The organism is Nosocomiicoccus ampullae, assembly GCF_001696685.1.
Taxonomy (GTDB): domain Bacteria; phylum Bacillota; class Bacilli; order Staphylococcales; family Salinicoccaceae; genus Nosocomiicoccus; species Nosocomiicoccus ampullae_A.
Window position 1 is genome coordinate 1 of sequence record NZ_MBFG01000012.1, and the last position, 43,596, is coordinate 43,596.

Annotated in this window: 43 protein-coding genes, 1 pseudogene and 1 riboswitch; of the genes and pseudogenes, 30 read left to right on the forward strand and 14 right to left on the reverse strand. The window is 37.2% G+C overall.

What is annotated here, in order from left to right:
- Positions 1–267: pseudogene (locus tag BBS29_RS05975) on the reverse strand (restriction endonuclease subunit S); the annotation flags it as partial.
- 216 nt (positions 268–483) lie between these two features.
- On the opposite strand from BBS29_RS05975, the gene BBS29_RS05980 reads away from it, so the two are divergent.
- From BBS29_RS05980 to BBS29_RS06005, 6 genes are all read left to right on the forward strand, one after another.
- Positions 484–3,537, forward strand: a complete 3,054-nt coding sequence (locus BBS29_RS05980) for a type I restriction endonuclease subunit R (protein ID WP_068130124.1) — start codon at positions 484–486, stop codon at positions 3,535–3,537.
- Between the two features lie 106 nt (positions 3,538–3,643).
- Positions 3,644–4,462: a metallophosphoesterase gene (locus BBS29_RS05985; RefSeq protein ID WP_068130127.1), complete on the forward strand. Its 819-nt coding sequence runs from the start codon at positions 3,644–3,646 to the stop codon at positions 4,460–4,462.
- 108 nt (positions 4,463–4,570) lie between these two features.
- A complete protein-coding gene (locus BBS29_RS05990) occupies positions 4,571–4,837 on the forward strand; it encodes a hypothetical protein (RefSeq protein ID WP_068130130.1) in 267 nt (88 codons plus the stop codon).
- A gap of 180 nt (positions 4,838–5,017) precedes the next feature.
- The gene (locus BBS29_RS05995; RefSeq protein WP_068130131.1) at positions 5,018–5,701 is read left to right on the forward strand and encodes a hypothetical protein; all 684 of its coding nucleotides are present in this window, start codon (positions 5,018–5,020) and stop codon (positions 5,699–5,701) included.
- A 100-nt stretch (positions 5,702–5,801) separates the two neighbouring features.
- Positions 5,802–6,269: a DUF1307 domain-containing protein gene (locus tag BBS29_RS06000; protein WP_068130134.1), complete on the forward strand. Its 468-nt coding sequence runs from the start codon at positions 5,802–5,804 to the stop codon at positions 6,267–6,269.
- 99 nt (positions 6,270–6,368) lie between these two features.
- Positions 6,369–6,836 carry a DUF1307 domain-containing protein gene (locus BBS29_RS06005; protein ID WP_068130137.1) on the forward strand — a complete coding sequence of 156 codons (468 nt, stop codon included), beginning with the start codon at positions 6,369–6,371 and terminating at the stop codon, positions 6,834–6,836.
- Positions 6,837–6,885: 49 nt separating this feature from the next.
- Here the strand turns inward: BBS29_RS06005 and BBS29_RS06010 are convergent, their stop codons facing one another.
- Complete coding sequence (locus tag BBS29_RS06010) at positions 6,886–7,314, reverse strand: acyl-CoA thioesterase (protein ID WP_040928576.1); 429 nt, start codon at positions 7,312–7,314, stop codon at positions 6,886–6,888.
- 720 nt (positions 7,315–8,034) lie between these two features.
- Here BBS29_RS06010 and BBS29_RS06015 point away from each other — a divergent pair.
- From BBS29_RS06015 to BBS29_RS06045, 7 genes are all read left to right on the forward strand, one after another.
- Positions 8,035–9,648: a BCCT family transporter gene (locus tag BBS29_RS06015; RefSeq protein WP_371327363.1), complete on the forward strand. Its 1,614-nt coding sequence runs from the start codon at positions 8,035–8,037 to the stop codon at positions 9,646–9,648.
- A gap of 105 nt (positions 9,649–9,753) precedes the next feature.
- Positions 9,754–11,028 carry an anthrax toxin lethal factor-related metalloendopeptidase gene (locus BBS29_RS06020; protein WP_068130140.1) on the forward strand — a complete coding sequence of 425 codons (1,275 nt, stop codon included), beginning with the start codon at positions 9,754–9,756 and terminating at the stop codon, positions 11,026–11,028.
- A 111-nt stretch (positions 11,029–11,139) separates the two neighbouring features.
- Positions 11,140–11,433 (forward strand): metal-sensitive transcriptional regulator, encoded by a 294-nt coding sequence (locus tag BBS29_RS06025; RefSeq protein WP_068130143.1) that lies wholly within the window; start codon positions 11,140–11,142, stop codon positions 11,431–11,433.
- 4 nt (positions 11,434–11,437) lie between these two features.
- Positions 11,438–13,807 carry a heavy metal translocating P-type ATPase gene (locus BBS29_RS06030; protein WP_068130144.1) on the forward strand — a complete coding sequence of 790 codons (2,370 nt, stop codon included), beginning with the start codon at positions 11,438–11,440 and terminating at the stop codon, positions 13,805–13,807.
- A gap of 13 nt (positions 13,808–13,820) precedes the next feature.
- Positions 13,821–14,021: a copper chaperone CopZ gene (copZ, locus tag BBS29_RS06035; protein ID WP_083302093.1), complete on the forward strand. Its 201-nt coding sequence runs from the start codon at positions 13,821–13,823 to the stop codon at positions 14,019–14,021.
- 720 nt (positions 14,022–14,741) lie between these two features.
- Positions 14,742–15,992 (forward strand): hemolysin family protein, encoded by a 1,251-nt coding sequence (locus BBS29_RS06040; protein WP_068130148.1) that lies wholly within the window; start codon positions 14,742–14,744, stop codon positions 15,990–15,992.
- Complete coding sequence (locus tag BBS29_RS06045) at positions 15,973–16,830, forward strand: metallophosphoesterase (protein WP_246827421.1); 858 nt, start codon at positions 15,973–15,975, stop codon at positions 16,828–16,830. The genes BBS29_RS06040 and BBS29_RS06045 overlap by 20 nt, the downstream gene beginning before the upstream one ends.
- Positions 16,831–16,867: 37 nt before the next feature.
- Here the strand turns inward: BBS29_RS06045 and menC are convergent, their stop codons facing one another.
- Entirely contained in the window at positions 16,868–18,007 is a 1,140-nt protein-coding gene (gene menC, locus BBS29_RS06050; protein ID WP_068130154.1) for an o-succinylbenzoate synthase, read from the reverse strand.
- 105 nt (positions 18,008–18,112) lie between these two features.
- Between menC and BBS29_RS06055 the strand changes: the two genes are divergently transcribed.
- Together BBS29_RS06055 and BBS29_RS06060 are read left to right on the forward strand one after the other, a co-directional pair.
- Positions 18,113–19,228 (forward strand): amidohydrolase, encoded by a 1,116-nt coding sequence (locus tag BBS29_RS06055; protein WP_068130157.1) that lies wholly within the window; start codon positions 18,113–18,115, stop codon positions 19,226–19,228.
- A gap of 11 nt (positions 19,229–19,239) precedes the next feature.
- Entirely contained in the window at positions 19,240–19,929 is a 690-nt protein-coding gene (locus BBS29_RS06060) for an SDR family oxidoreductase (protein WP_068130161.1), read from the forward strand.
- Positions 19,930–19,968: 39 nt separating this feature from the next.
- On the opposite strand, the gene pdxS is transcribed toward BBS29_RS06060, so the two are convergent.
- A complete protein-coding gene (pdxS, locus tag BBS29_RS06065; protein WP_371327383.1) occupies positions 19,969–20,850 on the reverse strand; it encodes a pyridoxal 5'-phosphate synthase lyase subunit PdxS in 882 nt (293 codons plus the stop codon).
- Between the two features lie 94 nt (positions 20,851–20,944).
- Here pdxS and pdxR point away from each other — a divergent pair, with 94 nt between their 5' ends.
- Both pdxR and BBS29_RS06075 read left to right on the forward strand, forming a co-directional pair.
- Positions 20,945–22,288, forward strand: a complete 1,344-nt coding sequence (pdxR, locus tag BBS29_RS06070; protein ID WP_068130166.1) for a MocR-like pyridoxine biosynthesis transcription factor PdxR — start codon at positions 20,945–20,947, stop codon at positions 22,286–22,288.
- 74 nt (positions 22,289–22,362) lie between these two features.
- Positions 22,363–23,115 carry a DUF6612 family protein gene (locus BBS29_RS06075; RefSeq protein ID WP_068130169.1) on the forward strand — a complete coding sequence of 251 codons (753 nt, stop codon included), beginning with the start codon at positions 22,363–22,365 and terminating at the stop codon, positions 23,113–23,115.
- 23 nt (positions 23,116–23,138) lie between these two features.
- Here BBS29_RS06075 and BBS29_RS06080 read toward each other — a convergent pair whose 3' ends face one another.
- A complete protein-coding gene (locus BBS29_RS06080) occupies positions 23,139–24,065 on the reverse strand; it encodes a VOC family protein (protein WP_084778889.1) in 927 nt (308 codons plus the stop codon).
- A 97-nt stretch (positions 24,066–24,162) separates the two neighbouring features.
- Between BBS29_RS06080 and BBS29_RS06085 the strand changes: the two genes are divergently transcribed.
- Positions 24,163–24,777: an alpha/beta hydrolase gene (locus BBS29_RS06085; RefSeq protein ID WP_068130174.1), complete on the forward strand. Its 615-nt coding sequence runs from the start codon at positions 24,163–24,165 to the stop codon at positions 24,775–24,777.
- Here the strand turns inward: BBS29_RS06085 and BBS29_RS06090 are convergent.
- A complete protein-coding gene (locus BBS29_RS06090) occupies positions 24,772–25,614 on the reverse strand; it encodes a Cof-type HAD-IIB family hydrolase (RefSeq protein WP_068130177.1) in 843 nt (280 codons plus the stop codon). The two genes, BBS29_RS06085 and BBS29_RS06090, sit on opposite strands and share 6 nt — an antisense overlap.
- 15 nt (positions 25,615–25,629) lie before the next feature.
- Positions 25,630–26,529: an acetamidase/formamidase family protein gene (locus tag BBS29_RS06095; RefSeq protein WP_068130180.1), complete on the reverse strand. Its 900-nt coding sequence runs from the start codon at positions 26,527–26,529 to the stop codon at positions 25,630–25,632.
- Between the two features lie 144 nt (positions 26,530–26,673).
- Between BBS29_RS06095 and BBS29_RS06100 the strand changes: the two genes are divergently transcribed.
- The 8 genes from BBS29_RS06100 to BBS29_RS06135 all read left to right on the forward strand — a co-directional run bounded on the left by BBS29_RS06100 (position 26,674) and on the right by BBS29_RS06135 (position 32,036).
- The gene (locus BBS29_RS06100; RefSeq protein WP_068130183.1) at positions 26,674–27,183 is read left to right on the forward strand and encodes a GNAT family N-acetyltransferase; all 510 of its coding nucleotides are present in this window, start codon (positions 26,674–26,676) and stop codon (positions 27,181–27,183) included.
- Between the two features lie 58 nt (positions 27,184–27,241).
- On the forward strand, positions 27,242–27,505 hold the full coding sequence (locus tag BBS29_RS06105) for an AbrB/MazE/SpoVT family DNA-binding domain-containing protein (protein WP_068130186.1): 264 nt from the start codon (positions 27,242–27,244) through the stop codon (positions 27,503–27,505).
- Between the two features lie 23 nt (positions 27,506–27,528).
- Positions 27,529–27,846: a type II toxin-antitoxin system PemK/MazF family toxin gene (locus tag BBS29_RS06110; RefSeq protein ID WP_246828751.1), complete on the forward strand. Its 318-nt coding sequence runs from the start codon at positions 27,529–27,531 to the stop codon at positions 27,844–27,846.
- Positions 27,847–27,930: 84 nt separating this feature from the next.
- Positions 27,931–28,033: riboswitch (SAM riboswitch) on the forward strand.
- A gap of 55 nt (positions 28,034–28,088) precedes the next feature.
- The gene (locus BBS29_RS06115) at positions 28,089–29,105 is read left to right on the forward strand and encodes a methionine ABC transporter ATP-binding protein (RefSeq protein WP_068130192.1); all 1,017 of its coding nucleotides are present in this window, start codon (positions 28,089–28,091) and stop codon (positions 29,103–29,105) included.
- Entirely contained in the window at positions 29,098–29,751 is a 654-nt protein-coding gene (locus tag BBS29_RS06120) for a methionine ABC transporter permease (RefSeq protein WP_040928560.1), read from the forward strand. Before BBS29_RS06115 ends, BBS29_RS06120 begins: the two co-directional genes overlap by 8 nt.
- Before the next feature lie 4 nt (positions 29,752–29,755).
- On the forward strand, positions 29,756–30,559 hold the full coding sequence (locus tag BBS29_RS06125) for a MetQ/NlpA family ABC transporter substrate-binding protein (RefSeq protein ID WP_068130197.1): 804 nt from the start codon (positions 29,756–29,758) through the stop codon (positions 30,557–30,559).
- A gap of 3 nt (positions 30,560–30,562) precedes the next feature.
- Entirely contained in the window at positions 30,563–31,726 is a 1,164-nt protein-coding gene (locus tag BBS29_RS06130) for an aminotransferase class I/II-fold pyridoxal phosphate-dependent enzyme (protein ID WP_068130200.1), read from the forward strand.
- A gap of 88 nt (positions 31,727–31,814) precedes the next feature.
- Positions 31,815–32,036, forward strand: coding sequence for a hypothetical protein (locus BBS29_RS06135; RefSeq protein WP_068130203.1), 222 nt, complete (start codon positions 31,815–31,817; stop codon positions 32,034–32,036).
- Between the two features lie 414 nt (positions 32,037–32,450).
- Here the strand turns inward: BBS29_RS06135 and BBS29_RS06140 are convergent, their stop codons facing one another.
- The 5 genes from BBS29_RS06140 to BBS29_RS06160 form a co-directional block, all read right to left on the reverse strand.
- Positions 32,451–33,473: a lipoate--protein ligase gene (locus tag BBS29_RS06140; RefSeq protein WP_068130204.1), complete on the reverse strand. Its 1,023-nt coding sequence runs from the start codon at positions 33,471–33,473 to the stop codon at positions 32,451–32,453.
- Positions 33,460–34,347 carry an SIR2 family NAD-dependent protein deacylase gene (locus BBS29_RS06145; RefSeq protein WP_068130207.1) on the reverse strand — a complete coding sequence of 296 codons (888 nt, stop codon included), beginning with the start codon at positions 34,345–34,347 and terminating at the stop codon, positions 33,460–33,462. The genes BBS29_RS06140 and BBS29_RS06145 overlap by 14 nt, the downstream gene beginning before the upstream one ends.
- Positions 34,348–34,359: 12 nt before the next feature.
- Complete coding sequence (locus BBS29_RS06150; RefSeq protein WP_068130211.1) at positions 34,360–35,121, reverse strand: protein-ADP-ribose hydrolase; 762 nt, start codon at positions 35,119–35,121, stop codon at positions 34,360–34,362.
- 61 nt (positions 35,122–35,182) lie between these two features.
- Complete coding sequence (locus BBS29_RS06155; protein ID WP_068130215.1) at positions 35,183–35,518, reverse strand: glycine cleavage system protein H; 336 nt, start codon at positions 35,516–35,518, stop codon at positions 35,183–35,185.
- 28 nt (positions 35,519–35,546) lie between these two features.
- Positions 35,547–36,542: an MsnO8 family LLM class oxidoreductase gene (locus tag BBS29_RS06160; RefSeq protein WP_218836842.1), complete on the reverse strand. Its 996-nt coding sequence runs from the start codon at positions 36,540–36,542 to the stop codon at positions 35,547–35,549.
- Between the two features lie 119 nt (positions 36,543–36,661).
- Here BBS29_RS06160 and BBS29_RS06165 point away from each other — a divergent pair, with 119 nt between their 5' ends.
- A complete protein-coding gene (locus BBS29_RS06165; RefSeq protein ID WP_068130217.1) occupies positions 36,662–37,852 on the forward strand; it encodes an NADH-dependent flavin oxidoreductase in 1,191 nt (396 codons plus the stop codon).
- Positions 37,853–37,897: 45 nt separating this feature from the next.
- Positions 37,898–38,578 carry an ATP-binding cassette domain-containing protein gene (locus BBS29_RS06170; RefSeq protein WP_068130219.1) on the forward strand — a complete coding sequence of 227 codons (681 nt, stop codon included), beginning with the start codon at positions 37,898–37,900 and terminating at the stop codon, positions 38,576–38,578.
- Here BBS29_RS06170 and coaW read toward each other — a convergent pair.
- Both coaW and BBS29_RS06180 read right to left on the reverse strand, forming a co-directional pair.
- The gene (gene coaW, locus BBS29_RS06175) at positions 38,565–39,380 is read right to left on the reverse strand and encodes a type II pantothenate kinase (protein ID WP_068130222.1); all 816 of its coding nucleotides are present in this window, start codon (positions 39,378–39,380) and stop codon (positions 38,565–38,567) included. The genes BBS29_RS06170 and coaW overlap by 14 nt on opposite strands.
- 69 nt (positions 39,381–39,449) lie before the next feature.
- Entirely contained in the window at positions 39,450–41,033 is a 1,584-nt protein-coding gene (locus BBS29_RS06180; protein WP_083286840.1) for a BCCT family transporter, read from the reverse strand.
- Between the two features lie 188 nt (positions 41,034–41,221).
- Here BBS29_RS06180 and rpoE point away from each other — a divergent pair, with 188 nt between their 5' ends.
- Together rpoE and BBS29_RS06190 are read left to right on the forward strand one after the other, a co-directional pair.
- Positions 41,222–41,713 (forward strand): DNA-directed RNA polymerase subunit delta, encoded by a 492-nt coding sequence (rpoE, locus tag BBS29_RS06185; RefSeq protein ID WP_068130226.1) that lies wholly within the window; start codon positions 41,222–41,224, stop codon positions 41,711–41,713.
- A 128-nt stretch (positions 41,714–41,841) separates the two neighbouring features.
- Entirely contained in the window at positions 41,842–43,458 is a 1,617-nt protein-coding gene (locus BBS29_RS06190; protein ID WP_068130229.1) for a CTP synthase, read from the forward strand.
- The last annotated feature ends 138 nt before the right edge of the window (positions 43,459–43,596 follow it).

Sequence of the window (43,596 nt, forward strand, 5' to 3'; positions counted from 1 at the left end):
CAATATATTAATATCTCCACCAATTATTACGTCCTTTTTTAATAAAGTAGAAGCTCTCGCAATTTCACTGGGTGTCTCACCAGAAGAAGGAACAAGAATCTCGCCTCCTTTACTTTTAACAGATTTAGGCTTCTCTTCTACAGTTTCCTTAATATCGGTTATTTCTATCTCAAAGTCTGTATAAAGGTTTCCATATCTCATAAAAGGAGTTCCTGATTCTACAATGTCTTTTTTAGAATAGCCTTTCCCTTTCGAAAAATTCACCATTTCATGTAACTCTCGCTGCTCCCAATTTTCACTAAATATAGCGTTTAGATGTTGATACTACTAATCTTACCTCATACATGAACTATGGTTGAATACTGCTTTTCGAATGACAACACTATTACTCTCAAATTATTCATTATTACTCTTCATACGCGTAAATTAAAGTTATTTCTAATGTATAATATACTCACTAGGTATTTTATTTGGAGTGAGTGTATGAGGTTTACGGCTGAAGAGACGATGGAGCGTCGTTTGATTGAAGAGTTAACTAAGAATGTGTCTCAGTGGACGTATCGTGATGATTTACGGACTGAGGATGATTTGTGGGAGAATTTACGTCATAAGTTGAATATGAACAATAAAGCGGTTTTAGATGATGTGCCGCTTTCTGATAAGGAGTTTGAGCAGATTAAGAACGAACTGAGTTTCCCGAACTTTTACCGTGCGGCTGAGTTTTTAGCAGGTGAAAATGGGATTGCGAATGTACGTGTCGTTCGTGATGATCCGCGTGTCGGTGAGATTCGTTTAATGGTCATGAATAATCGTGATATTGCAGGTGGTTCGTCTTCTTATGAGATTATTAATCAGTATCAAGCGAGTAAGACGAGTAGTACGGATCGTAATCGTATTTTTGATGTTACACTTTTAATTAATGGGTTACCGATGATTCATATCGAACTTAAAAATCGTTCGACGTCTTATATGGATGCATTTAGACAAATTGATAAGTATTCTGGTGAAGGTAAGTTTAAGGGAATATTTTCTTCGATTCAAATGTTTGTTGTGACAAACGGTGTTGATACGCGCTATATTGCGGCAGCCCAAAAAGGGAAATTGAACTCTAAGTTTTTAACACGCTGGGTGGATGAGAATAATAAACCAGTGAATAACTACTTAGACTTTGCGAAAGATGTACTATCTATTCCACAGGCACATAAAATGGTCGGACAATATTCTGTATTAGATAGTGAGAGACGTTCGATTATTTTACTAAGACCCTATCAGATCCATGCGATTGAAGCGGTTCAAGATGCTTCTAAGCTACATAAATCAGGCTATGTATGGCATACGACAGGTTCTGGTAAAACATTAACGTCATATAAAGTCGCGAGAAACTTATTACTTATGAATAGCATTGAAAAAACGATATTCATCGTTGACCGTGTGGACTTAGATCAGCAAACGGGAGACTCGTTTAAATCTTATTCAGCAACTGATGTTGTGTCGATTGATGATACGGATAACGTAAATGATTTAATTAAAAAATTATATTCGAAAGATAAGACCGTCATCGTTACGACGATTCAAAAATTAAATCACGTTATGCGTCGTTATGAAGGTAATGAAGATAGTCCAAAGTGGAAATCGATTCGAGGTAAGAAACTCGCATTTGTTGTGGATGAGTGCCATCGTGCAATATCACCGAAAAGACAAATGGAAATCGAGAAGTTTTTTAGAGAATCATTATGGTATGGATTCACTGGAACGCCAATATTTGAAGAGAATGCTAAAGAGGTATTTGCAGATCTTCCACGTACAACAGAAGAGCAGTATGGAGATTGTCTGCACAAATATACTGTAAAAGAAGCGATTCATGATAAGGCAGTACTCGGTTTTCAAATTGAATATAAGAGTACATTTACAGAAGACGAATTAAGAGATCATGTGGATCGACAATATAACGGTACTATTACGGACTTTGATGATTTAGAACCAGTAGAACAAGAAGAACTAATTAAAAAAGAAGCATTTGAAACAATCGGTCATAAATTAACAGTTATCGACCAAATTGTTAATAAATCGCGTCATAAATTTGGCATGCATAATGAGATTGGAAAACAATATAGTGCGATATTAACGACTTCATCGATTGCGAGTGCTCAAGATTATTATCGTTTATTTAGAAAAGTGATCAACGATGAATCCGAAGTTAAAATTTCAGAACAAGTGAAGAAACGACTTCCAGATTTCCCGAAAGTTGCGATTACGTATTCTATTTCAGAAAACGAAGAGCATTCGTTTAAAAATCAAGAATACATGAAAGAATCGATGGAAGACTATAACGAAATGTTTGGAACGAACTTCACATTAGACCAAATTGGTGCGTATAACAGAGACGTGAACCATCGTCTTGCAAGAAAACAAGACAAGTATAAGTTCAGAGAAGAGCAGTTAGACTTAGTCATTGTTGTAGACAGATTATTGACAGGATTTGATGCACCGAGTTTAGCTATTCTATTTATGGATCGTTATCCGATGCCACCGCATCATTTAATACAAGCTTTTTCTAGAACGAATCGATTATATGATGAAGGTAAAAAGTACGGTCAAATTATGACGTTTAGAACGCCATATACTTTTGAAGAAAAGGTAAAAGAAGCGCTTTTCTTATATTCAAACGGTGGAGAATCATTTGTACAAGCACCGAAATGGGAAGAGGCGTTTGATAGTTTTAAAGAAGCGTTCGATGAATTAATGCATATTGCACCGAAGCTAGAAAGTATCGATTTATTAACAGAGATTACGAGTAAGAAGATGTTTGCAAAAGCATTCCAAGCGTTTGATAAGAAGTTCCAAGAGCTTCAAGTATACTCTGATTACACCGAGGAAATTGCTGAACAATTTGGAATTACGAATGAGAAGCTGGAAGACTACACTGCGAAATATAACAACATAATCGAGGAAATTAAAGCAGAATCAGGTGGAGACGATGAAGACGACGATATCATCATCGACATTGCATACGAAATAAACTCAGTTTCAAAAGATACAGTCAACCATGAATATATATTAGGGCTTATTCAAAGTGTAATGGAAAGTCGTATTACTCAAGATGAATCAAAAGAACGAGTCGAAGCAAAACAGTCAGAAATTGAATCATACATTTCAGATTTAAAACAGTCGAATGAAAAACTCGGGTATCTCGTTGAAGAACTTTGGAAAAATATTAAACAAAATCCAGAGAAATATGATAAAGAAGACGTTCTGATTCTTTTTGAACAACTGAAAGAAGAAGAAAAAGAGAGTGTTGTAAAAAACTTTGCGTATAAGTACGCTGTAGACGAGAACGATTTAATGTTTGTCGTTGATAACTTTAAAGTCTCTTCAGATAATCAATTAGGAGAAAATGACTTGATTAAATCAAGAGATTATCAAGCATATAAATCAAGAAACGAAGATGCTGTAAAACCTATGAAATATCGTCGTAAGCTGAAAGAAAATTTAAAAGACGTATACATTAAAGAAATCGCGCCGCTATATGAAAGATAAAAAACTGTCCAAGAAGCTAACAACTGTTAGCTTCTTTTTCATTTCTGTAATTTTATAGCACTTCTTTGCTACACTATCCCTATATACAATTTTGGAGACGATGTTTATGAAAATTGGTGTAATTTCTGATTTGCATGTTGATAGATATCATAATGATGAAATTAACGAATCGACGTTTCTACGTGAGGTTTCGAATGAGGTGCGCCGTCTTGTGCTCGATTTACTCGTTATCGCCGGAGATATTTCAAATGATCATAAAGAATCGCAACGATTCACTCAAGCAGTTGAAGGTATGACGGGTGTGAAGGTGATTTTTATCCCCGGGAACCATGATTTTTGGAATGCGAGCGGAGATGATAAGTCGTCGTGGGAGATTTACGATTATTTTAAGCACCAGCCGAATTCTCTCTTGGAGAAACCGTATATTATTAATGATGAGTGGGCAATTGTCGGGAGTCCTGCGTGGTATGATTATTCGTTTGCGAGCGAAAGATTTTCTTATGAGGAGTTAGAGCGCCGAACGTTTAAAGGTGGTCATTGGCAGGATAAGTTTAATATTGACTTTAAAATCTCAGATGTAGACGTTGCGAACTATTTTGCAGAACTTACTAAGAAAGATCTTGAAAAAGTTAAAGATAAAAAAATTATCCTCGTTACACATGTTGCAACGAATAAGAAATTTCGTGTTCCAATGCCTCATAAAATATTCGATTATTATAATGCATTTATGGGTACAACAAAATATGACGATTTCTACAATGAATATGATATTCAATATAGCGTTTCAGGCCATATTCATTTTCGTCATAACTTTATAGAGAATGGCGTCACATATATATGTGCGTGTCTCGGTTATAGAAGAGAATGGAGATCGAAAGAAATCACAAAAGAGATACGTGATGCGATGTATGTCATTCAAATCTAGGACAGAGGAGGACTATTTTCTTTTAAAGAGTGTGTAAACTCGCTTATTCGATTTGTAAAAAATAAAAACGCTTAAAATTTTGAGTATTTTAGAAAGAGGTAAGTAATCATGAAAGCGAAGCTATTATTTTTATCTGCTGCAATGGTGATGTTAACCGCATGTCAGTCACCAACTGATGACAAAGCCGAAGATACAACAGCTGAAAAAGATGAAAAAACTGAAGAAACGACTCAAGAAAATACGTCAAAAGAAAATGAAACAAAAAAAGATAATGCAAAAGAAAATACAAGTAATCAAACAGATACGCTACAAAAAGACGCTACTAAAGGTGAAGTGACGACAGAACACTACTCAAATGTCGTTGATGGTATTTAAGTAGATATTGAGATTACTGCAGACAAAGAAAATGATATTCTTTTAACTCTACATCAAGTTGAAAAAATCCCGTATGAATACTATGACTTAAAAAATGAAGAAGAAGCCAATCAACTTGTTGATCAAGAAAATGCCTATCATGATCAATTACTATCAGACCTTCCGGATGACGTCGCAAAAGTGACTGCAGAAAACCTTCCAGACGAAAAAGCTTTAAAGTATGATAAGTTCTATAACTACTCTGACCCAGAGAACGTCCAAACATTTATAGCGTATGATATCGTTGAGGGTAATGGAACAGAAGAAACTGTCAGCTATGAGTCATTCATCGAGTCATTAAAAGAGCTTGGAGTGATTGAAGATGATTCTGCTTCAAATTCTAACATAGATAAAAAAGCGCTAGACGAAAAAGTACTACTCGTTGCTGATAAAAAAGATGTTGAGAAATACGACAAGTATTATTATGAAGCAAGTAATGATGTAGAAGATTTTTATAAAATGTATGTCGTAGATACTGAGAAAGATCAAATACTCTATGAAGTACAGATGTCTGAAGTTGCATACAAAGATATAAATGTTGAAAATAAAAAAGATGCAGAACAATTGATAGAAGAAAAGAGTAAAGAGTTTGAAAAAGCATTAAACGGAGTTCCTAAGGATATAGCAAGTGTTGAAATTGTTAACGATGAAGAAAGTGAAATGATAAAAGTTTTCCACATCGTAAACTACGATTCTCCTGAAAATGTTAAAGCATTAGCAGATGCGAATGTAGTAACGGCAGGTTACAATGGTACAGATTTTGTAAGCCATTCACAAACAGTAGAAACTCTTAGTAAATCGGGTGGCATGAAAGAAGTAAAATAAGATGCGGTAATACTGAAAAAGGATAAGTTCTTCTGGACTTATTCTAATACATAATATTTTATCGTATAATAGATAGAAATGAAAAAGGGAGATTTTAATAATGAAACTAAGAACGATACTATTATCTTTAATGGTTATAGTACTTGTTGCATGTAATAAAGGTCCATCAGAACACGTGTTTACAGGGACGATTGACGACATGGACGTTCAGTCAACAGTAGTCGTTGAAGGTGACGATATACAGTCAGAGCATCTCGTATATGAGTTGTCTTATGAAGCAGGCGGTATCGAAAATGACGATGAAGCAAAAGAAGCAGCAGAGGTTCAAAGAGAAACATATGAAAGACTTGCAAGTAACGCACCCGACGGAGCTGTTAAAGTGAATGTCGAAGTCGATGAAGAAAAACAAGCAATCATCATGACATTTGACTTAGATTATACAACACCTGAAAATGTTCAAGGATTAATCGAAGTTGGTTTCCTTGATGGTGATAAATCAGCGTCAACAGTAAGTTTTAAAGAAACGAAAGAACAATACGAAGCAGACGGTCTAAAAGAACAGGAATAATCGATTGTGTGTGTTTTATCAACAGCGTAATAGCTGTTCGTATATAAGCAATTTATGTTACGATATAACACGTACAATGTTAAAAGGTATGTGCTTATATTGAAAATTATTAAAATAATCACTTTACTCGCTCTAGTACTCGTGCTCACTGCATGTGTGTCTACAAAAAAGTCCGTATTTACTGGAACGTTTGAAGAGTATAATCGTACAGTGACGGTATATCATAAAGACAATGTGGTAACAAAAGAGATTTACGAAACGACCGCACCTTTAAAATACTGGGGCTATGAGACGACAAAAGACGCGAGAGAGTCCTTACAAGATGAAAAACAAAAACTAAAAGAAAAATATGAAAAATTACCAAGAGGTACTGTGAAGTTTGACTTTGCAGTAAATAGTGATGATACAATCACTCAAAAGATGGTCATCCTTTATGATGATAAAAAACTCCGCGCACTTATTAAAGAGGGTATCGTAAATGAACGCGCTGAAATGAGTGACGGGAAAATCAGTTTTAATAAGCATAAATTCATTTTCGAGCGAAATGGTTTAACGCTAGAAGAATAAAACACGTGTGTCCCACCATAGAGACGCACGTGTTTTTTAATGTTTTTTATTATTTTACTTTTATTTCTTCGTACTTGTTAAACCATTCTGGGTACGCCTTTTTAAAGTTTACTGGACGAAAACCAGTTTCTGTCTTTTTACCGACGATACATGTCACTTCACCGTCCGCACACGTTTCACGTGCTTCATTGACGATTTCGAATCCGTACGTCACGCGAATTCCGGTGTTCTTTTCTACCCACGTGCGTACAAATGCACGGTCGCCATATATAATCGGATTTTTGTACGTAATATTGACGTTGTGAATCGGTGCGACGAATCCTTCTTTTTCCATTTCAACATAACTAAACCCGAGATCTTCAATTAATTGAATTCTCCCAAGCTCTAGCCATTTTATATAATTTCCGTGATACATCACACCCATCATGTCCGTATCTGCATATAATAATTGGATTTCAGTTTCAGCAACGTATGCCATATGTGTTGACCTCTTTTCGGTTATAAAAATAAATTTGGATATTTATAATATTATCATATCGAAATGTAAGGTGTGATGCTTTAAAAAAGAATGAAGTATGAGTTCTCTGGACTCTTTCGATGTTAAGTATCTTATAATGGCATGTTATAAAATTACAAATATTTTTTAATAATAAAATAGTATGCTATTATATAAGTATATAAATCAGAATTTTTAAAAAACATATTATTAAGGAGATGATTTCGATTTTTAATTTTTATTATCTAATCAGCAGTATTATTTATCTCATCATTTTAACTTTCGCTCATTATTCATCGCCTGAAGGTATAAAACCTTCGTTTTACATACCTGTTACAATAATTTTTATGTTAATTATTTTATTACTACATAACAAAAATAAGCATCAAGGAAGAGAATAAAAATATATGAAAGCCAAATGTTATCTACAGATCCATATATTTTCGAGCAAAATGGTTTAACGCTAGAAGAATAAAACACGTGTGTCTCACCATAGAGACGCACGTGTTTTTTTGTGTTCTTTTCGACTCACGTGCATACAAATGCACGGTCGCCGTATATATTTGGATATTTATAATATTATCATATCGAAATGTAAGGTGTGATGCTTTAAAAAAGAATAAAATAAGAGTTCTTCTTGACTCACTAGATGTTAAATGTCTTATAATAGTATGTTATAAAATTACAAAAGGAGAGAAAATTTTGACGGATAATGAAGGCAAACGGTTAACAAATGTATTTAAAGTCTCTGTAGTAGTCGTCCTTCTGCTTGTATTGATAGGTGTATTTTTCCCAAAGGAGTTTGGAAATATTGCTGGAAAAATAGCGAATGCAATTTCAGTCAATCTCGGCTGGTACTATATGATTATTATGACAGGATTTATCTTTTTCTGTATCTTTTTATCGCTCAGTCCTATCGGAAAATTAAAGCTCGGTAAGCCCGATGAAAAGCCAGAATTCAGGACGATTTCTTGGTTAGCGATGTTATTTAGTGCAGGAATGGGAATTGGTTTAGTGTTCTATGGTGCGTCTGAACCAATTAGTCACATGGTGAATCCTTCAACTGGTGAAGGTGGAAAAGATCAAGCACTCGAAGCAATGCGTGCGACGATCATGCACTGGGGGATTCACGCTTGGGCAGCGTACGGAGTAGTTGCGCTTGCATTAGCTTATGCAGCATTTCGTAAAGAGGAGAATGGTCTAATCTCTAAAACATTACGTCCAATCTTTGGAGATAAGGTGGATGGATGGCTCGGAACAATCATTGATGTTCTCGCAGTCTTCGCCACAGTCGTTGGTGTTGCGGTCTCTCTTGGTGTCGGTACACTTCAAATTAATGGGGGACTCACGTACTTATTTGGAATTCCAAACGGATTCTCCATTCAACTTATCATTATTATTGTTGTTACAATTCTCTTTTTACTCAGTGCATATACAGGATTATCTAAAGGGATTCAATTGTTAAGTAATACTAATATGGTGCTTGCAGGAATTTTATTTTTAATCGTATTAATTGTAGGTCCTACACTTGCGATTTTCACAATGATGACTACGTCAACGGGGGTCTATTTACAAGAATTTATGTATCAAACTTTAGACTCAGGTTTTAATAACCCTCAGAAATCTCAATGGTTGCAAGACTGGACGATTTACTACTGGGGTTGGTGGTTAAGCTGGACGCCATTCGTAGGTGTATTTATTGCACGTGTGTCTCGAGGGCGTACAATTCGAGAATTCGTCCTAGCAGTTATGCTCGTACCAACATTAATTGCGATTGTTTGGTTTAGTGTATTTGGCACGACAGGGATGAGTATCGCATTACAATTCCCAGGGATAGCAGAACTTGCACCAGAAGAGCAACTATTTGCGATATTCGATAAACTACCACTTGGAACGTTACTATCGGTGATTGCGATTTTCCTAGTTGCAGTATTCTTTATAACGAGTGCAGACTCAGCCACATTCGTTCTTGGTATGCAGACATCTAATGGTTCATTACAACCATCTACAATCATGAAAGTCATATGGGGTATTTCTTTATCTGCAATTGCAGTTGTATTACTACTTGCAGGGGGAGAAGAAGCACTAAGTGCGATTCAGTCTGCTGCGATTATTGCCGCATTACCGTTTAGTGTCGTCATAATTTTAATGGTAATTGCGTTCTTTAAAGATGCAAATAACGAACGTAAATATCTCGGTCTTACAATTCGACCAGACGAGAAGCAGATGAAAGAGTATCTATCAAGAACGCCACAAGAGCATAGTCAAGATATATTAGACTATATCGATGAAACAAGCGACCAAAAAGGTATATAAAAGGAATCACCATACGGTGGTTCTTTTTTCTTTGTCAAAATTTACACACCACCAGTGATGACTTGAAGTAGTTATGGTACTATTGACGTAACTAGGAGTGAGGCAATGCGTACGATTAAAAAGATTTTGCTATCTTTTTTACTCATACCGGCTGTGCTACTGTCACCGATGACAGCAGTCGCAAATGAAACGTCGGTCAGCCCGTACTTAATGGATATGATCGATGTACGATTAAGTGAAAATAGTGAAGAAAATGAAACACATGTAAATAACATCATCAGTCGATTAAATCGAATTGACCAGCGTATTTTAGAAAACGTATCTCAGAGTGGTGTCACGATAATACTATCGGATTTACCGATGACGGAGTTCCCGGAGTTTAGTAATTTAAAAGGTGTCGTACCACGCGGACATACTGATACGTGGGATAACATACCAGGGCTCGGAGGATTCCAGTCGTATGTAAGAGTCGGAGCGAGTGAACCTGGAATTAAAAATAATCACGGTGACGTGAATTTAGAATTACACGAGTTTGGACATATCGTCGACAGCTTTTTAGTCGACGGAACGACGATATCTAAAGAAGATGAATTCGTTCAAATTCATGCTGAAGAATATGAAAAAATGTTCCCAGGGCAACCGTATTTTAAATATGTCGAAGAGTATTTTGCAGAAAGTTTTGCGTATTATTATTTAAGTCAAGATACGCGTAATATATTATCATCACGCGCTCCAAAAACGGCAGCATTTTTAGAAAATATGCACCGTAAAGTGTTTACGATTACTGACGTAAAAAGCGATGGTTTTTCATTATCATGGGATGATTATAGTGGAGAATATTATAACGTGATTGTTAATGGTTCTGTCGTTCACAGGACACAAGATTTAACAGCAGTCGTCGATGGTCTTGAGCCGAGTACGCTTTATGAGGTGGCTGTTGAAGTACGTGATAAAAACGATAACGTCATCGACAAAACGTACGTCGAATCGATTTATACGACCGCAAAAGCAAACGTCGAGACAGACCGTTTGAGTGCGTTACTCGTTGAAGTTGGAAAAGTGCCTGAGAGTAATATCACACCAGAGTTAAGAGAAGCGAAAAAAGAAGCGGCGATTATATTACAGCGCATAGTAAATGAAGATATTTCGCAAGAAGAAGTCGACGATGCGACGGCTAACTTAAGTGACGCATATCAAATCTTCCAGCCAAGAATTATGGAGAAAAATATTCAAGGTGAAGAAAACACGTTTACAAGTGAAACGTCCCACGTCAAAACAATGCCAAAACATATGACGTGGATCGTAATTTTAAGCGTCTCAGTCGTGCTTATTTTATTAGCAATCGTTTATTTATATTATTCAGGTCGAGAAGAAGATTAAAAACAGTTACGATTTTCGTAACTGTTTTTTATTTGTGGAGGTATTTCATTGACTTGAAATATACCCATATAGGGTATATAATAGGGTTATAAATGGTAAAGAGGTGACGACGTGCAAAGAGATAAAACAATTCGACACGATGAAGAAAAGACGAAACTTATCAATCGTTTGAGTCGTATTGAAGGACAAGTACGCGGTGTGGAACGTATGGTAGAAGAAGATAGGTACTGTATGGATATTTTAATACAAATTCGTGCGATCGAATCTGCACTCCATAACGTTGGACTTGAAATTACTGAACGCCACATGAAACACTGCGTAACAGATGCAATTCAAACAGGTGAAGGTGACGAATATATCGAAGAGTTAATGCGTATTTTAAAACAATTTTCAAAAAGTAGGTGAGTGAATGAGTGAGAAAAAAGAAACGCTCAAAATTACAGGTATGACGTGTAGTGCCTGTTCTTCACGTATTGAAAAAGTACTAAATAAAATGGACGGCGTAGATGCACAAGTGAACCTCGCGACTGAACTCGCGACAGTTAAATATGATAATGACAAGTTATCGACCAAAGACGTAAAAGATAAAATTAAAAACCTTGGATACGACGTTCAAATGAAGACGTCAGAGTTTAATATTACAGGTATGACGTGTGCGTCTTGTTCATCTCGAATCGAAAAAGTACTAAACAAAATGGATAGTGTCGAAACAGCGACTGTTAACTTAACGACAGAAAAAGCGACAGTAACATATAACGAACAAGAATTATCAGAGTATGACATTATTAAACGTATCCAAAAAATTGGATATGATGCTGAAACAGTAGAAGATGACACAGACAGTGCTACTAAAAAAGATGAAGCAACTGAAAAGTTAAAACGAAAAGTCATTATTAGCGCGATTCTTTCGGCACCACTTTTACTGACGATGCTCGATCACTTATTAGGTGTTCACTTACCAGCAATTTTCATGAACCCTTGGTTTCAGCTCGCATTCGCAGCACCCGTACAATTTATAATTGGTTGGCAATTTTATAAGAGTGCCTATAAAAATTTAAAAACATTTAACGCGAATATGGACGTACTTGTTGTTATGGGTACAAGTGCAGCATTCTTATTCAGTTTATACGAGACGTATAAATGGATGAGATTTGGTACAGAACCACATTTATATTTTGAAGCGTCAGCAGTTATTATTACATTAATCTTATTCGGTAAATATTTAGAAGCGCGTGCAAAATCCGAAACGTCTAGTGCAATTTCAAAACTTCTTGATATGCAAGCGCGAGAAGCAAGAGTCATTCGTGACGGAAAAGAAGTAATGATTCCTGTTGAAGAAGTTGTTGTTGACGATATATTAATGATTAAACCTGGTGAAAAGATACCGGTAGATGGTATTGTCTTAAAAGGAAACTCATCAATCGATGAGTCGATGTTAACAGGTGAATCTATTCCAGTCGAAAAAAATAAAGGTGACGAGTTAATTGGATCGACTGTAAACGAAAACGGTACATTAGAAATGCGCGCGACGAGAGTGGGTAAAGATACTGCACTTCAATCTATCGTAAAAATCGTTGAAGATGCACAAGGTGTGAAAGCACCTATTCAGCGTATGGCAGACGTTATTTCAAACTACTTTGTGCCAATCGTTATTGGAATTGGAATTGTGACATTTATCCTTTGGTATTTAATTACAGGTAAAGTTGAACCAGCACTTGTTGCGAGTGTGTCAGTATTAGTTATCGCATGTCCATGTGCGTTAGGTCTCGCAACACCAACGTCAATTATGGTTGGTACGGGTAAAGGTGCAGAGCAAGGAATTCTCTTTAAAGGTGGAGAACACTTAGAGAAAACTCACCAACTCGACACCATCATTTTAGATAAGACAGGTACAATCACGAATGGTACACCAGAAGTAACAGATTATACTGGTAGTGATGAGACATTACAATTGCTCGCAAGTGCAGAGAATCATTCCGAGCACCCGCTCGCAAATGCAATTGTTAAATACGCTAAAAGTGAAGGACTCGAATTATTATCTGTCGACGATTTTAAAGCAATACCAGGTCATGGTATTGAAGCGACGATTGAAAGTAAAGAAGTGTTAGTTGGTACGAGAAAACTAATGCGTGATCGAGCGGTTAATTTATCAGCAGCAGATGATATGGAAGTCTATGAATATGACGGTAAAACAGCGATGATTGTCGCAGTAAACGGAGAATATAAGGGCACGATTGCTGTACTAGATACTGTAAAAGATACTGCAAAAGAAGCGGTAAAATTACTCCATGAAGACGGCTTAGAAGTCGTCATGTTAACTGGAGACAATAAACGTACAGCAGAAGCAATCGCAAGAACAGTCGGAATTGATACAGTCATTGCAGAAGTTTTACCAGAAGAAAAAGCAGAAGTAGTTAAAGAATACCAAAAATCGGGTAAAGTAGTTGGGATGGTTGGTGACGGTGTAAATGATGCACCAGCATTAGCACTTGCTGACATTGGTATTGCGATTGGAACAGGGACTGACGTTGCGATTGAAGCAGCGGACTTAACAATACTCGGTGAAGACTTAACACTCATTCATAAAGCAATTTCACTGAGCCATAAAACTATTCGTAATATTAAGCAAAACTTATTCTGGGCGTTTTTCTATAATACACTCGGAATACCAATCGCAGCCTTAGGACTTTTAGCACCATGGGTTGCTGGAGCTGCGATGGCATTTAGTTCAGTGAGTGTAGTATCAAATGCATTACGATTAAAACGTGTAAAATTATAGGAGTGATTATATAATGGAATCAATTATTAAAGTCGAAGGTATGACATGTGGTCATTGTAAACAGGCTGTAGAAACAGCATTAAACAATTTAGATGGTGTACAATCAGCAACAGTTGACTTAGAAAACGGCGACGTTACAGTCAAACATGAAGACAGTGTTACGAAAGAAGCAATGTCAGAAGCAATCGAAGATCAAGGCTACGACGTTGTGTAATTGAGTATACCCCTCGCATCACTCGGTGATGCGGGGGTCTTTTTATGCGAAGAGTCGGTGGAAGAGATTAGAGTGCGTTCGTTATGTAAAGATGGACGAGGTTTTAATTCTTATAAGAAATAAAAATAGACTGTCTGACCGATTTTATTAACAAAAAATAGTCGAATCTGTTAGATATATTGATTTAATTAACAAAATTTCGTGTTTTTCATCAATTTTTGTTATATAAAAAATTATATTTAACAAAATCGTGGTGCGCAGGGCAGAATTTGTTAATTATATCCGGATAACTAACAAAAACGGGATATTTATGTTAAATATATTTAGACGAAGTTGTGCTTTATCTCTTTAAGGATAAAAAAACACTACCCGCCCAATCTTATTCACAAAAAATAGTCGAATCTGTTAGATATATTGATTTAATTAACAGAATTACGCGTGTTTTATCAATTTTTGTTAGATAAAAAATTATATTTAACAAAATCGTGGTGCGCGGGGGAGAATTTGTTAAATATATCCGGATAACTAACAAAATCGGGATATTTATGTTAAATAAAATCCGAACAAATGCACTTATTGCCCTTTACAGATAAAAAGCACCCATCCACACCGGTTTCCACTTGCTTTTCAACCTACTAATCCTCTTTCACCTCAATTATTTTATTTTCTACGCTATGTTTTGTAAAATAATAGTAATACTGATGAACGGAGTCGACGATAATGCTTATCGCCATATTTATATTGTTTTTTGTGTCGCTGTTTTTCTCTGGAAGTGAAACGGCGCTTACTGCAGCGAACCAGTTGAGATTACAAAGTGAAGCGAACGCTGGTGACCTCCAATCAAAGAAATTACATAAATTAGTATCTAAACCAAGTGAGTTTATTACGACGATTTTAATTGGAAATAATATCGCGAACCTCGTGATGCCGGTACTTCTTACGACGATCGCAATCGAGTATGGCTATAACTTAACGGTACTGACGATTATTTTAACTGTGAGTATTATTTTATTTGCTGAAATTTTACCGAAGTCGATCGTAGCAGCGTTTCCTGAACAAGTCGGTAAAATGGTTATGCCGATTATTAATTTATTTATAATTATCTTTAAGCCGATTACAATCGTGCTGAATAAGATTACTGATCTCATTACAAATAAATTATCTAAAGGTGAAAAGGAATCTTGGACTGTCACTAAAGATGAGATTATGTCGATTGTTGATATCGCAGGTGGTGAAGGGGCGCTTGATAGAAAAGAGTCATTACGTCTTCGTGGTGTACTCGACTTTGATACGTTAAATGTTAAAGACGTCCTTCAAACGCCGCGTACAGAAATGCATGCGATTCAAATCGATTCGACATTTGAAGAAGTTAGAGATATCGTCATCGAAGGAATGTACACGAGATACCCAGTTTATGGTGAAGATACGGACGATATTATCGGGATTTTCCATACGAAGTATTTACTCAAGTGGTCACTCGATCCAAGCCGACCATTTGTCGATTTTTGTGATACAGATCCGTTACGAGTTAGAGAGTTTAATAATATTGAAGAAGTACTCCTTCTTATGACGAAACACCGTCGCCATATGGTTATCGTAATGGATGAATATGGTGGTACAGAAGGATTACTAACACACGAAGATATTATCGAAACACTTCTCGGTATTGAGATTAAAGACGAACTGGATACGACAGAGAGTGCGATCGTTCGTTATTTACGTGATGACGTTATCGTTTGTGATGGTAAAATCACGCTACACAGGCTAAACGGAATTTTCCAGTCAAATATTCCAGAAGAAGAAAACACGTTATCCGGTTACTTATATTATCTATTCGAAGATATTCCGGAGCGCTTTGATACGATAGAAGACGATGAAAACCGCTATGAAATTTTAGTTATGGAAGAAAACACGATTCGTCTCGTACGTATTACTAAACTCGAGGTTGAAGATGATGAAATCACGAGCTAACATATTCGCTGTTCTAACAGGGTTTTTCATCGCGCTTGGAAGATTTCTATGGGTGCAAAATAAAAATATCTTCACACGTAAAGTGACGCATCAATCATCAAAAATTCCGGCGTCATTTGATGGATTTAAAATCACACAAGTGTCAGATTATCACAACACGTATTTTGGACGAAATGGAAAACATTTACTTCAAGCAGTTAAAGAAACGAACCCGGATATCATTTTAGTCACAGGCGATTTAATCGACAGACGTACTACGAACGAAAAACGTGGGATTCAAATGCTCGCAAGCCTTATGGAGATTGCGCCGTGTTATTATGTAACAGGAAATCATGAGGCATTTTATAAAGACTTCGAAGGCATTTACAAAAAAATTTTAAATACAGGTGTCAATAACGCATCGACGAATAATTTTTTCATCTCGCGCGGCAATGACACGATAGAAATTACAGGAATTCACGATTTAAGAATTTTTGGAGATGAAGAAACCAACCCAAATATTTATAACAAATACGATGAGATGTTAGATGATCGTTTAAATCATGTTGGGGACTATTTCACAATTTTACTAGCGCATCGACCAGAACAGTTTTCGAGATATTCGAAATACCCGGTGGATCTAATATTTAGTGGCCACGCGCACGGCGGTCAAATAAGGCTTCCAATTGTAAAAGGGTTATATGCCCCAGACCAGGGTGTACTACCTAAATTCACTGAAGGTATTCATACAAAAAATAATTCAGCACTCATCATTAGCCGTGGCCTTGGGAATAGTCGCTTCCCGTGGCGCGTGTTTAATCGACCAGAAATTGTATCAGTAACGTTAAAAGCAAAATAATGGGCATCACTGAACTCTATTCAGTGATGCCTATTTTTTAGTCGAAAAATACCATATCGAGTTTATCTTCTTTCGTAATCACATCTGTTTCGAGTAAATACTGATTGAGTTTTTCAAAATCAACATCTGCACCGATGCCTGGTTTGTCACTTACTGTGACGACCCCATTTTCTGCAACGACTTCTGGCGAGATAATATCCATATCCCAGTATCTACATGAAGATGCTGTGTCACCAGGAAGTGTGAAGTTAGATAATGTTGTAATCGCGATATTTGTTAAACGACCAACACCCGCTTCTAACATTCCACCACACCATAGGGGGATATTGTTTGCTTTCGCGAGATCGTGGATTTTAATTGATTCTGCTAGTCCACCGACGCGTCCGACTTTAACGTTAATAATTTTACAGCTACCGAGCTCAATCGCAGCTTTTGCGTTTTCATAGCTATCGATTGATTCATCTAAACAGACAGGTGTCTCGATTTCTTTTTGAAGTTTTGCGTGATCTACGATATCTGAACTACCGAGTGGTTGTTCAATCATCATTAAGTTAAATTCATCGAGCGCTTTTAACGTTTCGACGTCATCTAACGTATATGCTGAGTTAGCGTCGACCATAAGTGGAATGTCTGGGAAATGTTTACGGATCAGACGAACGTATTCAACATCTCGACCAGGTTTAATTTTTACTTTAATTCGTTTATATCCTTCGTTAACTTTCTCCTCGATTTTCGGAAGAATTGCTTCATCTGTTTCTTCTAACCCTAGAGAAATACCAACTTCGACTTTTGTTTTCTCGCCGCCAAGCACTTTATATAACGGTTCACCGATTTGTTTTGCGTATAAATCCCATACTGCAGTTTCAACACCAGATTTTGCCATGTTATTACGTTTAAATGGCTTAAAAATCTCAGTGACTTCTTTAGGATGACTCAATTCGCTTTGGATGAGTAGTGGACCAAAGTATTTCTTAATTGCAACGACTGCACTATCCATAAATTCTTCAGAATATAATGGGTCCTCTCCAGCCACACATTCTCCAAAACCGCTTAAACCATTTTCGTCGATGACTTCAACGATTGTCACGAAGCGGTCAATTTGCGTTCCAAAACTTGTGGTAAATGGAGTTTTCATTTCCATTTTTAACTTGTGAAGTTTAATTGTTTCGATATTCATAACGCATCTCCTTTAATTTATCGTCTAACGACGACAAAACCTTTGTTAAAGTTATAGTGTATACGTTATCATTATATCAAATACACTATTGAAAAGAGGATAAAAATGACTGAACCTGAAATAATTCAAACTGAAATTAATAAAATTTTTAAACACATTCATGCGCATCCTGAACTAAGTTTACAAGAAGTTCAAACAACACAGTATATTTTTAATTATTTACAGAAAAGAGGATTTTCACCGGTTAAATTTGAAGATTTTCCGGGGCTATATTGCGACATTGGGGATTTTAGTGAGAGTAGCGTAAAAATCGGTGTTCGTGCGGATATCGATGCGTTATGGCAAGAAGTAAATGGTGTCGAGCAGGCGAATCATTCGTGCGGACACGATGCACATACTGCAATGGTGATCGGCGCGATGTTAATGCTAAAAGACAACATGCCTGAAAATAAAGGCGTGCGCTTTGTATTCCAACCAGCAGAAGAAATTGGACTCGGCGCACAAAAGATAAATAAAACAGGTATTATTAATGATTTAGATTACATGTTTGGAATTCACTTACGTCCGATTGAAGAAGCAAAATCAGGATATATTTCACCGAGTATTGAGCACGGTGCCACAGGTTCGATTGCATTTAAAATTATCGGTGAAGATGCGCACGGCGCACGACCACATTTAAACACGAACGCGATTGAAATTGGTTCAACAATCGTAGCGATGCTAGAAAACATCCATGTTAACCCAATGATTCCACACTCGATTAAAGTGACAAAATTCCATGCAGGTGGTCAGTCGTTAAATATTATCCCAGGTAGTGTGTCGATGGGTATTGATTTACGCGCGCAGACAAATAAAGTAATGGATAAAATAATCAATGAAGTGATGGACGTATTAAAAACAATTGAGACGTTATATGAAGTTGAGGTCGACATTGAAGAATCTCAAAAAATGGTCGCAAGCGAAAGCCATGAAGACGCGATTGACGTATTAAGAGAAGCGATTATAAGCGCTGTAGGAGAAGAGTACTTAATCGATCCGATTATTACGAGTGGAGGAGATGACTTCCATTTTTACACGGTAGGGAATCCTCACTTAAAAGGAGCGATGATTGGTCTAGGTTGTAATTTAACGCCAGGGCTTCACCACCCATATATGAAGTTTGAACATGATATGATGCCAGTAGGGGCACAAGTAATTTACGAAGCGATTATGAAAGTGTAAAGGAGAATTTCATGGATTTAACAGGTAAAACAGCAATAGTAACAGGTGGTAACGGAGGTATTGGCCTTGCAATCGCGAAGCGACTCGTTGAAGAAGGTGCGAACGTCACGATTACCGGCCGAAGTGAAGATAAACTACAATCTGCGTTAAAAGAATTAAATAGCGACCACGTACTCGCTCTAAAAACAGACGTTTCAAAATTTGATGAAGTAAAACAATTAGTCGATAAAACGAAAGAAAAATTCGGTGAAATCGATATTTATGTAAACAACGCAGGCCTTATGAAAAGTAGCCGAGTAACTGATGGTGACGTAAAGTCATGGGATAATATGATAGACACGAATATTAAAGGTATTCTATACGGTGTTCACCACGTCGTATCTGATATGAAAGAAAGAGGAAGCGGACATATTATTAATACGACGAGTGTATCTGCACACGAAGTGACAAAACAAAGTACTGTATACTCCGCGACGAAAATCGCAGCACTCACAATTGGGCAAGGGTTAGAAAAAGAACTCGCGCATACTGGAGTGAGAGTGACGAGCATTTCTCCAGGTATGGTCGACACAAGACTTGCTGAAAATGTAAAGTCTGACCGTAAAAAATTAGAAGCAAGAGATATTGCGAACGCAGTCATTTATGCACTCACTCAACCAGATTATGTGAACGTCAACGAAATCATCGTTAGACCAGTATAATAAATAAAGCACTCCTTACGGAGTGCTTTTAAATTTTAATTATTCACTTCTATCTGCCATAAGTTCAGCTGCATCGAGTGTTCTAATATCGATACCTTTCATAGCTGCACCTAAGTCTTTCGCAAGTTCACCGATGAGTTTGTAGTCTTTATAGTTTTCAGTTGCTTGTACGATTGCTGATGCAAATTTTTCAGGGTCTTCAGATTTAAAGATACCTGAACCGACGAATACACCGTCCGCACCAAGTTCCATCATAAGTGCTGCGTCTTGAGGTGTTGCAACACCACCTGCTGCGAAGTTTAATACAGGTAAACGTCCGTATTCACGAATTGCACGTAATACGTCGATCGGTGCACCAAGTTCTTTACTAGCTGTCATTAATTCCGCTTCGTCTAAGTTTAAAATGTGCTCGACTTCTTTGTTCACTTGTCTCATATGTCTCACTGCTTCAACGATGTTACCAGTTCCTGGTTCACCTTTCGTACGTAGCATCGTAGCACCTTCACCAAGGCGACGTGCAGCTTCGCCTAAGTTTCTACATCCACAAACGAATGGTGTGTCGTATGTCCATTTGTCTAAGTGGTATTCTTCATCTGCAGGAGTTAATACTTCAGACTCATCGATATAGTCGACGTTTAACGCTTCTAACGTACGTGCTTCAGAGATATGTCCGATACGACCTTTCGCCATAACCGGGATAGATACTGCGTTTTGCACTTCTTCGATAATTGAAGGGTTTGCCATACGTGCAACGCCACCCATTTTACGAATGTCGCTTGGTACAGCTTCTAACGCCATTACAGCAACCGCACCAGCTTTTTCAGCGATCTTTGCTTGTTCAGCGTTAATGACGTCCATGATGACGCCACCTTTCATCTTCTGACTTAATTCTGATTCTAAATGTACATATGATTTACTCACTGTCATCCACCTTTTCTTTATTGATTAATTTCAGTGTAATTGATAATCTGATACTTAGAAATACTCAAATCTATAATTAATTTAGGGGTCAGTTATGACATTATATTTAGAATTGTACGAGTCACTAAAGTCACAAATTATATCTGGTGATTATGAAACGGACGATAAACTACCGTCAAAGCGCCAGTTAGAAAAGCATTTAAACGTGTCGCAAACGACAATCGAACGGGCGTATGAATTACTGTTAGACGAAGGGTTTATATACTCAAAACCGAGAAGCGGATATTATGTCAGTAAGCTAGAAGTACTGCCAGTCGTCAGAAAAACACAAATAGAATCAGATGAAAAAACGATAGAACAAGACTATACATATTCGTTTGAAACGGCTCAAGTAGACTTAGAGCACTTTCCGTTTGATACGTTTCGTAAATTGTCCCGACAAGTGTTTGACGCGCCATATGAACATTTGTTAAATGAAGATTATAACGAAGGGTTATATGAGTTGCGTCAACAAATTGCGAAATACCTGTTTAATAGTCGCGGTGTATCGGCATCTCACGATCAAATTATTATCGGGTCGTCGACAAATCAGTTGATGGAATACGTCGTAAGGTTATTAAACAACCATACGTTTATGATCGAATCACCGAGTTATCCACCAGCAAAAATGGTATTAGAAAAGCATAGAATTGACTACATGACACTGCCATTAGAATCAGACGGTATTAACATCGATGACGTTAAAAATAGTCATAGAGATGTGATTTTCATCACGCCAAGTCATCACTTTCCGACCGGTTCAGTGATGACGATTGAAAAGCGCACGCAACTATTAAAATGGGCATATGAAAAAGAAAATCGATATATTATCGAGGATGATTATGATTCAGAATTTCGTTATTTTAAAAAGCCATTACCTGCACTTCAAAGTTTAGATACGGAGTCACGCGTTATTTATATCAGTACGTTTTCTAAAGCATTATTTCCGATGCTTCGTATGGCGTATATGGTACTACCTAAACATTTAGTCGAAGATTTTCATCGGTTAAAATATAAAGAGTCGAATACAGTGCCGATTCATACGCAGCAAATCGTTGCGCTCTTTTTACGGAGTGGCCATTTCGACCGTCATTTAAATAAAATGCGTAATATTTATGAAAAGAAAATTACGTACATTATGAAGCGTCTAAAACCATATGAGACTGAGTTAACTGTAAGTGGTGAACAAGCGGGCATGCATTTTGTGTTAACAGTAACGAACGGCCGAACGTTAGATGATTGCTTAAAACGTGCGAAGACACGCGATTTAAAAATTGAGCCGATGAAAACATACGATAAAAATCATACAGATGTATCGTTTGTGATTGGCTTTGGTAGTATCCCTTTCAGTCAACTTGAAAGTCATATGGACGTGTTAATTGACGCGTTAACGGGTTAGATTTACTTTTTGTTAGTTTATCTTTAAAAGTCATGTTATTATCGAAATAGAGAGTGTATCGGAGGAATTACAAAATGAGATTAACACGTTTTATCGGTTTAGGTTTAAGTTCACTATTAGTACTCAGCGCATGTTCGAATGACGAAAAGGAAGAAAAAGAAGTTGTCGAAGAAGAAACGACAACAACTGCTGAGAACGAAGAGGTAACTGAAGAAGTTAAAATAAATGACGAGACTTTACAAAAAGTCGTCGACAAATCGAGTGAGATCGATTCGTATCATACATCGCTAGAGGTTGATGCAGAATTAGACGGTGAAGTTGAAGAGGCAATGAACGTCGATGTCGAATATGTGGATGGGAATCCGCCGGAAATTGCGTTAAAGTCTTCTGACGTTTTAAGAACGATCTCTAAAGATGGTCGTACGTACTTTAATAACGATGAAGAGTGGGTAGAAATTACAGATTCTATCGACGAAGGTTCGTTATTTAGAGTGACGTATCAAAAGCTAGTGAATACGTTAATGACCGTTAAAGACGAACTAGAAAAAGAAGAAGTCGACGGAAATTATGTATATAAATTTAAAGGTCAAAATCAAAATATATATCATGCGATAGAAAAACTGTTACACATGAACTTAGGAGAAGTCGATGTATCGAATCACGATATCGAATTAGAGTTTGTTGTCGACGAAGAGTATTTCATTCGTTCAATGATTTTTAATATTGCGATTCAAGATGAAGAAGGTACTGTAAACCTTAAAGGTGAAAGCACATTCGATTCGTTTAATGAAATCGATGGAATCGAAGTGCCAGAAGAAATAGAGTAAAAGACTAGCCGGGCTAGTCTTTTTTAGTCTTCAATATTTTGTAAATATAATTCGATGAAGTCTCTATTTTCTTCAAGGGTAGGTGGTAGAGATAACTTCTCGCCAAGTGTTTCAATCGGTTCGTCGACAGTAAATCCGTTCGTATGAACCGCAAGTTCAACGACAATATTTCCTGGTACGTTAATATAGAGAGATGTAAAGTAGTGACGGTCGACAATGCCGGAATTAACATAATGTTCGTCGTTTAAAAGATTTTCTAACTCTTTTAACTCATCGAGGCTATCGACGTTTACCGCTAAGTGATGCACACTCCCGTAACCTTGTTGCTCCATCATCGGTGATCGGTTTTCTTTAACGTAAATGCGGTCATCACCGATTTTAATGACAGTATCATCTTGATTTTTAAAGTCTTCATCAACTATTCCCCCGAGTAGCTTTAACGTTTCAGTAAATGCTACTTGATACTGCACAGTAACTTCCACACCGTGTATACTCGTAATACGATATTTTTCAACGATTTCACCGTTGTTACCAAAAGGTACTACGTCTTCTTCAACAGGATCCACTATTAACATCATACGTTGGTTTTCAACGTCGTAAAATTTAAGTGCATCTTTACCACTATATTTAGAAATCCCTTCATGACGGATGTTAAAAGAATTGAAGCGGTCTTCAAAAAATTGTAACGCTTCGATTGATTGGACTCTAAAAATAGTCATCGTGATTGCATTTGTCCCATAGCGAACTGGTTGAGAATTTTTAATCTCGAAAAAAGTCATGTCCGTACCGATAGATCCTATTTTGTCTGCATAAAATAAGTGATACATTGATGTATCATCTTGATTGACTGTTTTTTTCACACGACGTAGTCCTAAAATTTTTGTAAAGAAATGGTTGTTGTACTGAATGTCTTTGGTGATTGCAGATACGTGGTGCATTTGATTGATCATATTCATCATCCTTTGGAATTCTTTAAAATAATTATAAGTCATTTATTATGAGTGTTTAGCTTTTTTGTCTTATCATAATAGTATTGGGAGTGAAAATATGAAACACTTATTTATTAAAGGGAAAAACAATTCAGAGGAAACATTAATTCTCCTTCACGGTACCGGTGGACGCGAGACAGATTTGCTCGACATCGCAGCAACGGTAAATAGTTCAGCAAATATTTTAGCATTTCGTGGAGACGTACTTGAAGGTCAACAACTTCGTTACTTTAAACGAATTCATCCTAAAAAATATGATGAAGACAGTTTAAAAAATGAAGGTCAAAAGTTATACGATGAAATTAAAAAATTATTTGAATTATATGACTTAGACTTAAATAAAGGATTTATTATCGGATATTCTAATGGCTCAAATATTGCCAGCCACGTATTATTAAACTATCCGTTACCGATATTTGGTGCATTTTTAATGCATCCAGCTTACTATTCAGAACAAATGCGAGACATAGATTTAAGCCATTTAAATGTGTTAATTACAGCTGGAGCAAGAGACTTTAAGACGTCAGCTGGTGATGCGTTTAAAGTAAAGCAATTATTTGAAGAACGAAATGCAAACGTACAAATTGAACTCACCGATGGTGGTCATGAAATACATTCGGACGAACTGATGCAAGGTCATGTATTTTATATTCAAAAAAGAAGCGCATTATAAGTAATGCGCTTCGAAATATTGTGCGAGACCTTCTTCTTCATTCGTAAATTCTGTTTTGTCATCGCTAAGGTCTTTTAACTCTTCAATCGCATGTTTCATTGCGACAGATTTCCCTGCGACTTTAAACATTGGGATATCGTTCATACTATCTCCGAATACATGAATGTCCGATAAATTTATATTAAAGTGTTCAGCAAGTACAGTGAGACCTGTACCTTTATCTACACCAGGAACCATAATTTCAGAGTTATGCACCGCTGTTTGATAGAGTGCATATTTTGTATTGTTGTCTGAATTTTGATCGAGTGTATTATAAAACTTCTTGATTTTATCTTTATAATTACTAAAGAAATATAGTTTAATAACGTCTGTTAAATCGATCGTATCTACCCACTGATTACTGTCTGTAATACTTCGGCTTGCACCGATTGTTTCGTACGCGAGTACATCTTCTTCTGGTGGATGAAGTAAGTCTTCTAACGCGTATTCTTTATCTTGTAAAAATGTAAATGGACCGTCATTTGTCGTATTCACTTCGTAGTAAACTTTTTGTTCTCTTGCGATAGAAATGACTTCTTCAATCGTTTCTTTTTTAAATGTCGAACTTCTTAGCACTTGACCTTGAGCAACAACAACAACGCCACTTGCTGCGACGTATCCGTCGACCGGTAAATCTTTTGGTAACTTTGAGGATAATGATTTCATTGAACGGCCGGTTGCAATAAAAATGAGTATACCTTTTTCGTGCATGTTGTGAATGGCTTGTTCTAATCTTTTGCTAAATTTACCGTCATTCGTTAGAGCGGTACCGTCTAAATCGATTGCGACTGCCTTCATATTGAAAGCCTCCTATTATTTTAATTCGATGTTTAATTTGTCTAACACATATTGCGGCACGAAGAAACGTGCAGTTTTTAACGGGTCTACAACTTGGTTGATTTCTGTTTGACCGACTAAACTCATTAACATCGTTAGTTCTGGTAGTGTTAATGTCGTTCTTGGCTCTAAAACATTTTGAATCATCACCTGTACGGACTGGTCAACAGCCTCGTCTAAACTTTCGTGAGACACAAATTGATAAATACCTTCATCGTTTACTAAAATTGGATGTTCAGTTTGAACGTTCTCCGCTTTTTCTAAAGTCACTGTAACAGATCCTTCAACTTCTAAACCACTTACAGAAACTTCACCGTCACCCATGGCACCGTGTAAGTCACCTAATCCAAATAATGCACCATCGTGATAGACAGGTAAGTAAAGCGTTGCGCCTGTAGTAACTTTCACAGAGTCCATGTTACCGCCATGGGTATCTGGTGTACCGTTGTTAATTGCTTCATCTTTCGGTGCGACACCGATCACTCCAACCATTTTGTTAATTGGAATTTCAATATCGTTAAAGAGGACAGTATCATCTTTAATGTCGAGCACTTTAATCGTCGGTTCGTGTAAATATTTACCCATCACACCAGCATCAGGTACTGTTACCATGACACCTTTATTACCTATTTCAATATCCTGAATCGTAACTTTTAAAACGTCCCCAGCTTGAATCCCATTAACGTAAATAGGCCCAGTTGCCGGGTTCATTTTATCCCAATCGAGTGCGTCAAATGCGTAATCTTCATCTTGAATTTGATTCGTAAAACAGTCGAGTGTGTCAATTTTAACAGTATCACCAACATCTACAGTTAACTTCGGTTCGTTATCTTTAGACATGTGATAAAAATAATGTTCGTTAGAAAGATGTTTCATCTAAAAATCCTCCTTAAATAATCAGTAATCAACTTCATTGTTACAAATAAACGAGAGCTTGTCTATTTAACTGATAAACAGACAAAGTGAGTGTAGGAAGTATAAATGTTACTATAGAAGTAGCATTAAAAAGGATGGGATACGATGAATTTAGAAATAAGAAAACCGAAAATTGAAGACGCAGAGTCAATCATTGAACATAAAATAAAAGTAACAAAAGAAAATCCAGACACACTCGCAACAGCGATAGAAAATCAGGAACCAGACTTAGAAGATCAAATAAACAAAATAAAAAACATCGGTGAAAACGACTTAAAACTCGTCGCATTAGATGGCGATACAGTCATTGGAATCATCAACATGTTCCACGATCAGCGCCATAAATTCCGTCACATCGCACAATTTGGAATTAGTGTTCAACATAAATATGCAGGACACGGTATCGGAAGAAAACTCATTCAAGAAGTCGTCGATTTCGCGACAGAAAATGAAAATATCGAAAAACTAATCCTCACAGTATTTGGAAACAACGACGGCGCGATCAAACTATACGAACGATTCGGATTCGAAAGTGAAGCAACACTAAAAGATCAAGTCAAACTAAACGACGACAGCTACACAGACCTCATCTACATGTCCAAATGGGTGAAGTAGAGAGATTAATTGCTAAAAAGTATATACATGTATATACTTAATTTAGGAGATGATTTTTATGAGTAACATAAAAACCAAAACAAAATTAGTGCAATGGGGAAACTCAAAGGCTACGCGACTGCCTAAAGAAGTGATTGATACACTGAATATCCAAGTAAATCAGAGTATTCTAGTAGAGGTAATTGATAATTCAATAGTTATGACTCCAGTTAATGAGGCTCCTAATTCTATCCATGATTTATTTAAAGATTGGAAAGATGATGGGATCAGGTCCGAGGAGCTAGATTGGGGAGAATCAAAAGGAGCTGAATTAAACTGGTAAATAATATAACACAGGGCGACATAGTGTATGTAAATTTTAATCCTAGTAAAGGACATGAGCAAAAATTTCATCGTCCAGCTCTAGTTATTAGTCATGATAAAGTTAGGGATATGAGTGGGATATCTATAGTAGTTCCAATTTCAAATACAAAACGTGAATACCCTTTATATCATGAATTAAAGACCACTAAGAAAATAACAGGAAAAGCTCTATTAGATCAAAGCCGAGCACTCGATCTAAAATCAAGAGGTCTCACACAGTCAAAAGTAGTCGAGAGAGTTTCAAAGAGAGAACTAAAAGAGCTTATAGAAACTTATAAATTAATCTTTACCGTTGATTGATTTACCTTTCAGGAGTTTTCTAACAATTTCGAAAAAGTGTTGTAAAATAGCTCTATGTGGTATACGATTGTTTTAATTGAATATTAAATATCCAGAGAACTCGAGGGATTTGGCCCAGTGACAGTTCAGCAGCGGGCTTTTTAAGTACTGTGCTAATTCCAACGAGCAGATGCTTGACAGATATCATTACAAACCATTTGCTTATTTTAGTAAATGGTTTTTTATTTTGAGGAGGAGTTTCCATGAGTCATATTGAATTGAAGGGCGTTAGTAAGACTTACGATGTGAAAGGTAAGACTGTTGAAGCGGTTAAAACGACGGATTTATCGATTCGCTCAGGTGAGATTTTTGGACTAATCGGCTTTAGTGGCGCAGGTAAAAGTACGCTGTTACGTCTTATTAACTTACTTGAAGTGCCGACAACGGGTGACGTCATTGTCGGTGACGATAATTTAACAAAACTTTCTAAAGATAAACTACGTGTTAAACGTCAAAAGATCGGAATGGTGTTTCAGCATTTTAATTTAATTAACAGTAAAACAGTTGCTGAGAACATTAAATTTGTTTTAAAAGCAGCGAAATATCCGAAAGAAAGAATGGACGCACGAGTGGATGAGTTGTTAACACTCGTCGGACTTTCAGATAAAAGAGATGCGTTACCTAAAAATTTAAGTGGGGGACAAAAACAGCGTGTCGGTATTGCACGTGCACTTGCAAATGATCCAGAAGTTTTACTATGTGACGAAGCGACGAGTGCGTTAGACCCTGAGATTACAAAAGAAATTTTAAAGTTATTAAAAGAGATTAATAAAACACTCGGTCTCACGATTGTTTTAATTACGCATGAAATGGAAGTCATAAAAGAAATTGCACATCGCGTTGGAGTCATGTCTAACGGAGAAATCATTGAAGTAGACGATGTTTATAACATATTTAGTAATCCGACACATGAAGTGACGAAAGGTTTCGTTCAAGAAATTTATAACTTCCAAGTGCCACCACATATTAAGACAACAAACGAAAACCGAATCATTACGTTAAAATTCGCAAAAGATACAGCAGAAGAAAACCATTTAAATCAGCTGTATAAACTATTTGATTTAAACATTAGTATTTTAAACGGTCGCATCGAATATATTAACGGCGATCCACTCGGTTTACTTATGTTACAAGTGAGTGGTGACGAAGCGGAAATCGGAAGATTTTTTAAACATATCGATGACAGAATCGGATTAGAGAGGGCTGAGATTTATGGATAAGTTAGATATTATACTACCGCTACTGTACCGCTCATTTTTAGAGACGGTATTAATGGTGTCTATTTCAATTTTCTTTGCGGTATTAATCGGTTTACCACTTGGAATTTTACTTTTCATAACGAGCGAACGTCAGTTATTTAAAGTGAAGTCGCTAAACGTCATACTCGGGTTTATTGTAAACGTGATTCGTAGTTTTCCGTTTATCATTTTAATCGTTGCGATTATGCCGTTTGCTACGTGGTTAGTAAATGCGTCACACGGACCAGTATTTGCGTCAGTTGCGTTAAGTATCGCAGCGATTCCATTATTTGCAAGACTCGCAGAGTCGAGTTTTCATAGTATCGATAAAGGTGTCATTGAAGCGTGTATCGCTGGAGGCGCACCGTTATCACAGATTATTTTTGACGTGTTAATACCAGAATCAAAACGAAGTTTAACTCAAGCGATAACGTTAACGATTATTTCAATCATTGCATTTAGTGCGACAGCTGGAGTTGTCGGTGGTGGAGGTATAGGTGACCTCGCAATCCGCTACGGATATTACAGATACGATACGTTCGTCATGTTAATCACTGTCGTATTATTAATCGTTATCGTACAACTCGTTCAATGGATTGGTGACTTTTTAAGTCAGAGAGAGGGGTAAAACTATGCGTGGAATTATTACATTTTTATCAGGATGTTTAGTCGTCATCGGTATTTCATCTTATTTATTGAGCGACAAACAAGGTGAAGTCATTACGATCGGTGCGACGAGTGGACCATTTACAGATATGGTCGAAAAAGCGATACGACCTGAATTAGAAGAGATGGGGTATACGGTGAAAGTCGTTGAATACTCTGACTGGATTCAACCGAATACAGCACTCGCAAATGGCGATATAGATGCAAACCTGTTTCAAAATATTACGTTTATGAATAATTATAATGAGAAAAACGATAAGAATTTAATTGATTTAATACAAGTGCCAACTGCACCGATGGGATTATATTCTGGTAAATATAAGTCGTTAGACGATATAGAAAACGGTAGTGAAGTTGCGTTACCACCAGACCCAGTAAATATGAGTCGTGCATTTATGGTGTTAGAAGATTCGGGGTTAATCGAACTAAAAGAGGGTTATGATATGTTTGATATCACAGAAAATGATATTATAAGTAATAAGATGAACCTCAAGTTTGTTTATCAAGATGCGGGGCAACTTCCGAGAAGTGTGGATCAAATTGGTTTATCACTCGTACCAGGGAACTTTGCTTTAGCGAGTAACATGAAGTTAGAAGATGCACTTATATTAGAAAATATGTCAGAATACTTTAGAAATAGAATCGTCGTTAACGATGACCTTGCATCAGATAAGATTCGTGAAGATTTAATAAAAGCCGTACAATCGGAAGGATTCAACAAAGTAATCGACGAGGAGTTCAAAGGTTTTGACAAACCGGAGGATGATTAACAAATGGCAAACAAACGTTTAATGCAGTTAGAAGGAGACTTCTTTATGTCTCTACGTAAGCGTCTAGAAAAGATTAAACTGGGCGACAAACCATTACTCAATATGTCAATCGGTGTACCGGATGGTCGTACGCCAGATCACGTACTAGAAAACGTGAAGGAAACGATAGACGACATTCAAAACCACAAATACGCAGGTGTTAACGTTCGCGAAAACTTAATGCAAGCTGTTAAAGACTTTTATAAAAGACATTACGATGTCGAGTTAGAAGATGAAAACATCGCACTATTATACGGTTCAAAAAATGCAATCATTAACTTCCCAAGTCTCTTTATCGAGCCAGGAGAAGGGGTATACGTGCCAAATCCTGGATATATCGATTATGTACCAGGAGTAAAACTAGCGAATGGTGAAGTATATGATTTACCGTTACTAAAAGAAAATGATTTCTTACCGGACTTTGATAATTTAGATGAAAAAGAATTAGACAACGCACGTTTAATCATTTTAAACTATCCATCAAACCCAGTCGGTGCAGTTGCGACAAAAGAGTTTTTCGATGAAACAGTCGAAAGATTTAAAGATACGGACATTATGCTGATCAACGATTTCGCGTATGCTGCATTCGGATTTGAAGGAAAGCCACCGAGCATTCTTGAAAGTGACAAAAACTTTGAAACGTCGATGGAATTTTTCTCATTATCAAAAGCGTTTAACATGTCTGGATTCCGAGTAGGATTTGCGGTCGGTAACAAAGATATGGTCGGCGCGCTGAATTTATATCAGTCGTTTGCACATGCAGGAATGTGGGGTGTTCAACAAGAAGCTGCTGCAACGGCGTTAAACGAATCCGATGAATTCTTATTAAAACAAAACGAAATATTTAAACGTCGCCGTGACAAATTCGTGTCAGGACTTCGTGAAGTCGGTATCCCGTTAAATGATATTAACGGTGGTATGTTTGGATGGGTCGAAGTACCAAAAGGCTTTAATAGTGAGTCGTTCTTTGAATATCTATTAGAAGAACAGTCGATTATGGTCATTCCAGGATTCCCGTTCGGATCACTTGGTGAAAACCGAATTCGTGTATCACTCGCAATTGCAGATGAAGAGTTAGATGAAGTCGTCGAGCGATTCCAATCAATCAGTCATTTATGGAAAGAGTAGAAATGTAACGAATTAGTCAAAAATGACTGTTAAATGAAGTAGTAGTCATGTTACAGTGAACGTACGAACAATGAGGGGAATTAGTATTATGATGAAAAATTGGCAAGTCATAATTTATGCATTTGTAGGTGCATTATTTACTGGTGGAATTATATTTTCAATTACGAGCGTAATTACGCAAGAAAATCCACTCAGTTACGTCCTAATATTTGCATTATTGTTAGTACTATTCATTCTATTTACACTGTTACTATTTTCATATAAAAAACACCGTCCGAGTGTAGAAGACATGACAGACGACCGTGAATAATCACGGTCGTTTTTAATTTTGTGCGTACGGTGGGTGTAATTGTCAACGTAATGAGATGTCCTTTGACGTAAAAATGATTTGCGTAAAATAGTTTTTCATCTTTTAATGCAAAATGGATTTGCGTCCAATCAGTTCCGTATATGTTAACGCAAATGCTCTAATCGTTAAATAAAAGTAGCATGCTTTAACAGAAAAGCAATTTGCGTTAAATAGTTTTTCATCTTTTAATATAAAATGGATTTGCGTAAAAGAGATAGTCCGTACGTTGACACAATTCTCGTAATTGTCAACGTAATCAGACACTCGTTTACACAAATGCGTTTTGCGTAAAATAAAGCTATAACGACGCACCATCACCAAATAAAAAGGCCGTAGTTTCGAACTCTTATGAGTCGTTAACTACGGTCGTTTTTATTAGCTTAAAATTAAATCTGTCAGTTCTTCTTTTGATAAATTACCGAAGTAATAGTTTAAATCGATTTCTGCTAATCGTCCTAATAGATCTTCTCGTTTCACTTTTGTGCCGATTAAGTGCGCGCTCACATCGTCGATTTGTCCTTGGCCGAAGAAGTCACCGTAGATTTGGCATTTGTCGATACGACCTTCGACGATTTCTAAACTGATATCGATCGTTCCAGCAGTCGTACGGCCATCTCTTTGATAACTATAGTTTGGAGAGTTACCATAGTTCCAGTCCCAGTTTTTATATTTCTTTTCGACGAGTTCATCGATTTTCTGCCAGTCTTCGTCAGTTAGTTCGTAGCGTTTTGCTTCATCTACAGATTGAATATTGAGAAGTTCTTTAATGATGAGGTCTTTAAATTCATCTGTCGTAACATTTTGAAGTTCTGGTTTTAAATGTTCGCGAATGCTCGTTACGCGACTTCTTACAGATTTAATACCTTTTGATTCGATTTTCTTTTGATTCGGATTTAATGACTCAAGCATACGTTCAGGGTGAATGTCGAGTAGTAGAGAGAAACCACCGTATACGCGCCCGTGTGATTTTGTCATCGCTGCACCTGATACTTTTTTACCGTCGATTAAAAGATCATTTCGTCCGCTTTGCTCGACATTTTTAACTCCGAGATTTTTCAGAGCTTGAATGACAGGGGCGTACATTTTCTTGTAGTCACCGTATATTCCACTGTCTTCAGGGATTAAGAAACAAACGTTTACAGCACCTTCATCGACGAGTACTGCTCCGCCTCCAGTGTCACGGCGTACGACGATAATGCCGTTTTCGTCTAAATATTCTTGGTTCACTTCTGCACGAGCATTTTGGAAACGTCCGATTTCAATTTTAGGTTGGCAATAATACGGAAATATAATTCCTTCATCTAAAAATATATTTTCATTGACATATACTTGCATTGCGAGTGCGTATGCACCGTCGTCTACATATTTTCCGTTACGAAATGGTTCAATTAGATACATGTTGTTGCTCCTTTAAAATGTGATTTGCTTTGACAATCGTCGTTTGAATATCATCTGTTAAAGCGATCGACTGCTCTTTAATATCATCAGGAATTCGGTATGATTTTTGGTTCATCGTAACAAATTTAGCGTCTTTATTTTGACATGTGAATCGCCAAAACGGATGTTTGATAAACTGCGGCGTCGTATAGCCGACACCGATTTCTAAATAGATGACTTTTCCGGATTTATGCTCGTTAAGAAACGCTTCGTATCGCGCTTTTTGCTCGAAGAAGTGTGGACTTTCGACCATGCCTTTTTCGGCGTTACGTTTGTTAATCTCTAACTTTGCGTTACATTTTGGACAAGACGGAATTAGGTCGTATGGTACTTTCATATCTTGTTGTTGTTCGACCATTTTTAACATCATTTCGTCATCTCGGTACGTCTCGTTATGGCAAAACTGACTACACTGCATTAACGCATATTCACCTTGATAGTAGAATACTTTATCCATATCATAGTCTGCTTTATAAAAAGCGTTATCTGCGTTTGTCGTAATGACAAAGTACGGTGTATGTTCGAGCATTTCTTTAAGTGCTACATACGATTTACCGACCGGTTGATCGATATAATTTAGCTTGACGAAGCGACTTTGAAACGCCCAATACTCTTCAGTCGTCGGAAAGTCAAAAAGACTCGCTTGTAACATGTCGAACCATCCGTACTTTTCAATAAAATCTGGAAAGTTCTTTTTAAAACGGTCACCGACGTATGTAAAGCCGTCTGAAGCGGACATCCCAGCACCGACGCCAACGACGACAGCGTCTGCATCTTTTATAAGAGAAGCGAGTGTTTCACTGTCTGAATGTGTGTTGTAGTTCCAAGTAGACATAGCATTTCCTTTCTAACGTAATATGTTGTTGTATATCATTTCATCTTCATCGGAAAATACGTTAAAGATGACTTTTAAATTAGAGTTTGTTTCTTCTAAATAGTCTTTGACTGTGTGTGTCGCAATTTCAGCTGCGAGTAGTTTAGGGAAACGAAATACACCTGTAGAAATGCTACAAAACGCGACGCTCTCTAAATTATGCTGATCCGCAAGTTTAAGGACACTTAGATAACATTGTTTGAGTAAATCTTGCTGCATTTTTGAAGGTGCGTCTCCTTTAATATACGGACCAACTGTGTGAAATACGTATTTTGAAGGTAAGTTGTAAGCATTCGTTATTTTCGCGCGACCGACCGCTTCTTTACGACCTTGTGCTTCCATAATTTCGTGACATTCATAGCGTAGTTGAATCCCAGCTTTCGTGTGGATGATATTATCAATACACGCGTGTCCCTTTATAAAACAGCCGAGTAAATCAGCGTTCGCGGCATTCACAATACCGTCGACAGCGAGTGTTGTTATATCACCTTTAAACATATAGATTTGTCTTTCGACTTCTTCTAAATCTTTAAGATGAACAACCGTATCGTTAAATGACTTTAAAAACTCATCTTGAATGCGTAAAAATTTCTCAGGTAAAGGCTTTGGTTTACGCACGTTGACGAGTTCACGGTATAACGTAAATGCATGTTCAAAATCTCTCGCAGGTGTATGTGCTAAGTTTTTTTCATCTTGTAAATAATATATTAAATCATTTACTTCGTTTAGTGTCATAACATAAAACCCTCTTTACTAGAAAAAAAGCTTACAATTAAAAATTGTAAGCGATCTAACATTATTGTGCGTCGTCTAACGCATTAAATGCATCTTCATCGACGTCTGTCAGTTTTACAACCCAGCTTTCGTTTGCGTCTGAAGCGTTTAAAATTTCTGGTGTGTCGATTGCTTTTGTATTTCGTTCAACGACTGTCCCAGCAAGTGGTGACATTAAGTCTAATACTGTTTTAGAACCTTCTAATTCAAGTAGTGAGTCGCCTTTTTTAACGACGTCCTCTTTACTGAACTGAACGTATCCAACTGTTCCGATATCATCTTGAAGTTCAGGCGTTAACACTAATGTATAAGTGTCTCCATCTTTATCGATCCATAAGTAGTTTGCTGTTTTTCTCATAAAAAACATCCTTTCTAAATTTTCGAATTTATAAATTAAATGCCTCGTGTATTAACGTGAGTGCATGTTTTCTATTGTTAAATCCTGGCATTAGCGGAATGATGAGTAATTCATCAGCTGAAAGTTCGTTTTGAATATCCAATAGATTTGCTTTTACCGTTTCTTTTGACCCGACGACCATACGTGTCCGGTTGGCTTTCATACGCTTCAGTTCATCATCTGTATAATCATAGGCTTTCGCTGTTTCTATAGATGGGAAGTATTCGAACTCGTTAAAGTTATTTTTACCGAGTAGCCATACGTCTAAAGCATTCGCGAGTGTCTCGGCTTTTTCATCCGTATCTGAGATGACGACGAAAACTGCTGCAATAGTGACAGGTGTTTCGTTCGTTTTTGACGGTTGAAACATTTCTTTAAATTGCTTTATTGCCCGTCGTCCAGTTGGTATTTTATCGGTAGATGCATACGGAAATAACCCGAAAATATACCCGACACCGAGTTTCGCTGCGAGTTTCGCTGAACGTTCACTCGTACTTAGCATCCACATAGAAGGCGCTGAAGATGTTTCAGGGTGAACGGTAATGTTTGACGCATTAGTTAAATGTTGTTGCAACGTATCGACATGATGTTCGTAGTCAAAATCAGCTTTTTTCGTATCCATTGCACGTTGTACTTTAGCTGTACCGAACGTATTACCAAAGCCTAAGTTCACACGTCCACAGTGAAAAGCTTCTAACATACGAAAGTTTTCTGCAACTTTTAACGGACTGTAATGCGGCAACATAACACCAGCTGAACCAATTTGAATGTCGTTTGTTTCATCGAGTAGTTTCATCATCAATAGTTCTGGTGAACTGCTTGCAAATGATTTTACATCGTGATGCTCTGCGACGAAGAATCGACTGAAATTTAATGCTTCAGCATGTTGAGCGAGTTCGATTGCTTCTTTCACTGCAGTTACTGCATCTTTCCCTTCATCGATCACTGCGTAATCAAGGACGCTTATTTTAACGATGATGATCAATCCTTTTAAATTAAAATTAATGTATGAAGCATATATAATTATAGTCGCACTGAATTTTATAGTCAAAGAAAGCATATGGTATGCTAGAATGACAAACTTACAATTAAAGGAGTAAGAAAATGAACGAAAAATACGAACCGCTATTTGAACCATTTCAACTGCCGAATGGTGACGTCATTGATAACCGTTTTGTATTGTCTCCAATGATTACAAATTCATCGACTAAAGACGGGGAAGTAACGACTGAAGATGTCTTATATCACGAACGACGCAGCAAGTCTGCGCCGATTCTCGTAACAGGGGCTGCGTATATCGAACCGTACGGTCAACTGTTTGAATACGGGTATAGCGTTGCAGATGATAAAAAAATTGAAGGATTAAAAAAACTCGCACAAGCGATGAAACAGTCTGGTGGAAAAGCGATATTACAACTCACACATGCTGGACGTTTTTCTAACCAAGCAATTTTAGATTTAGGCGTCGTTTATGGACCGAGTTTTATGGAATTAAATGTGCCAGTAAAACACCAAGTGTTGCCGATGTCTAAACGTAAAATCGACATGGTGATTGATAATTACCGCGAGGCAACTAAGCGCGCAATTGAAGCGGGATTTGATGGTGTTGAAGTATCAGCTGCACAACGATTACTCATTCAAACATTTTTCTCTAAATTTTCAAATGAGCGTGACGACGAATATGGTAGTAAAACGTTAGAAGACCGATCACGATTTGGTTTAGAAGTATATCAAGCTGTTGCAGATGTTATTGAAACTCACGCGCCAAAAGACTTTATGCTCGGCTTTAGAGGGACGCCTGAAGAAACAAGGGGTAGTGACGTCGGTTATACAGTTGAAGAGTTTTTACAATTCGTAGATGCACTCGAATCTATTCGACCGCTCGACTATTTAGCAATCGCAAGTTGGGGTCGAAACATTTATAAAGCGACGGTCCGTGCACAAGGTGAAAACGAAGGTGAATACGTCAATAAGATTGTCTATGATCACGTGAAAGGGAAAATCCCACTTATGGTTACTGGAGGTATTAACACGCCAGAAAAAGCACTAGAAGCATTACAATTTGGCGATATGGTCGGAATGTCGAGCCCATTTATTACCGAACCAGATTTCGTAAATAAGTTAAAAGCAGGTCACGAATCAGATATTACACTTCAGTTTGAGATTGACGAGTTAGAAGACTTAAAAATTCCACGTGCAGCTTTTAAAGACATCGTTAGAATGATGGATTACGGCGAAGGGCTACCAAAAGAGACGCGCGATGAGTTAAGACGTATGGCAGAAGATAAAGAATAAGAAATTTCTTGGGAAATATTTAATCTACACGAAAGTAGGAGTCGTATGGAGCTATCCATTGAAAAATTAACCGTTCAATTTAATACGTTTTTGCTCAATATCAATGAACTTCATTTTAATGATGGGTTAAATATCATTATCGGGGGTAACGGTAGTGGGAAAACGACGCTTTTAAATGGTTTAATCGGCTATCAATATAGTGAGAGAGATGTATTGTTTAACGATGCACCGTTTCATTTAAAAGAGCACGTCACATATATCCCGCAACTTTTAAATCGCCCTGACATGACAGTTAAAGACTTCGCCGAGTTAACGAGTCAAAAAAGTAGCGATGATTTACTGAAACGTTTTTCTTTATACGATTTAAAAGATACATCCGTATCTCATATTTCGGGTGGGGAGTTTAAGCGTGCGGTATTTGTCCAAGCAGTGTTAGAAAATAAACCGATACTTATCTTCGATGAACTTGAAGAAGGACTCGACGTCAAATATAAAAAAGAGATGTTTGACTATATAAAAGAATTATCAAAAGAAAAAATCGTTATTATGAACGTGCATGATCTCACGCTCGTATTACAATATGCAGATAAAGTAATCGGAATGAAAAAAGGTGAAGTCGCATTTACGACTTCACCAGAATGTATCACAGAATATAATTTAACGAATATCTTTAACGTACCACTCGAAATTATTGAGTATGGCCGTAAGCGACTTATTGTTTTGTAACTAAAATCGCACCGATTGCACCACTATATTCACCGTTTTCGATGATGTGTGGTTTTATTCCTTTTAGTGAACCGTAACTATGGATAACTGACTGCATGACGTCGTTATCTTTTAACGTCGAACCGATGAGCACTAGATCGTTCGTTTTAAATCCTTGAGCGAGCGTTACACCAAATGAAATCGCACCTTCAGCGACCATCCCGATGACAGAAGCGAGTTTATCTGCATCTGTAGCAGTCGTATGATGGTGTGGTTCAACGCGTGCAAAGTTACTTGCAGTTAGTTCCGGCGTTAACGGTTTTGGAACAGGACCGTCTTTAAAAATATGTTTTACTTTTAAGTCTAACGTATCACGGTTTCCTTGTTTTGCTGTTTCTACAATTTCCTCAAACGTCTCATAACCTGTAAGTAGTTGTGATAACCCCATTAACGTACCACCACCGATACCAGTACCACCGACGCGGCGCTGAATGTTATTTTCGACGACGTGAAAACTTGTTCCCGTTCCGATGTTTAAGTAAGCGAAGCGATCTAAAGGGATATTTTGTTGCTCCATTAAATATGTCAGACCAGTAAACGCTGCGTCGAATTCAATTTGTAAATGCGACTCGTGCTTCACATGTTCTGATATGTAAACACTGCCGCCTCCAGTTAAGTATAGTGTGACGTCTTCTTCGTCGTTTAGCTCTTGAATGAGCATATCTACTTCAGTCGTTGGACGGCTACTATATTCATATGTACCATCGTCATACATTTTGACGACTTTCGTTAACGTACCACCCGCATCAATTCCTATTTTCATCGTTATCCTCCATATAAAATAAACTTAGCACCCTCTATTATATGGGTGCTAAGCAATTATTGTAAACTATTAAAATTGTTTATGTTCTTCTTTTGCGTTGTCACTGTGTCGGCGTCTTGCGAGTGCTTTGTTTGGCTCTCTTCGCATACTCTTAATAACACTAAATATCATTAAGATAAGAACGATCGCAAACGGTAGACCAGCGAGTAAGCTTGCTGCTTGTAAACTTGTCAGTCCACCAGCTAAAATCAGTGCGACTGTTAATACTCCGAGTAATACTCCCCATAACACTTTCATGCGTATCGGTGGATTTTCAGTATCACCAAGACTCATTCCAGATACGATAAACGTTGCAGAGTCTGCAGACGTTACTAAGAATAAGAAGATGAGTAAAATCGCAACGATTGACGTTAACGTTGTAAATGGCATCGTATTTAATAACTCAAATAATGCGCGTGTTTCATCTTGTTGAACGATTGACGCGATATCTGTGTTTTTAAATAAGTCAGAGTAAATCGCAGTTCCTCCGAGGGCACCAACCCATAAGAATGATAAAATCGGTGGGACGATTAAAATACCAGCGACGTATTCACGAATCGTACGACCACGTGATACACGTGCGACGAATGAACCGATAAATGGACTCCAAGCAATTACCCATGCCCAGTAGAATACTGTCCATCCTCTTGTCCAATCTCTCGCGTTATATGGTTCGGCACGTAGTGAGTAACCGACATAATTCGATAAATAATCTCCGAGACCTAAAACGATAGATTCCATAATGAAGCTAAACGGACCGAAGATAATCATGAATACTGTTAAGAATAATGCGAGTACCATGTTCATCGTACTAAAGAACTTCATCCCTTTTTCTAGACCGATTACTGTCGATAAGATGAATACCGTTGTCATAAGTACCGTTAAAATAATTTGAGTGACAGGGCCTTGAGGTAATCCAAATGCGTGGTTTAACCCACCATCCATTTGTAAAATACCGAGACCGACTGACGTCGCCATCCCTGTAATTGTCGCGATAATTGCGAGCGTATCGATCGAATTACGACCGAGTTTACTATAGTTAAACCCAAAAATAGGTTCGAGTGACGTAGAAATTAACCCGTCACGCTTTTTACGATATTGGAAGTAACCAATCGCAAGTCCAGCAACTCCGAAAATTGACCACTGTGAAATTCCCCAGTGGAAATACGTATAACCCATTGCGATTCTCGCAGCTTCAGCATCTTGAATTGGGCCACCTAAAAACGGTGCTTCCACGAAGTGTTGCATCGGTTCAGCAACTCCGAAGAATACGAGTCCAACTCCAAGACCACTCGAGAATAACATACCGATCCAAGGCCAAAAGGCAAATTCTGGCTCAGAATCGTCATCACCGAGCTTAATACGACCGTATGGTGAGAGTGCTAAGAATATAAGTAACACACCAAATCCGAATACGAGAAGTAAGAAGAACCAAGTGAAGTTTTGAGAAATAAATTCATAAATTGCTTCAGAAGCTGCCTGGAATCTGCCAGGGATAACCATCGCAATAATTGATGCGACAATGATTATCGTCGCTGAAGTCCAAAAGACTGTTCCGAGTTCAAGTTTAGAGAACCCCTTACGCTTATGTTGATTCGTGTTTTTATTTGACACGATAAAATTTCCTCCTTATTGTCCAATGATTTATTATTACCCTAATCATTATGAAATAAACACTATTTTTTACGGGTTTTATTTTCAAAATATCATATGCTGCACTATGAAAAATGCTTGCATTATAATAGTATTGAATGTAATATACTTTTGATTGTGCAATGAATGATATGAAAGGATATCAAATTATGAGATTAGATGAGTTTACAAAAGAAATGATCGACGAACAAGCGTTTATTGATATGGCTTATATTTACTTAGATGATTTAGAAAAAGAAACTGATTTATATTCAATTATCGACAAATTCCAAGAAATCGGTGGATATACTGAGAAAGAAATCGAAAATCGTATTTTACAATTTTATACAGACTTAAATACAGATGGTCGTTTTGTTTCTACTGAAGACGGTGTATGGGGTCTTAGAAAATGGTTCACGGTGGATGACATCAACGACAAAATTGCACCGACGGTTCATAAGTTTGAAGTCGTCGACAATGAACTTGATGAATTCGACGAACTTGACGAAGAACTTGACGATGAAGACATCGAAGATATCGACGAAGAAGACGATGAGGATATCGATGAAGCTATTGATGATGAAGACATCGACACTACGGATTTAAACATCGATGAAGGCGATACGCTCGAAGATGATTACGGTGACGGAGACGACTATTAAATTATTGACAAATTCCGTAATCGTGCTATTATTTTAATTGGGCTCCCTTATTTTAGGGATACAGTGAACGAGCTCCTTTCCAAGCGCATTTGGGAGGGAGATTTTTTTATTTATAGGAGGAATCTTACTTGACTAAGTATATTTTTGTAACAGGTGGCGTTGTATCTTCTCTTGGTAAAGGTATTACGGCTGCATCACTCGGTAGAATTTTAAAAGCACGTGGATTTAAAGTAACAGTTCAAAAGTTTGATCCATACTTAAACGTTGACCCAGGTGAAATGAGCCCGTTTCAACATGGGGAAGTTTTTGTCACAGATGATGGTGCAGAAACGGATTTAGATTTAGGACACTATGAACGATTTATCGACATTACAGTAAACAAATACTCAAGCGCTACAGCAGGTAAGATTTATTCAGAAGTGTTACGAAAAGAGCGTAACGGAGATTACTTTGGAGGAACTGTACAAGTCATTCCTCACATTACAAACGAAATTAAATCGAGAATGTTACGTAACGGTGAAAAGACAGATGCTGAAATCGTCATTACTGAAATTGGCGGAACGACAGGTGACATCGAAGGATTACCGTTTATTGAAGCTATTCGTCAGTTAAGAACACAACTCGGTAGAGAAAATGTCATGTTTATTCATTGTACGTTACTACCATATATTAAAGCAGCAGGCGAAATGAAAACTAAACCGACGCAACATAGTGTTAAAGAATTACGTGGTTTAGGTATTCAACCAGATATGATCGTCGTACGTACAGAGTATGAAATGACAGAAGACTTACGTAACAAGATCGCATTATTCTCAGACGTCAGTGTAGAAAACGTCATCGAAGCAAAAGATGAAGACACAATTTATAACATCGTGTTAAGTATACAAGATCAAAACATGGATGATATCGTCCTTAAAACATTAGGTTTAGAGAGTAAACGTGAAGCAAACTTAGACGACTGGGTACAAGTATTAGAAAACATCCGCAACTTAAATCAAAAAGTGAAAATCGGTATCGTCGGTAAGTATGTCGAACTTCAAGATGCGTATCTTTCAATCGTTGAATCTTTAAACCATGCAGGATTTGAAGAGTTAACAGAAATTGAAATCGACTGGATTTATGCAAAAGACGTAACGGATAAAAATGTCGATGAAATACTCGGTGGATTAGACGGAATCGTCGTTCCAGGAGGATTTGGAGATCAAGGTATTGAAGGTAAACTTGAAACGTTACGTTACGCACGTGAAACAGGTAAACCAGTACTTGGAATTAGTTTAGGAATGCAGTTAATGGCAATTGAAGCGGCGAGAAACATCTTAGGTATGAAAGATGCGAACTCTACAGAAATCGATCCAACAACACATGATCCAATCATTACTTTAATGAGTGAAGATGCGGAGCTACTTGACCGTGAACATTCATTAAGAATTGGAAGCTATGACTCAGTCGTAGTAGAGGACACACTCGCTTCAAAACTGTATGGTGTGAAAGATATAAGCGAACGTCATCGTCACCGCTTTGAATTCAATAACGAATACGAAGAAAATATTAAAGACGCAGGACTTACATTCAGTGGAATGAGTGAAGATGGTAAATATAAAGAGATTATCGAAATTACAGAACATCCGTTTTATATCGGTGCAGTCTTCCACCCAGAATTTAAGTCAAGACCTACTAGACCACATCCATTATTTAAAGGATTAGTTGAAGCGGCTTTAAAAGAAAAAGAAAATAACGAGCAATAATAAAACGGCGTGCAGTGCACGCCGTTTTTTGCTTTGTGGCGTTACGTCCATATAATTGTGTAAAATAGAAAAAAGAGCCATCGCATTCTCTGTTATAATTTAGTTACCAACAAAAATTAACAGGGAGAGAATACAAAT

Excerpts from the sequence above, each read along its gene's own strand:
- BBS29_RS06150 (WP_068130211.1), bottom strand. The coding sequence starts at position 35,121 with ATGACACTAAACGAAGTAAATGATTTAATATATTATTTACAAGATGAA.
- rpoE (WP_068130226.1), top strand. The coding sequence starts at position 41,222 with ATGAGATTAGATGAGTTTACAAAAGAAATGATCGACGAACAAGCGTTT.
- BBS29_RS06170 (WP_068130219.1), top strand. The coding sequence starts at position 37,898 with ATGGAGCTATCCATTGAAAAATTAACCGTTCAATTTAATACGTTTTTG.
- BBS29_RS06060 (WP_068130161.1), top strand. The coding sequence starts at position 19,240 with ATGGATTTAACAGGTAAAACAGCAATAGTAACAGGTGGTAACGGAGGT.
- BBS29_RS06055 (WP_068130157.1), top strand. The coding sequence starts at position 18,113 with ATGACTGAACCTGAAATAATTCAAACTGAAATTAATAAAATTTTTAAA.
- BBS29_RS06145 (WP_068130207.1), bottom strand. The coding sequence starts at position 34,347 with ATGTCTACTTGGAACTACAACACACATTCAGACAGTGAAACACTCGCT.
- BBS29_RS06090 (WP_068130177.1), bottom strand. The coding sequence starts at position 25,614 with ATGAAGGCAGTCGCAATCGATTTAGACGGTACCGCTCTAACGAATGAC.
- BBS29_RS06020 (WP_068130140.1), top strand. The coding sequence starts at position 9,754 with ATGCGTACGATTAAAAAGATTTTGCTATCTTTTTTACTCATACCGGCT.
- BBS29_RS06105 (WP_068130186.1), top strand. The coding sequence starts at position 27,242 with ATGAGTAACATAAAAACCAAAACAAAATTAGTGCAATGGGGAAACTCA.
- BBS29_RS05990 (WP_068130130.1), top strand. The coding sequence starts at position 4,571 with ATGAAAGCGAAGCTATTATTTTTATCTGCTGCAATGGTGATGTTAACC.
- BBS29_RS06045 (WP_246827421.1), top strand. The coding sequence starts at position 15,973 with ATGATGAAATCACGAGCTAACATATTCGCTGTTCTAACAGGGTTTTTC.
- BBS29_RS06120 (WP_040928560.1), top strand. The coding sequence starts at position 29,098 with ATGGATAAGTTAGATATTATACTACCGCTACTGTACCGCTCATTTTTA.
- BBS29_RS06030 (WP_068130144.1), top strand. The coding sequence starts at position 11,438 with ATGAGTGAGAAAAAAGAAACGCTCAAAATTACAGGTATGACGTGTAGT.
- BBS29_RS06135 (WP_068130203.1), top strand. The coding sequence starts at position 31,815 with ATGATGAAAAATTGGCAAGTCATAATTTATGCATTTGTAGGTGCATTA.
- BBS29_RS06010 (WP_040928576.1), bottom strand. The coding sequence starts at position 7,314 with ATGGCATACGTTGCTGAAACTGAAATCCAATTATTATATGCAGATACG.
- BBS29_RS06130 (WP_068130200.1), top strand. The coding sequence starts at position 30,563 with ATGGCAAACAAACGTTTAATGCAGTTAGAAGGAGACTTCTTTATGTCT.
- BBS29_RS06000 (WP_068130134.1), top strand. The coding sequence starts at position 5,802 with ATGAAACTAAGAACGATACTATTATCTTTAATGGTTATAGTACTTGTT.
- BBS29_RS05985 (WP_068130127.1), top strand. The coding sequence starts at position 3,644 with ATGAAAATTGGTGTAATTTCTGATTTGCATGTTGATAGATATCATAAT.
- BBS29_RS06125 (WP_068130197.1), top strand. The coding sequence starts at position 29,756 with ATGCGTGGAATTATTACATTTTTATCAGGATGTTTAGTCGTCATCGGT.
- coaW (WP_068130222.1), bottom strand. The coding sequence starts at position 39,380 with ATGAAAATAGGAATTGATGCGGGTGGTACGTTAACGAAAGTCGTCAAA.
- BBS29_RS06080 (WP_084778889.1), bottom strand. The coding sequence starts at position 24,065 with ATGATCAATCAAATGCACCACGTATCTGCAATCACCAAAGACATTCAG.
- BBS29_RS06155 (WP_068130215.1), bottom strand. The coding sequence starts at position 35,518 with ATGAGAAAAACAGCAAACTACTTATGGATCGATAAAGATGGAGACACT.
- copZ (WP_083302093.1), top strand. The coding sequence starts at position 13,821 with ATGGAATCAATTATTAAAGTCGAAGGTATGACATGTGGTCATTGTAAA.
- BBS29_RS06100 (WP_068130183.1), top strand. The coding sequence starts at position 26,674 with ATGAATTTAGAAATAAGAAAACCGAAAATTGAAGACGCAGAGTCAATC.
- BBS29_RS06140 (WP_068130204.1), bottom strand. The coding sequence starts at position 33,473 with ATGTATCTAATTGAACCATTTCGTAACGGAAAATATGTAGACGACGGT.
- BBS29_RS05980 (WP_068130124.1), top strand. The coding sequence starts at position 484 with ATGAGGTTTACGGCTGAAGAGACGATGGAGCGTCGTTTGATTGAAGAG.
- BBS29_RS06040 (WP_068130148.1), top strand. The coding sequence starts at position 14,742 with ATGCTTATCGCCATATTTATATTGTTTTTTGTGTCGCTGTTTTTCTCT.
- menC (WP_068130154.1), bottom strand. The coding sequence starts at position 18,007 with ATGAATATCGAAACAATTAAACTTCACAAGTTAAAAATGGAAATGAAA.
- BBS29_RS06095 (WP_068130180.1), bottom strand. The coding sequence starts at position 26,529 with ATGAAACATCTTTCTAACGAACATTATTTTTATCACATGTCTAAAGAT.
- BBS29_RS06115 (WP_068130192.1), top strand. The coding sequence starts at position 28,089 with ATGAGTCATATTGAATTGAAGGGCGTTAGTAAGACTTACGATGTGAAA.
- BBS29_RS06085 (WP_068130174.1), top strand. The coding sequence starts at position 24,163 with ATGAAACACTTATTTATTAAAGGGAAAAACAATTCAGAGGAAACATTA.
- BBS29_RS06165 (WP_068130217.1), top strand. The coding sequence starts at position 36,662 with ATGAACGAAAAATACGAACCGCTATTTGAACCATTTCAACTGCCGAAT.
- pdxR (WP_068130166.1), top strand. The coding sequence starts at position 20,945 with ATGACATTATATTTAGAATTGTACGAGTCACTAAAGTCACAAATTATA.
- BBS29_RS06075 (WP_068130169.1), top strand. The coding sequence starts at position 22,363 with ATGAGATTAACACGTTTTATCGGTTTAGGTTTAAGTTCACTATTAGTA.